This window comes from Capnocytophaga sp., assembly GCF_030532915.1.
Classification (GTDB): Bacteria; Bacteroidota; Bacteroidia; order Flavobacteriales; family Flavobacteriaceae; genus Capnocytophaga.
In genome coordinates, this window is the sequence record NZ_JAUNKD010000017.1 from 1 (window position 1) to 57,396 (window position 57,396).

General features: G+C 40.5%; 36 protein-coding genes and 3 tRNA genes. 8 read left to right on the plus strand and 31 right to left on the minus strand.

Annotated elements, in window-relative coordinates; genetic code table 11:
• Positions 1–23: 23 nt before the first annotated feature.
• The 4 genes from Q4D72_RS06735 to purH form a co-directional block, all read right to left on the minus strand.
• Positions 24–1,280: a hypothetical protein gene (locus tag Q4D72_RS06735; RefSeq protein WP_303076941.1), complete on the minus strand. Its 1,257-nt coding sequence runs from the start codon at positions 1,278–1,280 to the stop codon at positions 24–26.
• Between the two features lie 325 nt (positions 1,281–1,605).
• Positions 1,606–3,909, minus strand: a complete 2,304-nt coding sequence (gene pbpC, locus Q4D72_RS06740; protein ID WP_303076990.1) for a penicillin-binding protein 1C — start codon at positions 3,907–3,909, stop codon at positions 1,606–1,608.
• A 566-nt stretch (positions 3,910–4,475) separates the two neighbouring features.
• A complete protein-coding gene (locus tag Q4D72_RS06745) occupies positions 4,476–5,159 on the minus strand; it encodes a DUF6261 family protein (protein ID WP_303076942.1) in 684 nt (227 codons plus the stop codon).
• Between the two features lie 1,066 nt (positions 5,160–6,225).
• Complete coding sequence (gene purH / locus Q4D72_RS06750) at positions 6,226–7,758, minus strand: bifunctional phosphoribosylaminoimidazolecarboxamide formyltransferase/IMP cyclohydrolase (protein WP_303076943.1); 1,533 nt, start codon at positions 7,756–7,758, stop codon at positions 6,226–6,228.
• A gap of 74 nt (positions 7,759–7,832) precedes the next feature.
• On the opposite strand from purH, the gene Q4D72_RS06755 reads away from it, so the two are divergent.
• Positions 7,833–9,080: an ABC transporter permease gene (locus Q4D72_RS06755; RefSeq protein WP_303076945.1), complete on the plus strand. Its 1,248-nt coding sequence runs from the start codon at positions 7,833–7,835 to the stop codon at positions 9,078–9,080.
• A 104-nt stretch (positions 9,081–9,184) separates the two neighbouring features.
• Here Q4D72_RS06755 and Q4D72_RS06760 read toward each other — a convergent pair whose 3' ends face one another.
• The 6 genes from Q4D72_RS06760 to Q4D72_RS06785 all read right to left on the minus strand — a co-directional run bounded on the left by Q4D72_RS06760 (position 9,185) and on the right by Q4D72_RS06785 (position 19,237).
• Positions 9,185–10,447 carry a DUF4302 domain-containing protein gene (locus Q4D72_RS06760; protein ID WP_303076946.1) on the minus strand — a complete coding sequence of 421 codons (1,263 nt, stop codon included), beginning with the start codon at positions 10,445–10,447 and terminating at the stop codon, positions 9,185–9,187.
• Positions 10,448–10,459: 12 nt separating this feature from the next.
• Positions 10,460–11,374, minus strand: coding sequence for a putative zinc-binding metallopeptidase (locus tag Q4D72_RS06765; RefSeq protein ID WP_303076947.1), 915 nt, complete (start codon positions 11,372–11,374; stop codon positions 10,460–10,462).
• 21 nt (positions 11,375–11,395) lie between these two features.
• Positions 11,396–12,961, minus strand: a complete 1,566-nt coding sequence (locus Q4D72_RS06770; RefSeq protein ID WP_303076948.1) for a RagB/SusD family nutrient uptake outer membrane protein — start codon at positions 12,959–12,961, stop codon at positions 11,396–11,398.
• 10 nt (positions 12,962–12,971) lie between these two features.
• Positions 12,972–16,289 carry a SusC/RagA family TonB-linked outer membrane protein gene (locus Q4D72_RS06775; RefSeq protein WP_303076949.1) on the minus strand — a complete coding sequence of 1,106 codons (3,318 nt, stop codon included), beginning with the start codon at positions 16,287–16,289 and terminating at the stop codon, positions 12,972–12,974.
• A gap of 417 nt (positions 16,290–16,706) precedes the next feature.
• Entirely contained in the window at positions 16,707–17,327 is a 621-nt protein-coding gene (locus Q4D72_RS06780; protein ID WP_303076951.1) for a response regulator transcription factor, read from the minus strand.
• On the minus strand, positions 17,324–19,237 hold the full coding sequence (locus Q4D72_RS06785) for a sensor histidine kinase (protein WP_303076952.1): 1,914 nt from the start codon (positions 19,235–19,237) through the stop codon (positions 17,324–17,326). The genes Q4D72_RS06780 and Q4D72_RS06785 overlap by 4 nt, the downstream gene beginning before the upstream one ends.
• Before the next feature lie 630 nt (positions 19,238–19,867).
• Here Q4D72_RS06785 and Q4D72_RS06790 point away from each other — a divergent pair.
• The 7 genes from Q4D72_RS06790 to Q4D72_RS06820 all read left to right on the plus strand — a co-directional run bounded on the left by Q4D72_RS06790 (position 19,868) and on the right by Q4D72_RS06820 (position 28,402).
• Positions 19,868–20,947 (plus strand): lipocalin family protein, encoded by a 1,080-nt coding sequence (locus tag Q4D72_RS06790; protein WP_303076954.1) that lies wholly within the window; start codon positions 19,868–19,870, stop codon positions 20,945–20,947.
• 26 nt (positions 20,948–20,973) lie between these two features.
• Positions 20,974–22,080 carry a hypothetical protein gene (locus Q4D72_RS06795; RefSeq protein ID WP_303076955.1) on the plus strand — a complete coding sequence of 369 codons (1,107 nt, stop codon included), beginning with the start codon at positions 20,974–20,976 and terminating at the stop codon, positions 22,078–22,080.
• A 122-nt stretch (positions 22,081–22,202) separates the two neighbouring features.
• Positions 22,203–23,246, plus strand: a complete 1,044-nt coding sequence (locus Q4D72_RS06800) for a DPP IV N-terminal domain-containing protein (RefSeq protein WP_303076957.1) — start codon at positions 22,203–22,205, stop codon at positions 23,244–23,246.
• Between the two features lie 601 nt (positions 23,247–23,847).
• Complete coding sequence (locus tag Q4D72_RS06805) at positions 23,848–24,888, plus strand: hypothetical protein (protein WP_303076959.1); 1,041 nt, start codon at positions 23,848–23,850, stop codon at positions 24,886–24,888.
• A gap of 352 nt (positions 24,889–25,240) precedes the next feature.
• On the plus strand, positions 25,241–26,338 hold the full coding sequence (locus Q4D72_RS06810; RefSeq protein WP_303076960.1) for a hypothetical protein: 1,098 nt from the start codon (positions 25,241–25,243) through the stop codon (positions 26,336–26,338).
• A gap of 115 nt (positions 26,339–26,453) precedes the next feature.
• Positions 26,454–27,731: a methylmalonyl-CoA mutase family protein gene (locus tag Q4D72_RS06815; protein ID WP_303076961.1), complete on the plus strand. Its 1,278-nt coding sequence runs from the start codon at positions 26,454–26,456 to the stop codon at positions 27,729–27,731.
• Positions 27,704–28,402 carry a hypothetical protein gene (locus Q4D72_RS06820; RefSeq protein ID WP_303076962.1) on the plus strand — a complete coding sequence of 233 codons (699 nt, stop codon included), beginning with the start codon at positions 27,704–27,706 and terminating at the stop codon, positions 28,400–28,402. Before Q4D72_RS06815 ends, Q4D72_RS06820 begins: the two co-directional genes overlap by 28 nt.
• Before the next feature lie 31 nt (positions 28,403–28,433).
• Here Q4D72_RS06820 and Q4D72_RS06825 read toward each other — a convergent pair whose 3' ends face one another.
• The 21 genes from Q4D72_RS06825 to Q4D72_RS06925 form a co-directional block, all read right to left on the minus strand.
• A complete protein-coding gene (locus tag Q4D72_RS06825) occupies positions 28,434–30,389 on the minus strand; it encodes an OmpA family protein (RefSeq protein WP_303076963.1) in 1,956 nt (651 codons plus the stop codon).
• A gap of 43 nt (positions 30,390–30,432) precedes the next feature.
• Positions 30,433–31,356 (minus strand): type IX secretion system membrane protein PorP/SprF, encoded by a 924-nt coding sequence (locus Q4D72_RS06830; RefSeq protein ID WP_303076964.1) that lies wholly within the window; start codon positions 31,354–31,356, stop codon positions 30,433–30,435.
• Between the two features lie 111 nt (positions 31,357–31,467).
• Positions 31,468–41,592, minus strand: coding sequence for a gliding motility-associated C-terminal domain-containing protein (locus Q4D72_RS06835; RefSeq protein ID WP_303076965.1), 10,125 nt, complete (start codon positions 41,590–41,592; stop codon positions 31,468–31,470).
• A 409-nt stretch (positions 41,593–42,001) separates the two neighbouring features.
• On the minus strand, positions 42,002–42,310 hold the full coding sequence (locus tag Q4D72_RS06840) for a DUF3467 domain-containing protein (protein WP_303076967.1): 309 nt from the start codon (positions 42,308–42,310) through the stop codon (positions 42,002–42,004).
• 3 nt (positions 42,311–42,313) lie between these two features.
• A complete protein-coding gene (gene rpoC / locus Q4D72_RS06845; RefSeq protein WP_303076968.1) occupies positions 42,314–46,597 on the minus strand; it encodes a DNA-directed RNA polymerase subunit beta' in 4,284 nt (1,427 codons plus the stop codon).
• 66 nt (positions 46,598–46,663) lie between these two features.
• Positions 46,664–46,978, minus strand: a complete 315-nt coding sequence (locus Q4D72_RS06850; protein ID WP_303076969.1) for a hypothetical protein — start codon at positions 46,976–46,978, stop codon at positions 46,664–46,666.
• A 10-nt stretch (positions 46,979–46,988) separates the two neighbouring features.
• Complete coding sequence (locus Q4D72_RS06855) at positions 46,989–47,579, minus strand: Uma2 family endonuclease (RefSeq protein WP_303076970.1); 591 nt, start codon at positions 47,577–47,579, stop codon at positions 46,989–46,991.
• Positions 47,580–47,611: 32 nt separating this feature from the next.
• Positions 47,612–47,965 (minus strand): MmcQ/YjbR family DNA-binding protein, encoded by a 354-nt coding sequence (locus Q4D72_RS06860; RefSeq protein ID WP_303076971.1) that lies wholly within the window; start codon positions 47,963–47,965, stop codon positions 47,612–47,614.
• A 60-nt stretch (positions 47,966–48,025) separates the two neighbouring features.
• Positions 48,026–48,307: a Txe/YoeB family addiction module toxin gene (locus Q4D72_RS06865; RefSeq protein WP_303076972.1), complete on the minus strand. Its 282-nt coding sequence runs from the start codon at positions 48,305–48,307 to the stop codon at positions 48,026–48,028.
• Positions 48,307–48,525, minus strand: coding sequence for a hypothetical protein (locus Q4D72_RS06870; protein WP_303076974.1), 219 nt, complete (start codon positions 48,523–48,525; stop codon positions 48,307–48,309). Before Q4D72_RS06870 ends, Q4D72_RS06865 begins: the two co-directional genes overlap by 1 nt.
• Before the next feature lie 128 nt (positions 48,526–48,653).
• On the minus strand, positions 48,654–52,463 hold the full coding sequence (gene rpoB / locus Q4D72_RS06875; protein ID WP_303076976.1) for a DNA-directed RNA polymerase subunit beta: 3,810 nt from the start codon (positions 52,461–52,463) through the stop codon (positions 48,654–48,656).
• 327 nt (positions 52,464–52,790) lie between these two features.
• Positions 52,791–53,165, minus strand: a complete 375-nt coding sequence (gene rplL, locus Q4D72_RS06880) for a 50S ribosomal protein L7/L12 (RefSeq protein WP_303076977.1) — start codon at positions 53,163–53,165, stop codon at positions 52,791–52,793.
• 51 nt (positions 53,166–53,216) lie between these two features.
• Positions 53,217–53,732, minus strand: a complete 516-nt coding sequence (rplJ, locus tag Q4D72_RS06885) for a 50S ribosomal protein L10 (RefSeq protein ID WP_303076979.1) — start codon at positions 53,730–53,732, stop codon at positions 53,217–53,219.
• A gap of 22 nt (positions 53,733–53,754) precedes the next feature.
• Positions 53,755–54,444, minus strand: a complete 690-nt coding sequence (rplA, locus tag Q4D72_RS06890) for a 50S ribosomal protein L1 (RefSeq protein ID WP_303076981.1) — start codon at positions 54,442–54,444, stop codon at positions 53,755–53,757.
• 11 nt (positions 54,445–54,455) lie between these two features.
• Positions 54,456–54,893: a 50S ribosomal protein L11 gene (gene rplK / locus Q4D72_RS06895; RefSeq protein WP_303076983.1), complete on the minus strand. Its 438-nt coding sequence runs from the start codon at positions 54,891–54,893 to the stop codon at positions 54,456–54,458.
• A 106-nt stretch (positions 54,894–54,999) separates the two neighbouring features.
• Positions 55,000–55,551 carry a transcription termination/antitermination protein NusG gene (nusG, locus tag Q4D72_RS06900; RefSeq protein ID WP_303076984.1) on the minus strand — a complete coding sequence of 184 codons (552 nt, stop codon included), beginning with the start codon at positions 55,549–55,551 and terminating at the stop codon, positions 55,000–55,002.
• 12 nt (positions 55,552–55,563) lie between these two features.
• Positions 55,564–55,749, minus strand: a complete 186-nt coding sequence (secE, locus tag Q4D72_RS06905) for a preprotein translocase subunit SecE (RefSeq protein WP_303076986.1) — start codon at positions 55,747–55,749, stop codon at positions 55,564–55,566.
• A 16-nt stretch (positions 55,750–55,765) separates the two neighbouring features.
• Positions 55,766–55,836: transfer RNA gene (locus Q4D72_RS06910), tRNA-Trp, on the minus strand.
• Positions 55,837–55,912: 76 nt separating this feature from the next.
• Entirely contained in the window at positions 55,913–57,100 is a 1,188-nt protein-coding gene (gene tuf / locus Q4D72_RS06915) for an elongation factor Tu (protein ID WP_303076988.1), read from the minus strand.
• Positions 57,101–57,159: 59 nt separating this feature from the next.
• Positions 57,160–57,231, minus strand: a tRNA-Thr gene (locus Q4D72_RS06920).
• Between the two features lie 29 nt (positions 57,232–57,260).
• Positions 57,261–57,333 (minus strand) — tRNA-Gly (locus tag Q4D72_RS06925).
• Positions 57,334–57,396: the final 63 nt, after the last annotated feature.

Below are 57,396 nucleotides of genomic sequence, written 5' to 3' on the forward strand. Positions count from 1 at the left end.
CGCTGATTTTCAAGAGCATTTTTTCAAACACTTCGGCAGCTTGTGTTTTTTTGGCACTGGCAAAACTCATCAGCGACACCGCCAGCACGCCCACCGGTTAGCGTAAATTGCCCTTCGTTGTCAAAAGCGCCTTTGAGTCCGTCAAGCATCGCATCAACAATTTTTTTAAGTCCGTCTACAAATTCAAAGAAGCCTTTAAGCGAACTTTCACTGCATTCGTTGCCCGAATGGGTGTTGTACTCGTTCATATAATGCGCATAACCCAAATCAACTTCTTTCAGAAGCGTGTTCAAATCATTGATAGCCAACACTTCCGTTTTATTTTTAAAGTGGGTTTCAATGCGTTTTAAATAGGCATTAAAATCAGGCTGAAATCGTTTTTTTAGATGCTCGTTGATGTAATCGGTATTGTAATAAGCACTTCGGCAAGGGTCATACGAAATAGATACTATCCACGAAACCAGTGCCGTAGCCGCTACCAACGCCGCCCCGACTATCTGACCGACACCCGGAAAGCAACTGGCAATCGCTGCTGCCGTGTTACCCACGGTGTTAATCGTACCGGTAACGCTCTGTTTGCCCATTTCAGTGCCTACCTGCGCGTTGTACTTGGCGGTGTTGTAACCCTCATTAACTAAGGTGTTTACAATGTCGGTTGCCGATTGTGGGCTTGCCAATCCCGAAAATTTCGGTTTTGCGGTTTTTGCGGAAATAAAAACGTCATCGGTTTTTAAAAACGGAAGTTCGGCAAATTGCCCTATCGTACCGTCAATGGTGTAATAACCGTCTTTTAATTTATTGGTTTTCTGATTTTTAGGAACGATAACGTACACGTGCGTATAGGCATCGGCATACATTCCGCGTTGGCGTATGCGCCTCATATAGTGCGAAATACCCGCATTTTGCAGAATAGTACTGGCAAAAATGGAATAGCTTTTGCAATCAATCCCTTCATTGCGAGATGCCCAGCTGCAAGCCGGTGAACGTAATTTTTGTACTTCGCCGTCCAACTTGTATTGCAAATGGTTGAACAAAAACGAATGAATATTCGCACAAAAACGCGCCAGTGAGGTTTCATTTTGTAAAAGAACTTGTGTAAGTCGCTCGGTGTGATGGCGGTATTTTAAGGCGGTTTCTTTCATTTTTTGAATGGAAAATGACGTGTCGCCTTTGCCTAACCGCACCGATGAACAATCGGACGAAGGCATATAACCGTCGTATCGCGCACCGGACAAAATCGGGCGATACAAGGCTTGATTAATGCTTTCATAACTGCTCATTTTTTGCGATTTTTTACCCTGCAAAGGAAAGAAGAAAAGCAAGGGGGGTAGGTCAAAAAGGGTCATTTTAGGTCAAAAAGGGTCAAAAAAGGGCATTTTTAAACATTTTGAACAAAAAAAATAACCGCCCGAAAGGGGCGGTTGCGTGGGGAAGGGAGTGTTTTTATTTTTTCTTTTTGCGGAATATTAAACAAGCTCAAAATGAAACCAAAAATTGCACTAATTAGTCTGTGCTTTGTGTTGCTTTTTTGGGGAGGGTGCGATAATGCTCCTCCCCAAAAATCAACCCTAATAAAACAATAAAACCATTCTTCTTTGAAACAGGTTATTGCACCACAATTTTTACAACTTTCTCTTCTGCTTTGGTGTTTACTATCCGTAAAAAATGTTCTCCCTTTGGTGCAAATACGTTCATTTCGTGAAAATTTTCAGTTACACCCAAAAATGTATCGTTCAGATACCAAAAAACCTCCCCTGCACCATTTACTGCCTTTGCCACAAAGGGTTGCAATGCTCCGCCGAAGTTCTTTGCCGTATAAATAACCGTATTATGCTTGGGGTAAATAAAATCAAGGGTTTTAGCATCTTCCGATTTAAAGCAGTCAGCACGAAAGGGTGGTAATTGCCGATAGGTTATGTGGTTGCTTTTATAATACCATTCCATTACGGGCGGTAAAACGAACCACGACCTTGAAACAATATTAGCCGGCGACTCACAAAGGGTATTCACCTGAAAAGTTTCGGTTTTATCGAGATGGACGACCTTATGATACGGGCAAAGGGCATTTTCTTTGGACGTAACGGTCGCAAACTTTACTTTTTTGGTGCAATCTGGTTTGGCTAAGAACCCCGTTGTTTGGCAGAGCGTTATCTCACACAAATCTTCATACGGCTTAGCAAACCAAGAGGTTTTCGGCAGGACAGAAAACACGTTGAACAACACCGGCGCGGCATACGAAGCTCCCGTTAGCGTCGGGCGACCTTCACCCGTGGCATTTCCTACCCAGACACCCACCACAAACTCCGGCGTAGCGCCTATCGCCCACGCATCTTTATTCCCGAAGCTGGTTCCGGTTTTCCAAGCGATTTTACGGGACGATTCATAATAACGCCACGCCGCATCAGCCGTGGGGCGGTTCACTTCCTTCATTGCTTCAAACATTTCCCAAAGAGCGCCTGCCCGAAGCATCGGAACTTCGGAAGTAAATGAACCAAAATCAGGCTCTTGCTCGCTTGCATCAAGCCGTAGATTCTGAAATTCATTTTGCCGATACGATTGTTTGCCTGAAAATACGTTTAATTTCGACGCCAGATTAGTGTAAGCGCGTGTCATATCCCATAAATTACTCTCCGCCCCACCTAAAATAATGGATAATCCGTAATGGTCGGGGTGTTTTTTTATGTCGGAAAGACGTAATTGCTGTAAAATATCATAAAATCGATATGTACCGAACTTTTGCAACAGCCAAACAAACGGAACATTCAGTGATTTTGCCAAAGCCTCACCCGCTGGAACTGCCCCTTCAAAGTTATTGATGAAATTTTTGGGCGTATATCCTGAGAATTGCGTCGGTATATCGGGAATTAATTGCTCTGAAAGCAACTCGCCTTCGTGCAACATCGCAGCAAAGAGCAGTGGCTTTAAGACACTTCCGGTACTTCGCGGAGCGTGAATGATATTTACGTCCTTTTGATGTTGCACATCGGTAGGTGTGTTGCCCACATACGCCAAAACATTACGCGTTTTCACATCAACGACCAATACCGCCATATTATGAACTTCCGACTGCGAATAATGACTGTAATATCCGGCAACGATTTGATTCACCTTTTCTTGCAAAGCAACTGAAATCCCGGTACGAATGCGTTTTCCTGATTTTGTTTTAGAAAGATAATCAAGCAGATGTGGCGCAAGCTGTGGCAGGTTATGAGGTTTCTGCGGCAAGGGTTCAGCTAATGCCAATTCGTATGTTTCGACATCAATAATCGATTCTTGATGCAATTTTTTCAGTAATTTATCCCGTTTCTGCTTTAAAACTGCTTGATTTTTACCCGGAAAGATAAGACTCGGCGCATTAGGAAGCACTGCCAGCGTAGCGCTCTGCCCCCACGAAAGTTGGTGTGGTGCCACACCAAAATAACGCCACGCAGCCATATCCAGCCCCACTACATTTCCTCCAAAAGGAGCGTGGGAAGCATACAGCGACAAAATTTTATTCTTTGAATATCTAAACTCCAAGCGCGTTGCCAGCACCATTTCAATTATTTTCTCAAAGTACGTACGCTGTTGGTTTTCGCGCGATAAGCGTATCACCTGCTGGGTTAGCGTGCTTCCACCACGAACCACTTTTCCGCTACCAATGTTTTTCAGCAAGGCTTTCCCTACCGAAATTGGGTTCACGCCCCAATGATACTCAAAATAAGCGTCTTCAAACTGCATCAACGACACCTTAAACCGATACGGAACGCTATCAATTTCCGGAAAACGCCATTGCTGGTCGGTTGCAATCTTCGCTCCTAAGATGTTTCCTTCCGTACTTTCAACAACTGTGGCATAATGCTTCGGAAACAACTGTGCAGGAAGCGAAAAATAATACCAAACCAAAGCCACAAGCACGCTTATAGCCATTACAGGTCGTTTTTGCACCCATTTTTTAAGTCTGCTTACAATCTTATACATATAAAAGGTATAAACGAAGTTATTTTATCGTAATCTAATCATCATATAACACAAACCTTTGTCAATTTTTTTAGAAATTTGACAAAGATGGTAATTTACATCCCCCCTACCCCCCCTTCAAAGGGAGATTTTGGAGCGAAACATTTCAGCTACTACCTTTCAGAAGGGATTTTTCACACAAAACCTTTGTCAAAGTTCTCAAACTTTGACAAAGGTAGTAATTTACATCCCCCCTACCCCATTCAAAGAGGGATTTTGGAGCAAAGTATTTCATATACTACCTTTCAGAAGGGACTTTTCACACAAAACCTTTGTCAAAGTTCTGAAACTTTGACAAAGGTAGTAACTTACATCCCCCCCTACCCCCCTTCAAAGGGGGATTTTGGAGCGAAACATTTTAGCTGCTACCTTTCAGAAGGGATTTTTCACACAAAACCTTTGTCAAAGTTCTGAAACTTTGACAAAGGTAGTGAAAAACAGCATTACTACTTTCTTTAAAAGAAAAAAATAGTCGCTTACGACAACATTGCGCGCTTTACTTCCTCATTAATGGCATTTGCTAAATTACGGTACTTTTCTTCACCTTTTAAAAAGCTCAATGCCGAAATGGATTTGGCTAATTTGTCAAAAACAGCCTGCATTTGTGCGCGCGTTTCCTGAACCTTGCCCGATTCGTGTTGTGATTGTTCAAGTGTTCGGCTACTATGCAATGAATCAAAGCGTTCGTTGGCTGTTTTGAGCGGTGTGAGCCATTGTTTCATCTGCAAAGCCATTACGGCAGCTTGATTTTCGGAAGTTTCAAAGTCTGCAAGTATGTTTCGGATAATCGCAGTTTGGTCGCGATACGGTCGACGTGTAATCCCCTTTCCATAGGAATCAAAAATAGCTACAATACGTTGCGCCGCCTTTTTTCTGTCCGCATCAGGGAAATTCAAGAACGAACGGACGTATTGTATCAATCCGGAGAAGATACTATCGCGCTCTGCGTCCAATTCCGATAAAGTTTCTGTGTACTGATTCTTACCGAGGGGTTTCAATGCCTCTTCAAGCGCCTTAAAATGGTCGTCAAAGGTTATTTTCACCTCTGAAAGCCCCAAGTCAGCAAGGTCTGCTTCATTTTCCAAAAATGTTTTCACATTTTTCATCGTCTGTGCAAAGGTCATCAAACGAAATGATGACAAGTTTGTTCTCTTTATCATATTTTTAATTGTTTTTTATTAATTCCACATTTGTTTTGTTGTTTTATATCGTAAGGACACCTCCCTACTCCCTTTAAATGGAGATTTTTTTGCACAAAACCTTTGTCAAAGTTTTGAACTTTGACAAAGGTAGCAAGTTAAACTCCTTACCCCCCTTCAAAAGGAGAATTTTTGACAAGAATATCCTACTACCCTCTTTAAAATAGGTTTTTTTATCCAAATCTTTGTCAAAGTTTTGAAAATTTGACAAAGATAATGACTAAAACAAGCTATTTAACACTTCAAACAAGCAATTATATCATTAAAAAAGTACACTACACATCTGCAACAGTATTTTTCAATACTAAAAAAGTGCATTTCATCTTTAAAACAGCCTTTTTTATTGATACAAAAGCTCGTTACATTGATGTAGCAGCCTTTTTTAATATTAAAACTACTTATTACAAGATTGAAATAATCTTTTTTCAGCAAAAATATCCCCCTACCCCCTTCAAAGGGGGATTTTTTTGCACAAAACCTTTGTCAAAGTTTTGAACTTTGACAAAGGTAGTAAATTATACACCTATACTCCCTTCAAAGGGGAGGTTTAAAACAAAATTATACCCTACAATCTTTAAAAAGAACTTTCTTTGATTTATTGCCCAAATATACGTATTATTTTTATAAAAAACAAGTCCTAAAAAACTCCTTATTACCTTAAAAGCTAAAAACTTAACATTTCTCACGGCTTTTTACCTATATACAGCAACTAATTTAACGAATTTATAACAAAATAATAAGCCATTTTTAACATTATATGATTATCATTTAGCTGAAAACAATTTTGTTTTTTGGTGTTTTTTACTACAAAAAAGCATATACAATTCGAGTAGAAGTTTTATCAGCATTTTCACAATGTTGTTTATCTGCTTTACATTAAAATAGCCCTAAAATAAAAGTCTTCACCAAAGTAATACGAAAAACTTTGGCAAAGACTCTACGCAGAAAGATGGCAAAACTTGCCTTTACTTATTTTGAAAGATGTTACAACAAAGCAACGCTTCTTTCTTTATTTAAAATCATTTGTTTAATGCTTGAAATGGCGTATTCCGGTGAAAATCATTGCCATTTGATGTGCGTTGCAATAGTCAATACTCAATTGGTCTTTCACTGAACCTCCGGGCTGAATAACCGAAGTGATGCCGGCATTGCCTGCAATTTCAACGCAGTCCGGAAACGGAAAAAAAGCATCGCTCGCCATTACGGCGCCGTTTAAATCAAACTCACACGACCGCGCTTTTTCGATGGCTTGCCTTAGCGCATCAACACGGCTTGTCTGACCCGTGCCGCTTGCCAAAAGTTGCTTATTTTTAGCCAAAACAATGGTGTTTGATTTGGTATGTTTGCAAATTTTCGATGCGAAGAACAGGTCATCAAGCGTTTGCTGGTCAGGACGCTCCTCTGTAACGTACTGCACATCGGCAAGAGTATCGGTTTTGAGGTCTTTATCTTGCAGGAGGTATCCGTTTAGGCAACTTCGCACCTGACTTTGCGGCAGCTGCACATTTTTCTGTACCAAAATGATACGGTTCTTTTTCTGCATCAAAATTTCAAGCGCTCCATCGCTGTATGAAGGCGCAATGATGACTTCAAAGAAGAGCGAATTGATGTCACCCGCCGTAGCCGAATCAATTTTCGTGTTTGAAATCAAGATACCGCCAAACGCCGACACGGGGTCGCCGGCAAGTGCTGCCCCGTAAGCCTCGCGGATACTTTTGCGCGTTGCCACACCACAGGCGTTGTTGTGTTTGAGAATGGCAAAAGTTGGGTCTTCGTTTTTAAACTCTGCAATGAGGTTTACCGCAGCATCAACGTCAAGCAGATTGTTATAGGAGAGTTCTTTTCCGTGTAATTTATCGAAAAGCGCCTCGAAATTGCCGTAAAAATAGCCTTTTTGGTGCGGATTTTCGCCGTAGCGGAGAGTTTGTCCGTTTGGTTCGCTGATTTTTAGTGTCGGGATGGCTTCGGTTTGATTGAAATAGTTAAAAATCGCCGTATCATAGTGTGATGACATTTTGAAAGCCTGCGCTGCGAAGTATTTGCGCTGTTCGAGGGTTGTTTTGGCTTGATTCTTCACTAAAATATCCAATAATTGCGGATATTGCTCCACTGACGAAACGCATAGAACATCTTTGAAGTTTTTTGCCGCCGCACGAATGAGCGAGATGCCTCCGATGTCAATTTTTTCAATAATCTCACTTTCGGTAGCGCCACTTGCCACTGTTTTTTCAAAAGGATACAAATCAACGATAACAATATCCAATTGCGGAATGGCATACTGAATCATTTCGGCAACATCACTGTCATTATCCTGCCGATTTAAAATGCCACCGAAGATTTTCGGGTGTAACGTTTTAACGCGCCCGCCAAAGATGGACGGATATTCGGTAACGGTTTCAACCGGAATTACTTCGACTCCCAAACTTTTAATAAAAGCTTCGGTACCTCCTGTGGAGTAGATAGTTATCCCTAAACTATTCATTTTATGAATAATAGGTTCCAATCCTGTTTTATCGAAAACAGAAATTAATGCAGATTTGGCTTGTTTTGTAAGTTCCATTAAAAAAAAGTCTTATATTTGAGCCACAAAAATAAGTTTTTTTGTCTGAAAATAAAACGTATTGAGCAAAAATTATGTTTATATATCTTCAACTTTTAAAAGAGAGCCTAAACTTTGCCATAAAATCGCTTCGCGACAATAAGTTGCGTACGTTTTTATCGTTATTGGGCGTTACGGTCGGGATTTTTTCGATTATTTCGGTACTTTCAGCAGTGGATTCACTCAACCGCACCATACAGGAAAACCTGACGAGCTTGGACAAGAATACGTTCTACGTTTCGAAGTATTCTTTTGGTCCGACTGACGTACCGAGCTGGCAACGTGAGCGTTTTCCGCAGGTCACGTACCAAGAGTACGAATTTATCAATCGGGAAGTGCCCAACATCGCTGCGGCTTCGTATATTATCTTTGGGGTAAATTCTTCCATCAAATACGAAGGCAAAACCATTGAAAATGTACCCGTAAGCGCCGCTACTTTCGAGATTTTTGACATTGAAGACATCAAAATAGAAAAAGGGCGACTCATATCGGCTGCCGAATCAAACGCCGGAGCGCCCGTGATTGTTTTGGGGCATCAGGTTGCCGCACAGCTTTTTGACTCGGAGCATCCTATCGGGAAGGAAGTGCGTTTCTTTGGTAGAAGGATGACCGTTATCGGTGTGATGAAGAAATACGGCACAATGGGGGGTGATGCCGACGATAAAGTGTTCGTGCTTGCCACTTTTATGCGGAATTTTATGAATACCGGAGCGCAAGGCGTGCCTGCCGGCATTGCCATCAAACCCAAAAAGGACATCAATATGAAGGAATTTGAAAATAACCTCACGCAACGTTTGCGCAAACATCGCGGAGTGAAATCAAACGAACCGGATAACTTCTTCATCAACAAAGTGTCAGCTTTTACCGAAATGATAGACCAAACCATCGGGATGATGAACCTTGTCGGCTGGATTGTGGGCGGTTTTTCAATTTTGGTGGGCGGTTTTGGCATTGCTAACATAATGTTTGTCAGCGTAAAGGAGCGTACTAGCCTCATCGGGATTCAAAAATCGTTGGGAGCGAAGAATCAATTTATTTTATTTCAGTTTTTATTTGAATCGGTGCTCTTGGCGCTCATCGGCGGGCTTTTCGGGTTGTTACTGGTTTGGGTCGGCACGCAATTGGCATCAGACCTCACAGATGATTTTACGTTTGTACTCTCGCTTGCAAATATCTTCATCGGGGTGGGCGTTTCATTTGTTATCGGATTGCTTTCAGGCATCATTCCGGCACTGACCGCCTCACGGCTAAACCCCGTTGAAGCAATTCGGTCGGGACAATAATATTTTGCTTTGTAAACTACCTTCAAAGGGCAATATAAAAAACATAAAAATACGGTGGAATTACCGCATTTTTATGTTTTTTTGAAGTTAAAAATAATTTTCAGCTATCTTTTATCCAACACAAACCAAACATCAGGATTTTTGGCACTTGTCAGCTTTACACTGGTTGGATTAGCAGGATCATTGGGCTCTATTTTATAAGGAGCATTATTTACAAAAAAGTCACGAAGCGGCGCCAAATGCGAAAAAGCACCCCAATTTTTTCCTGCTTTGAGTAACGACATACCCAACTCGCCTTGCTTTTTACCTCCAGTGAAATTCAACTCAAATATCGTTTCATACCCTCTGTTAGGGTCTGATTTTAAAGTGGAAAAGAAACGAATTCCCTTGTAAGCACCTCCAAAATCAATGACTCTTAATAAATCAACATCAATTCTATAAGCAGCCATTTTTTGGTTGTTAAGCAAATCCATCTGGTCAAACAGCGCTGTGAAAGCATCGGAACTTTTCGCGGGGTTTTTCAGTTCGGTTTGCCAAGTTGAATTTACCATATCAAGCGGAGCGGGATAGAGCAAGCCTAATGTTGTTTTTCCGTCCTGACTTGTGAGCGAGTTGGTGTCTTTATTTAACATTAACTCTTGAAACGTGGTTCCGTTTATAGTAATCGGCTCATAAAAGCGAATACCTTTATCGGTGTACAGATAGGTCGTTGCAATTGATTTTGTTTCTTGATTTTCATCAAGATATGTAAAAACTATGTTTGCAGGTCGGGTAAATTTAATTTCCTTTCCATTTACCAAAAACTCAGCAAACCCTCTGGCTTTCACATACGCATTAAGTTCACTAACTTTATTAATAAAGGTTTCGGGACTTTCAGTAAGTTTTACCAAACGCATCACGCTGTGATATTTCTTTCCTTTAAGAAGAATTACATCGTCGGTAATAGACACTAATGAAAATTCAAAATCAGCTAATTGCCCATTGTAAGCACCTGAACTAGGCTCGGCAAAACTATGCAACAACGGGTTGTATTCGTCAAAAGAAAGTGTTACCCCACCATTGGGCTTTACCGAATAGGCGGAAGCTATTGCTAAACCTGCATATACATCAAGCATTGCAGTTACTTGTGTTTCGGTAAACTTCAAGGTATACATATGCCCTTGTGCCAAGCGTTCTTTCCCGCCGGGGTAGTATTCAAAAGCCCAGCCGTTAGCCGAAGCTGTCAGTTTTTTTTGCAAATCGGCAATGGACTTTTGCATTCTTTCAGAAGCAGTACCATCAAACAGTTCTTCTTCAAACTTATTACTACACGCCCCTACTACGAGAAAGGCAATGGTAAGTGCCAAAAATTGAGTTATTTTTTTCATTTTTGATTCCTTTTAGTTAATGTTATCCAAATCAATATTTTGCAAATTATTGGCTCGTGTTTGTACCTCTGTTCTTAGGGCATCTAAATCGATTTTCCAAGCGTTTTGCAAATAGTTTTTAACGATTTCAATCTTTTGATTGATGATAGGTGCTCCGGTGGTTCCGGCGGCCGTCAATGCTTTTTGCCACTGAACGTCGGAATAAGTGATGTAGTGAGCGATAAGCTCCACGAAATCCTCATTGGGGTCTTTCATTGAATATCGGCTGATAAAACCTTTTTGGTAAGCGTTCGTTTCCGTATTATCATTATTGCTCCAAGAATCACCGATATATTCTTTTGAGGTAACTAAACGAAACTCAACCGGATAATCGATGGTTTGATGCAAAATGTGCGAAAACTCGTGAAAAATAGTTCTAAAATAATAGTTATACAAAAACTCGATGTTAGCAGGATTACTAAAATTGGTTTCCAATGAATTCATTCCGTATAGGGTTATTTTCAAACCGCCTTCGGCTGTTCCCAGCACGATGGTTCCGTTATTTCTGTACGCATACGACCCCACAAGCATAATCATCTTCGGGAAATATTTTTGCAGAAATCCTTTGGGAGCAACGGCATCGTAGGCATCTAAGCAAAGGTATTTCACCAAGTTTGCCATTTTTACTGAATTTTCATACGAAGCCGGCACGAGGGTATAATCCATATCACTTTCCACATCTTCCCATCGGTAAAGGTAGGAAATGTTGTACGGTTTGACAAATATTTTTTCGAGATATTTATCAAACGTGGTACTTTTGGGTGTGCCAAAATCAATCACTGTTCTGTCGGTATCGGGAGCATCTTCTTTTGAACAAGCGATACCTCCTAATACGGTCAGCAATAACAATGAAACACTGTAAATCAATATTTTATTTAATTTCTTCATTTTATCTCATTTTTAAGTTAATTATCTTGGATTAGGTGTCAGCCCCGCATCAATCACATCTTGTGGCAACTGGAACGTTTTTCGTAAATCATTCACTTGCAATTGTCCGGCAACTGTTCGAGTTCCGTCTAAATTATGTACAATTCGCGGCACTTCAATATCGTAGCGACGAATGTCAAACCAACGTAAACCTTCGTGCAAGGTTAAAATACGACGGTAGTGTAATGCACACTGAATGAGTGCTTCTTGCGTACCGGCTTCGAGTGCAAATTTCGGACTTAACTTTTTCTTGGCAGTGGGTGTATCTGCGGTGGAGTACGCCAACCCGTTAAAGAAAGTCTCTATATCGGCTTGTGAAATATCCTGACCGCTTCGCAAATAATTTTTGCTCCACGTATTTAGGTCTTCCACCCCTTTGGCATAATTTTTCATCATAATGTATGCCTCGGCACGTGTGATTAAGGTTTCTTCGGTTGAAAACAGCACACCAACGGTTCTGCTATACCCTATTTGGGCTATCAAATCAGTGTACTGAAAAATATACGGAATTTTGTAAGACAAAGTTTTATCCAAATTAGTCCCCGAATACACCGAAGGTTTGAATTTGAAAGTGCTAGTTCCGGTTGTTCCCCACGGACCGGGAGCAAACAAGGTTTCACGATCAGCCAAATTTCTGCCGTGAGAAAAACGCGACCCGAAAAAATAAGCCCCAAACGTAAGCCCCATATTGGAGTAGCTGGTTTGCAACAGCAAATTGGCTCTACGTTCCACATTGATATACTCATTAGGTACCGTAAGGCGAGGTGTTTCGGGCAACTCATCTAAAATTTTCCAATCTCTAAGTGAATGCGATGCATCATCACCCAAAACCACACTGGCGTATTCCACCGCTTTTTGCCATCTTTCGTAGTACAGATTAAAACGGGCTGCAAAGGCATAAGCTGCCGAACGATTAAAATGATATTTTGGCACCGTGTAAATTTTATCATTTACCAAAGGCAATCCCAACTCAATATCGGCATTGATTTTTTCATACACCTCTTTTACCGTACCTCGCTCATACTTAGGACTTAATGTAATTTCAGGTTTTTCCATATACGGAATTCCTAAATCAGAGGCACTGGTTTGGCTGTTGTAATGTTTTGAAAACAAATTCACTAACACAAAATGGTTATAAGCCCGTGCGATAAGTGCCTCGCCACGAAGTGCGTTAAGTTCCTGCGGATACCCCAAAGCCTCCAATGCGGCAAGTGCTTCATTGGCGTTAGAAATCGCTTTGTAAGACGTTTCCCAATATTTTTTTAAATCATCGGAGTATTCTTCTGTGATAGGTTCCCAGTAGGCTACTTGCCGATAAAACTCAGTTGAATTTGGATTTGATTCGCCATAATCATCAATGTTATCAGAAGCCAATTCGGCAGCCAAAGCATAAGTCTGGTCGGGGTAAGCCGAAACCAATATCTTCTTAATCTTATCTTCATTATCTAAAGTAGTACGGTTATCGGGCAGTTCATCTAAAAAATCATTACACGAAGTGGCAAGCAACACTGCCACTCCCCCCAATATATATCTAAATCTATTTTTCATATTCTGTTTTTTAAATTCCAATTTTTAAAGATAATGTTATTTGTTTTGACATAGGCGTTGCCACCCCTCCGGAGTTAAAGAACTCGGGATCTTGTCCGTTGAGTTTTTTATCGGCATAAAGCAAGAACAGATTCGTCGCCTGCAACTTCAAACCTAAATTTTTAAGCTTAAATTTCTCAACAAGTTCTTTGTCAAAATCATAACCCAACGAAATTTCTTTAAGGCGAATAAAATCTCCTTTGGCAATACGTGCCGAAGAATAATTATACGCGTTGTAGGCACGACTTAATCTACTATCATCCTTGTCCATTCTGCGAGTGGCAATCACCGGAATATCGGTATGGTTTTCATCTCCCGCCACTACCCAACGGTTTGCAAACTCACGTGGCATTGCATCTAAATCAGAATATTCTTTTGAGAATATAGGATTTAAACGTACTACGTTACCAAACGAATAGGTGATGAAGACGTTTAATTTCAACCCTTTGTATCTAAACAAGTTACTCAAACCACCGGTATCGGTAGGGTCAACAGAACCGGAATATACCAAATGATTGATTTTTTTACGTTCTTGAAAGTTAAGGTCTGTGCTTGTAAGCTCGCCCTTTTCGTTAATAAAGGTTGGCACGCCGCTTGAATTAAGCCCTCTGTAATCAAATGAGAACAATGAACGCGCCGGATATCCCTCGCGGGCAAAACCTTCACTTTTAACCAAATCAATTACACGGGTAAAGTTATCCAACCGAACAATTTCATTGTTCGCTTTGGCGTAAGTAAAGTTGGTTTCCCAAGAGAAATTGTCAGTTTTAACATTCACCGTGTTGATTGAAAGCTCAAGACCGCTTGATTTCATTTTGGCTACGTTTCCGTATTTTTGAATTTCACCACCCAAACCTTGCGTAGTAGTAATTCCGATTAGGTCATAATTATTGCGGGTGTAATAATCAGCCCCTACATTGATTCTTCCGTTAAGGAAACCTACGTCAATCCCCACGTTAACTTCTTTTTTCTTTTCGTAGGTAAGTTCGCTATTTTGCAATGAATAAACATACAAAGCGGTTTCTTGGGTGCTGGTGCTGGGACGCCACGGATTGGTACTGCGGATATCTACCAAACTGTTGGTTACCCACGACGGACCGCGGTCAGCCGTTAAACTATATGAACCTTTCAACGTTAAGTGCGAAACATATTTCTGTTTTGAGAAGAAATCTTCTTCGTGTACATTCCAAGCTCCTGAAATATTCCAAGTAGGCAACCAACGAGCTGAACGTGAGCGACCCAATTTGTTTGTCCCTTCATATCGCAAGGTTCCGTTGATGGTGTATCGATGTTTCCAAGAATAAGTACCATTGGCAAAAAACGCCATATTTCGGTAGCGTGTATTGCTGATTGAATAATACAAATCATTCTCTTCTATACCGCGTTTGAAAGCGTTTAAAACATAGAAAGGCTGTTCTCCTAGTGCATATTGCAACCCGTAACCTCTCATTTTATTGTTGTTACGGTCAGTACTGTTTGACTCTGCCCCCAAGTTGAGGTTTACCGTATGATCATTGTTGATAATGTCTTTATACGCCAATGATGAACGAAAATCATACCCAAGTAAGTTATAATTGGTGCGGCGGTAAATTCCCCCTTGTGGCAAAATGCTTTCAGGCAAAGCGTGCGGGTTGTCACGGTCTTTATAGAGCAACGGATTACGGTCTCTGATAGTAGCTGTTTCCATAGCTCGGTAAGCGTTTGCCTGATTAGAAAATTCAGTAGCGTGGTGGTCAATATTCGTGTTTTGATATTTGATAGCCACCATATTAGAGAAATTTATTTTTGGAGAAATTTTCCACTGTAACTCACCTTGAAAACGCAAATCCACTACGTTTAAATCCATATAGTTATTATCCAATTCGTGGAAGATATTGAACGGTGCATAGTTACGTTTGTAAAATTCATCAGTTCGCAGGGTACGCGATGAATTGATGGCAAATGAATACGGATTGATATCAAAATCACGTTTTACCTCTCCGCTAACGGCATCGGTGCTTTGTGAGAGTGTTCCGGGTGCACGCTGTTTTCGGTATGAAGCATTTGTGATAATATTCAACGACAAACTTTCAGATAGTTTAAAGTTTGAATTAAAATTCCCCGTGTAGCGGTTCACCTTGCTTTGCACCGTCCAGCCGGGGTCAACCAAGGCACTGAGCGACCCATAGTAGGTTGATTTTTCGGTACCGCTTGACATACTAACTGAATGATTTTGCATCACATTGGTTGAAAAAAGCGCATTGAACCAGTTGGTGTTACGCAATTCGGCCTCACGTAAATAAGCCGCTTTTGCCTCAGGTGTATTTTCCAACTTGAATTGCCCAGTAGCCGGATCAATTTCGCTTAGCAGTTTGTACATCTGTCCGTAAACCCCACTCTCTTTGGCAGTTGCCACATCGGCATAATTAAGCCAACCTCCGTTTCGCATTTCTTCGTAAACCGACATTTGCTCTTGCGAGTTCATAATATTAAAATCGGTATATGAAGGAATGAATCGGAAAGTTGATTCGTTACTATAATTAAACGTGCTCACGCCGGCTTTTCCTCTTTTGGTAGTAATGACAATTACCCCTGCCATTGCTCTTGCTCCATAAATGGACGTAGCTGAACCGTCTTTAAGCACTTCAAAACTCTCAATATCATCGGCATTAAGCCCCGCAATGGCAGAACTAATTAGGGTAGTGGCATCTCCTGATGAAAGGGCATCAGCCCCGAGTTCTACTACATCTTCAATGATAATCCCATCAACTACCCAAAGGGGTTTTTGATTTCCGTAGATGGAAGTTGCCCCACGCACTCTGATTTTTGGAGCAGCCCCGAAAGTGCCCGACACGTTTTGCACGGTAACCCCAGCTGAACGCCCTTCCAAAGCACGACTCACATCGGGCACACCTGCCAAACGGGTGGTTTCGGCAACGATTTTGTCGGCAGCTCCGGTAAACAAACGGCGGTCGGTGGTGGTAATACCGGTAACCACTACCTGCTCCAATTCTTCAGCAGATTCCTTCAAAACCACATCAATTTTGCTTAAAGTTCCTACTTTTTTATCAACGGTTATCATTCCGATGTACGAAAATTGAAGCGTTTTTCCAACGGAAGCCTTAATGGTGTATTTTCCGTCAAAATCAGTTTGCGTTCCTTTTTGTTCCCCCTTGATGATTACAGTCACACCGGGCAACGGAATGCCACCTTCATCTTTCACGGTTCCCGTAATTGTTTTTTCTTGTGCAAAGGTAAACCCAAATGCCAAGAAAAAAAGCAATACTAAACAAATGGTTCTCTCTCTCATACGTTGTCTACTTTTATTGTTAGTTGAGGCAAAATTATAAAAACATCTAAATAAAACAAATTTACGAAGAATAAAAAACCATTCATCTACCTTTAAGCAGAAAAAACCTACAAAAATAGTGTATCGTTTATCATTTTGTTAATAAAATATTAAAATCATATTTTTTTAACAACAAAAATACGAATAATTCATTTTCACAACCCTTCTAAAAAACAGCAGCTATAAAAAGACCTCTTAACCCTTAACTTTATAAAACACTGTTTACAAACAACTTAACACAAAAACAAAGAAACAATGGTTTTCAAAAAATAATTTCAATTTCGATAATGTTTAACCTTTTTTAACTAATTTCATTAACTAAAAAACAATCACTCACTTGACAATTTACCCAAAACACATCAAATAAAAGTTAAGTCTTTAATCATCAAAAATTGATTTAACTTTTTGCAACAACATCACCGTTTTATTCACATTAAACTTTTGCATTAAGTTTTTACGATGCGAATCAACCGTTAGCGGACTAATATTCATTTTTTCGGCTATTTGCGTGGAAGACAACCCTTCGGCAAGATACCTCAACACTTCCTTTTCACGGCGGGTAATCATCGGAATTTCTTCAAAATCGTGCCGTGAAGGTGTTAAAAGCTCAACAATCTGTTGGTTTAAATACGTTTTTCCTTCGTAAACGGTTAAAATAGCTTCTTCTATCTCGGTCATCGGGCTGCTTTTAAGCAAATATCCCGCCACGCCATCGCCAAGCATTTGCCCAATAACAATAGGGTCATCTACGTTGCTGAGCCCTAAAATTTTCAGCCCCGCATAGCGGCGTTTTAGGTCTAAACAAATCTCCGAAGCCTTTCCGTCGGGCAAATGAATGTCAAGCAACAACACATCGGCTATGACATTTTTAAGAACCTCAGTGAGTTGCGCTATGGTTGAAGCAGTTGCCACAACTTCCATCTCGGGATGTGATGTTATGAAACTTTGCAAACCTTGATTGATAACTGGGTGGTCATCGCAAATAATAATTCGTATCATAGTTCTTCTATTTTGCATTCGATTGTGATGGTAGTGCCTTCACCTTGTCGGGAATCGATTTCCATTGTTCCACCTAAATAATTCACCCGTTTTTCGATGTTATTAAGCCCCATATTGCGTGCCACACCTTTCACATCAAAACCTTTTCCGTTGTCTTCAATTTCAATCAACAGCAGTGCATCTTTAAAGGTGCATTGTAAAAGTATTAACGAGGCTTCGGAATGTTTCACGGCATTGGTAAGCAATTCTTGCACAATCCGATAGGTTGAAAGTTGCCATTTAGGGTTTCGCAAATCATTGAGCCCTGCGGTGTAGAGTTTAATTTGCTGTTTTTCGGTTTGTAACGACTGGCAAAAATCGGAAATAGCCACACACAACCCGTACTTTTGCAATGCCGGCGGCACCAAATTATGTGCCGTGTTACGCAACTCAACAATGGCAATATCCAACTGGCGAACAATATCCGAGAGGTTTACCTTTTCATTGCGATTTTGCGCCAAAACCTCAACATTCATTTTGATGCCCGTAATGCGCCCGCCCAGTCCGTCGTGGAGTTCTTGCGCCAATCGGTTGCGTTCTTGTTGCTCGCCTTCCATCAGGGCGTGCGTAATTTCAATTTCCTGCTGTTGTTTGTGTAGCAACATATCTTTTTTGTGGCGTTTTTTGCGAGCGTTCCAAGCATATACCAGCCAAGCCGAAAGTATCAAAACGATAAAAATTCCGCTGAGGAGCAAAATCCGATTGAGTTTATTTTGATTTTCAAGTTTTAAAATGGCTTTTTCTTTTTCTGCCGTACGATATTGAAGCTCCATATCGGCAAGCATTTTCTTGTCGTTTTGCGCAATCAAACTATCGCGGAGCTGACGATGACGCACCATTAAGCCGTATGCCGCTTCGTGGTTGCCCAATTTCGATTCAATATCAGCAAGTTCGTACATAAAAACAAGTTCGTTTTTTGTGATGGCACGGGCTGTTCCGCGTTCGGAGAGTTTTTGTAATTCCGTTTTAGCTTGCTGATAATCACCTAATACCTTCAACGCCTGCACTTTTTGGTAATGTAACACGTCATAATCCCATTTCATATTATTTTCTTGGGCAAAACGGGTTCCTTTTTCAATACTTTCCAAGGCTTGGTCGTTTTTTCCGACAAGTAAAAAATAATGGGCTTCATTGCGGAAAAACAATGCCGTGAGTTTGCTCTGCGGATATTGCTTCCAGAGATTGAGCGTTTCTCGGTACAGTGACGTTGCTTTTTCGGTGTCTTTTCGGTTTAAGTGAAGCTCCAACATATTGAGGTATGTCCACAACAGGGCTTCATTTTTGCGTCCTGTATTTTCAGCTTGTGAAAGCGATTTTCGGTAGTATTCAAGCGCTTTATCCCACTCTTTATTATTGGCAAAAATCATCCCGACATCAGTGAAATAGCCCATCAAAAGGTCGCTATCGCCCGATTTTTCGGCAAACGGAATGCAATAGTCCAAGGTTATGTTCAAAAAGCGGTCTTCCCTGCCGTTGTACTGTTCCAACGTGCCGTAATTGTGCCAAAGCCTTGCTCGGTACCGATATGCCTCGGGGGTGGTGTGCCATTTGAGGTAATCTTCGGCTTTTTGGTATAATTTTTGACTTTTTTGGTGATTATAATCGAAATAAATGCCGGCTTCAGTAAAATAATAAACGCCTTCAAAAAAGGTTTTTCCTTTAACAATCGGAAGGGCTTTTCGCAGCGTTTGCAAGGCTTGAAGCGTATCGGTATATGACAGATAATCAGCTAATTCCATCAACGCATAAAAACGTTCCGTATCAGAGGAAGCGTTTTTTACGGCATCGCGCAACACATCGGTTTGCTGGGCGTTTCCTATCTGAAACCACCAGCCCAAGCACAAAAACACTATGAAAACGACTTTTTTCAACACGGTTTAATTTCGGTTTTAGGAGGTAAAAGTAGTAATAAAAACCGATTTTGAAAAAAAACGAACAAAAAAACACAAAAATACTTGACTTATAACAAAAAAAAGTATCTCTTTGCAAAGAGAAATTCACTTTTAGTCTAACTTTCAAAATAAAGAATATGATAGGAATTGGACAATTACTAAATTTCGCAATTTGGCAATTACTAAACATCGTAATTGTTATCGGGATAGTGTATTTATTATACCTCGTTATCCGTTATTTTATGAGAAAGAAATAATATCGTTTGCAACAGTAACAAAAAGGCTACCGGTGAGTAGCCTTTTTTAGTACTGGTTTTCAACTAAAAAAACAACACTACAAAAAATAAACCTTTTCTTCCCGCTTACATTTCTCAGCTTCAAACGTAACTTTTATCATTTATTAACAAACATTAACGCATAAAATCCCTAAAAGAGGGGATTGTTTTCAAGTAAGTAACCACCGTATCTTTGCAACAGCGGATTACCCATAATTGGCTGCTTTTGTTTTTCTTGCACAGAAAAGTGAAAAAGAACAATTATTTATTTGTTTTCCAATTATTTACAAAAATCCGTTGCAATAATGGCGAATTCACTTTAAAACAATAAAAAATGAAAAATGTACTCACAATCCAAAAAATTGCGTTGCTGATGTTACTAACATTTGGTATTACGGCTTGCGGAAAAGACAGTTCCGACAGCACCGACCCTTTTGAAGGTAATTGGCGTTTGGTGGCTTTAGTTCAAGGAGGGCAAATTGTTGATATTACCTCCAATAACATTCCTTGTTTTAAAAACAGCAAACTCACGGTAACAAGCTCTGATTTTAACTTATTCTTTGTTGCGCCCGAATCCCTAACGCCTAACAGTCAATGCCAAAGCGTAACCGAAGTCGGCACGTGGACAAAACGCGATGGCGATTATTACATCACGCAAAACGGACAAGAAGCCAAGTTCCCAATCGTGTTTACCGATGATAACACCACGCTCCGATTCACATACGGTCAAGGTGCCAACGCTTTTGATTTGGTTTTCAAAAAAATAAACACCACATCAGCAAGCAACAACACCAATGCCACCAAACCCGGAACAGGCGTGTATGCCGGGATTTGGTTTATCGGTTCATCGCGCTATGACTTAGCCATTTACCTGCGTGATGACGGCACATACACCGAGGGCTTGCACCAAAACGATTGGAAAACCCGAATAGACGGAAATTATACCATTCAAGGCAACAAACTCACCACCACCAACAAAGCCGGAGAAAAGTCGTATTATGAATATCACGACAATTACAGTTATATGCTTGCCGACGGAGCGTATTTTATGTTCAAGGTTGATTTTGTGAATCAAATTCCGCCCAGCGGATACAAATTTCAAAACATTGCCGTGCTTGATGCAGCAGGCAATTTTTCCGCTTCGGGGGTAAGCGGTTATTTGTATTTTGACGGTAACGGCAAGTTTTCCAACGACAGAAGTGCTTTTTCACAAACCTCAGGAAGCAACATCGGTTCGGCGAGTTATTCGGGGCAGAAATACGTAGGCACTTACACCATTTCTAACGGAAATTTAACCCTTCAATACGCCAACGGCTCAACAAGCACCCATAGTTTCTTCTACGGAAAACCTTCTAAAAAAGGCGATGATGCCACCATCGTAGTTGATGGATATACCTATTTCCAACAATCTTAATTTTCTCATTTTAAACAAAATTCATTATGAAAAATCAGATTAAAACAATTCTTGTAGGGCTCTTTTTGGCAAGTGGTTTCTCTTGCGGAAAAAGCGACGGCGATTCCGGCGGAAGCGCTTCACTTGCCCACCTTCCCGGAACAATTTATGCCGAATTTGCCTCCGATGGGGTTCGGTCATACCAATTTCAAAGCGGAAAATTGACCAAAATCACCAAAACCGGACGCGGACCCGGCGTAACGGGCTATGACATCACGCACGGAAGCGGGGAGATTTGCCTTTCCATCGGGACAAGTCGGACATTTGACTCGTATCAAGACAAACAAACCTTCCTGCTTCGTCCTTTTGACGGCAACTATACGTGGTACAGCACTATTTCTGACCCCAATGGCATTCCTTCTCAGGGGAATACCTTCAAGTTTAACTTCCAATACTCGGGAGATAACTTCTATCGGGAAGCTGACATTCGTCTTTCCCCCAACAAACGCTATCTGGCAGTAGATTGTAACTATTGGGAAGACCGAGGAACGCTTCTGTTTGACACACAAAGCGGAAAACTCCTCGCAGAATTCTATTCTTCCAAAGAAGATTTGGATTATCAATCCACACCTGTTTGGACAAACAACAATGAACTCTTTTTTGCCATTCGCGGAACGCTTTATCGCTGGAAAGAAAGCTACGGAAAGCAATTAGAAGCGGTTCTGAAACTCAACAATGGCAATGGTGCGGGCTATGTTACGGTGAATCCGCAGGGGACAAAGGTTGCCTTCCGGCATCAAAAGCATTTGTACCTACAAAATTTAGACGGAAGCGGTTTACATCAAATAACTACCAGCCCTCCTTCGGGTAGTTCCAAAGTAGATGGCGAATATCAACCCGTATTTTCGCCTGATGGTCAATTTTTAGCCTTTGTCGGCTCGCCCAGTATCGGTCAGGCTTGGACGGATTACGACCCGCTCCAACCACGTTTGCCTCACGTAACCGTTGTTGGCGGTGGTTACGGCTATATTTTCATCATTCCCGTTGATGGAAAGCTCTATGACCTGAAAGACCCCACCAGCGGTGCCATTCTCCTAAAAGACGACAGCAATTTTTCCGTTCCAAGCTATTTTAGTAATATGATATGGCGGTAATTTCAGAATAATTTCGGAAAAGTTTTAAGATTTTATCAATAATATTTAAACCTTTGTCAAAGTTTTAGAACTTTGACAAAGGTAAAAATCTAAAAAACCAATATTTTTTAAAACAAAATCGTATGAAAAAGCTATTTTTACAAGCAAATTTGCTAATGCTTATCATTCTTTTGAGTTCGTGCAGCAAAAATAGTGATGATAACACTATCAATCACGGACTTTCAGGCACATTATACTTTGAATTTGGCGGAAAAGCCAGTTCTTACCGCTTACAAACAGATACTTACACCGAAGGTCTCTCAAAAATGGGCACTTATTCCTCCATTTATGATGATTTTGACGTTTCGTGGGACAATCAAAAGATACTTTTCACCCAAGAAGCACATACAAACAACCGATTTTTCACCTATCAACGATTAGAACACTTTCTAAACTATACCGAACACACAAATACGGCAAATAATTTATTCAAATTCCGCATACAATGGAATAGCATCAATGAGGTTTCGGCTTATATCTCACCGAACGAGCAATTTATCGCCATTGCAGCACAAACTGCCATCGGTATGCCTATTTTGGTTGTATCGACAGACCCCAATGATGCTGATATTATCAAATTGATGCCACAGAATGGAAGTCTGCCCCATTATGGAAGCCCCATATGGACACAGAACAATCATTTGTACTACCGAATGGGAACTTTTCTCTGCAAAAGCACTCCTGATGACAAATATAAATCAGTACAACCCCTTTTTGAGGTAGGCAGTGCCACCAATGTAAGCATTTCACCCGATGGGACAAAGGTAGTTTTCCGAAAGAATAAACATTTATGGCTTTGCAACAGTGACGGTAGCGGACTTACACAAATCACGACCAGCGAGACCTCTGACAAGAAGCAATATGACGGGGAAAGTAACCCGACGTTTTCACCCGATGGCAACTATATTGCTTTCCAGAGCGAAAATGTACGGGGCGCATCGTGGAGTGATACAGGCATTGGCGGAAGCGGAACAAGTGTAACCGGAAGTAGTTTCGGATATCTTACCATTATTCCGGCTGACGGCAAACTTTATAACCTCGACACCAAAAACAATGGAGCTATTTACTTAAAGAAAGAAAATGGCGCTTTTGGGATTCCTACTGAAAGCAACATTATTTGGCGATAAGGCACTTATATTTTGATTCCTTTATCAAAGTTTTGAAACTTTGACAAAGATAAAACAGATTTTACCAATAAGAAATAAATTTTGACCTACAAGAAACACAAATCTTTGTCAAAGTTTTGGAACTTTGACAAAGATAAAATAGATTTTACTAAAAATAAATGAATTTTGACCAACAAGAAATGATATTTTACTTACAAGAAATGAATTTTGACTAACAAGAAACACTTTTTGACCATAAAGAAATCAATAATTACCGCAATGAAATGGATTTTGACCGGTCATATATGATTTCTTTATGGTACTAATCCATATAATTCCTGAAAAAACAGAAATATTTTTGGTAAAATAAAAAGAATTAGAGGTAACGAATGAAATATATTCCTTAATAATACAGATAATAGCAGTCAAATTCATTATATAATCGGTAAATATTCATTTATCATTGGTAATTTATAAGATAATTTCGGTAAAAATCATTATATAAGCAGTCAATATTCATTTATGATTGGTAATTTACAAGATAATTTGAGTCATAATTCATTTAAAAGCAGTAAGTATAGATTTAAAACAAGTCAAAATAATTTAAAAATACGTTTGCATTATGAAAAACAAGATTTTTTTACTTTTAGTTTCAGTTCTGTTTGTATCCTGTATGGGATGTAGCAAGAGCGACGGTTCCGAAGGCGGTAACTTGCACGGGCTTTCCGGAACATTATTCATCGAATTTGCTGGCGATGTGTCAGTTTACAATTTATCGGCAAACAAATTCACTGAAAACGTAACACAAGTAAGTTCCAGTGCGCTATTGGAAACCTACGATGTGTCGTGGGACGCTTCCAAAGTGCTCTTTACCTTAGACGTTTCAGGTTTTAATCACAAACGCATTGTTTATCGTGACATCAAAGCATCCGTTGCTCCTTTAGATGTGAAAAATGATGGTAACAATATCTACGATTTTGAATATGAGTGGGGAGATGTCAGGTCTTTAAGAGCGTTTATCTCTCCTAATGAGAAATATATCGCATTGCAAGGGCAAGGATATTCAGATATGCCGTTGATAATCATTGAATCGAATAAAGATAAAGAAATTGCGCGTTGTGAGCCTAATAATGTGCGTTATCACGATTGGGGAAAACCCTTTTGGACACTTGATAACGTGCTATACGTACAAATAGCTGATGTGATGTATCGAATGGCGCCAACAAACAACTATCAACCCGAAGCAATATTCAAAACAGGTGATGCAGGCGTGTTTCGCATCAATCCGCAGGGAACAAAATTTGTGTTCCGAAAGGATAAACACCTGTGGTTATGCAATGTTGATGGAAGTAATCCGGTTCAAATCACCACAAGTAAAACCTATGACTGGGCAGATTGGGATGGTGAGGGTCTTCCGGTATTTTCTCCCGACGGAAAGTACATTGCTTTTACCGCCAGAGGTTCTCGCGGAATGGCTTGGAGTGATCACGACTATCCGGACGGCTCTTGGGTCGGTGCAGTAGGCGGAAAGTTCGGTTACTTGGCTGTTATTCCCGCCGACGGAAAGCTTTATAATCTTGATGATAAAAATAGTGATGTTATTTCACTTACTAAAAACGGTAGTAGAGGAATTCCGTGCAACGGGCATTTAGTTTGGCGTTAGTAAAATGAGTATAACTTAGGTAAGAATAGTAATAATTGCGGTAATTGTTAATTTCCGAAAGAAACTTTAACAAATATTAGCAGTCAAAATCCCTAAAAAAGGGGATTGAATCGTATTTACCAAAGGTTTACCTTTGTCCTGAACGAAAGTTGAAAAAATCAATGAAACCTACTTGCCTATATTGCTTTCATTTTATAACATAAAAGCCGGTAGAATGATTCTCTGTAAAAAAATTGTTGTTAATCAGCTGGTGTATTGGTTTTTAACACGGCTAAAATGCAAAGTCATAGGCAAGTTTCATTGATTAATTAAAGTGATTTACTAAATATGTAATCCAAAAAAAGAAAACAATATGAAAAAAATTTACAAAATTCTAGTAGTTGCCCTTATCAACGCGGTGTTGATAGGTTGCTCAAAAGGTGATGACGTTGAAATTTCGTCCGTAAAAGGAACATTTGACGTTCAGTTCCAAACCGATTTAAAAAACACGATTTACACTTCGGCAATTTTCGGTTTAGCGGAAGTAGAACGCCAAACCCAACAGGCAATTGACTTTTTCTATCTTCATTTTGATGCCGAATCAAATGGTACGATTGAAGTTATCATTGAAGAAAGTGCTTTAAACTTCAAAACGGAAGTTACCCAAAAGGTAAATGCAGGCAAAAATACGTTCATGCCTAAAATAAAATGGAAATATGATGCTTTGAAACAGATGAGCCAACCGGGCTATGCCGATATTAGTTTTATCTGTAAGAACACTGCCGGCGAAAAGTTAGGCAATAAAGATTTAAAAGTGCGTTATACGTCCATCAATGAGTGCGTGCTTGCCGCCCAACTGGACGGGACTACCTACCCGCTGTTCTTTATGATGGGCGCTTACGTCAATGAAGACAGCCCCGTGGTGGATACCTTTTTAAAAGACGTACTAACCACCACCGACCTGAATGCCTTTACGGGCTATCAGGGGCAAGATGAAACCTCAATTGCTCAAAACGTGCTTCGGCAAGTGCAGGCTATGTTCCTTACCTTACGTGCCAAAGGCATCAAATACAGCAGCATTACCGATACGAGTAACAACTCGTCAAACCCGAAAGTAGCGAGCCAATACATTCGTTTTGCCGACGAAGTAATGAACAACACCCAAGCCAATTGCGCCGACGGAACCGCCTTTTTGTGCAGTGCCTTACGCAAAGTGGGCATCGAAACGTTTATGGTTTTCGAACCCGGTCACGTTTACTTGGGTTACTATGCAACACCCGGCAAGAAGAATCCGTTTTTGCTTGAAACCACGCTCATCGGCACTAATGTTTCGTTCGCACAAGCCACTGACGTAAACGTAAACCGATTTAACCAAAACATTGCCAAATACAATGACAATAATTTTATGGATATGTATTTCTTAATACACATCAATGATATACGTTCATTAATTAAGCCCATCGGGAGATAGGCTCCGTTTTTTCTCATACCCAAAACTAACTTTGGGTGCAATCATCTCTAATAAGATTCCGAATATTTGAATTTTTTTCATAATTTTGGGGTCTTATTTTTTTGATAATCGAAAGATGGAGCAAAAACCGACAAATACTGCCAAGCAATGGAAACAACGCCTTCAATTTGAATTGCAAGGAGCAGATTATAATTCGCTAATATTCAATTCACACGAAGATATTCAAATTCTCCCTTTTTACACATCACAAAACGAATCGATTCATTATCCGATAAATACAACTCCGCAGGTGTTATTGCCTCTTTATGCCTCAAATGCCGAGCAAACCCTTAACCGCATTGATTTTTGGTTGCGTAAAAGCGTTGTGAATTTCTGCATAAGTATTCATCCTGAAATTGAAAATATTGAACTTTTATTTAATAATCTACCCGCCAAGGGCAATTATATCTTTCTATTTTCAAAACAGTTACCAGCCTCCGTCCGGCATTCCAACTGCGTTTTTTTACCTGATGATGTCATCGCCAGCTTTTTGAAAACAGGAAAGTGGACAAAAAATGCCGTTGATGACTTAAAAAAACACCGTGAGCAATGCCTAACACACGGAAAACCAAGTTTGTTGGTCGATTCGAGTCTGTATCAAAACGCCGGATGCAGTATCATTCAGCAAATTGCTTACACAATGGCACATACAGTAAGCTATCTTGAAGAAATTCAGTTTGATACAAATACAAAAAAAGTAAAATTATACGTACAAACGGCTGTTGGGAGTCATTTTTTGCTTGAAACCTGCAAACTGAGAGCTCTTCGGCAGGTGATGGACAGTGTTCTTGCTGTTTTTCCGTTCCAAATTGATGTTTTTTTCATTGCCGAGCCTTCACACAGAGGGTTATCACTCTTAAAAACAAAGCATAATGAAAATTACATCGATTTGGCGTACGAAAGTGCCATCATCGGAGGGAGTGATTTTATACTGCCGAAAAATGAAAGTTGCTACAAGAAAAATACAACTGAAAATCAACACCTTCACATTGAAAAAATAAATAAAATTTTACCCTTTCGGAAGGCTTGTTTTTTGAATGAAATGCCTTGCTTTGAAACGATTACTTATGAAATTGCTAAAAAATCATTGCTGGCTTTTCAACACATTGAAAAAACCGGCGGACTTTTGCAACACGCTCATAATCACATATTACAGAAAAAAATAAAAGAAAAAGCAAAACAGCAAGTCATCGAATTTAACAACCAACTACCCGAGGAACCTTTTACCAACGACCTATTTGCCTTAAAAAACGAATGGGAATTGTATCCGTTTGTTAAACAGAAACACGAAAAAACACACATCGAACCTTTGATAATCAAACGACTATGGGAAAACATCGAGAAGAAAAAATAAGCAAATTCAACTATCAAAACATACAACTAAAAGGCAATATTGCCCCGAAAAACGAAACGGAACACATTGCTGGATTTCCGCCCTACGCACGTGGTTATCAGGCTATGGGACACTTAAAACATCCCATCACACACCAACCGGTTTGTTTTTGGAACGCCAGTCCGAAACCTATCCCCAACGATTCCAAAATCGAAATTTTATTTGAAAACAGTACGGATTTGCTTGAATCTTCTTTTGAAAACAAATCGATTATCGTGCGTTCGGTTGCTGTGTTGGAAGAAATTTCGGCATATTTGAACCATATAAGGCGTTTGTATTTACTTTTTGACAATGATGAACATCTTTTAGCGTTACATTCAAACAATTTTACGAATAAAACTTTTGAAAAAGTCTGTTTTTTGGTATGCTTTACTGAGAATACGTTTAAATGTATGCAAAATGTGAGAAAACTACGCGTTTTTTGCAGTGATTTGATGCAAAAAAAAGGAATTTTACACCCAATCCCGATTGCTGCTTACATCAATACTATAATCGAGCAGTTATACGCATCGGCTATTCAAAGTGATTTGCTGTTATACGACTTTGACAATCCACTGATTACTGACCCTACCAATCAGATGCTTCTTGATAATTCGGGAATTTTAAAAACCATCGACCCGTTTTGGAAATAAAAAAGGCTCTCAAATGAGAGCCTTTTTTTGTTTATTTCAAACTTATGATAATAAATTCACTTCGACGGTTAGCTTGATGCTCTACCGGCGTACAATTTACACCGTTTGAACAGTGGTTGGTAAGCTGAGTTTCGCCGTATCCTTTGCCGGTAATTCGGCTTGGGTCAATACCATTGTCAATAATCCATTTCACGGTTGATTTGGCACGTCGGTCAGACAATGCTAAGTTGTAACTATCTGAACCTCGGCTATCAGTGTGTGAACGCACATCGATTTTCATATTCGGATATTCGTTCATAACCTCTAAGATTTTTGCCAATTGTACCGAAGCATCGTAACGGATATTCGATTTGTCAAAATCAAAGTAAATATTTTCAATTTTAAATGTTTTTGCCAAATCATCACCTTCCATCACTTTAATCACACGCGGTTTAAGCAAAATTTCATAGTAAATTTCCTTGCCCTTTGCTTCAACTTTAACCTCGGCTGTTTCGTAACCTTCTTTTTCGCCTTTCAAATAAAAATGTGCATCTTGGCAATTGATAAGCTCATCGGCAAAGAGGAATTTTCCTTCCGTATCGCTGTTATCGGCTTTGATTTTTTCCATTGTTTTGTTTGACAAAGTAACCATCGCATCCGGAATAATCTCTTGTGTTTCAGAATCTTTCACAATTCCTTTCAAGATGCGGTTACACGAAAAATTCAACGGAATACGCTCGTAAAATCCGTAGATATCGTCTCTACCCTTACCACCGGGGCGGTTTGAGGTTAAGAACCCAATACGGGTTTCTTTATCAATTACAAAACAAAAATCATCGTCGGCACTGTTACCCGGCGCACCGATGTTTATCGCTCGTGATGTAGTTCCGTTTTCGTAAAATTTAACGGCATAAATATCCAATCCGCCTAAACCGGGATACCCGTCGGAAGAATAGTACAGCACGTTGTCTTTTGAAACAAACGGAAACGATTCACGCCCGCTGGTATTAACAACGTCCCCTAAATTTTCGGGCTTGCCATAGCCTCCATTAGGAAGGATTTCAACACGAAAAATATCAGAACCTCCAAGCGTTCCGGGCATATTTGAAGCAAAATACAAATACTTTTCATCGGGGCTCAACGCCGGATGCGCCACGCTGTAGGTATTGCTGTTGAAAGGCATTTCAACCACATTGCCCCAATTTCCTTTGTCGTCTTTGGTTGCGCGCAATATTTTTAACAAAATGGTGTTTTGCGAGTCCATACCCACTTTTTTGTCCACGTAGTTGTTACGCGTGAAGTAAACGGTTTTTCCGTCTTGGGTAAACACGGCGGTTGATTCGTTAAACTTGGTGTTTAATTTTGAAGAAAACAATGTTTTTTTAGACAAAAAGATGCTGTCGCGGTTTGCTTCGTACAAATCATAAAAACTCTGCCCTGTCCATTTTGAGGTGGGTTTAAGCCAACTTGAATTACTGGCAGCAAAAAGTACTTTATCACCGTAAAACGCCGTTCCATACTCAGAATGCTCCGTATTAACACCTGTTTGGCGAAGCTCAAAACGATTTGAATTTTCTTTGATTTCTTCTTGATAATCTTTGTGTTCTTCAAACAACGAAGCACGTGAATCATTAGCTCCGGTGAGTTCGACAAACTTGGTCATCATTTGGTCTGATTCGGCATATTTCCCAACCGATTTAAGCGATAAGGCATATCGGTAATAGTACTCGGGTTGCACTTGATACTCTTTGTTTTCAAAGAGTTTTTGATACCAAGTAAATGCCTTGTCATACTCTGCATTAAAATAATACGAATCACCCAAACGTTCAAGTAATTCTTGATTTACGAATCCTTTTTTGGCAATGCTTTCGTAAATCTTAATTGCATCTACATAGGCAAAATTCTTGTACATTTCGTTGGCTTTCTGTAATTGTTTTTCTTGTGAAAAAGCCAGCAACACGTTGCCCAACAACGCTACTACAAGTATGTATATTCTTTGATTTTTCATTCCTATCCGTTTTTGATAATCATTTTAACAAAGATGAAAGCTGTTAGAAAAATCGTGGTGAAACCACTTTTTTGTACATTTTCATCAGTTCGTATCGCAAATAAATTTCGTGCGACCCGGAATTGTAACGCGACAATTCAGTAGTTTCAAAGTCATATCCGTAGCCGATAAACCAACGGTCATTGATTTGGAAACCTGCCATAGCACTCACTGCTGCCGACCAGCGCCAAGCCGCACCCAGTACAAATTTTTCATTAAACATAAAGTTTGCTGAAACGTCTAACTGAATCGGGGCACCATATGAAATTTTGCTAAGCACCGCCGGCTTAAACTTGGTATTAGCCGTAAGGTCAAACACATAGCCCCCTATCAAATAATAATGCTGTGAACCTTTAAGCACTGACACTTCTCTATTTTGGTCATTACGACGAAACACCTGAGTTTCCAACAAATTAGGCACTGAAAAACCTAAATAATATTTGTCGGTGTACCAGTAAAGCCCCGCCCCTACGTTAGGAGAGAACACAGAATGGTCACCCGTAAAACTGTAATCTTGACCATCATAGAGTCTCAATTTGTGGATATCCAACTGAAACAAAGCCGCCGTACCTTTCAAACCAAACGCCAATTTTGAATCGCCTAAATTAAGCGAATATGAAAAGTCAATTGAAAAGGTATTTTCTTGCTGTGGCCCGATTGATTCGTGAAATAACGAAGCTCCCAAGCCTACATTTTTTTCATTAATCGGTGTATGGAAACTCAAACTTGCTGTTTTTGGTGCTCCTTCAAGTCCTACCCATTGGGTTCGGTACAGCCCAAAGAAACTCCCCACGCCTCTTGAACCGGCATACCCCGGATTAAACATCATCGTGTTGTACATATACTGTGTGTACTGCGCCTCCTGCTGTGCAAAAGCCTGAGCACAAAACAATAGCATCAATACAAATAATACACTATTTTTTCTCATTGTTAAATATTTATATGTTTTTTGACATTGTATACTCTTCTCTTTGTGTGATATATAAAGTTGGAAAACCCAACCATTTGTTACAAATAGCTGAATTTCCCAACATTTATCTTAATGCTTGATATACAACCAACTTCCTTTTCGTTTGGTTTGGTTATTATTATCAACATACTCAATCACATAGTAATATGTTCCTTGTGGCAATTTCTCAGGTGCTTGTATGGTTACCCTTCCGTTAGAAAGACCTCTGAACGCCTTGGTGGTATTGTTATAGCCTCGTTCTTCAAAGACTTTAACACCCCATCGGTTATAGATTCGCACCGTGTTGTTCGGATACGATTCTATTCCTTTAATATAGAACACATCATTCGAACCGTCATCGTTCACTGATATAGCGTTGTAAGGCGTAATGTCTCCTCCTGCTTCTACATCAACGGTTACGGTTGCCGTTGAGCAATTTCCTGCCGCATCACAAAGCTGGTACACAAAAGTGTCAGTACCAATAAATCCTGAATTCGGCGTATAAGTTACCGTATCATCTGACGGATCATTTGGCGTACCTCCGTCATTGATTTGAACACTTCCGTTGGTTGGGTCAGTAACGATGGTTAGCGTTCCTTGCGTTGGTACGTTTTCATCATTTTCTAACACATTTACAACTGCCGGTTCGTTAATGCCGGTAGTAACCTTATCATCATTTGCTTTTGGCACGCCCAATACACGTACCACCACGTTGGCTACATTGCTGCAATTGCTTGTATTTGCCTGCTCACAAATATGATATGTTAAAGTGTAAACTCCTACCGGAACGTTCGGTTGAACTACCACCAATCCGGTTGTTGTATCAATTTCAATACCTGCCATCGGTGAAGTTGGGTTTGAAATCGTAACGTTTGCCAAGGTTGCCTGTCCGCCATAAAGCGTATCATTTTCTAAAATGGTTGTTGTTACGGTTCCGCCCACACCTTCGTAAATCGGGATAGCGGTAAAGTCATCATCTTGTGCCTTAATCGACTCGGGCGTTACTACAATCGTTGCCGTTGCCGTATCGCAATTGCTCGGATTTAGTTGCTCACAGATTCGGTACACAATGGTGTAAGTTCCTTCCGGTGTATTTGCCGGAACGGTAACATCACCCGTTGTCACATCCAAAGTTGGAACGATTGTGCTTCCGCCGATTCCAACAGCCGGTGTTACTTCACTGATAACTACGTTCGTAGTGGTTGCATCATTGCCTCCCAAAGTGTCTTTTCCGTTACCGTTATCAGAAAGAACATTGCCTACTTTGCCGTTTGAACTTGCTGAGATTTCAAAAGAGTCATCTTGAGCGTCAATTGGCTGAGCCGTTACCACCACTGTGGCAGTAGCCGTATCACAATTGGTCGGATTCAATTTTTCACAAATGCTATACACAATGGTATACGTACCTGCCGGTGTATTTGCCGGAACGGTAACAATACCTGTTGTTGGGTCAAGCGCCGGTACATTAGCACCTGTTGTGTTTGGCGCTGCAGGGGTTACAACGGCCATTGTAACGTCTGAGATTGGCACGTTGTTGCCTCCCAAAGTGTCTGCTCCGTTTGTGTTATCGTCAAGCACGTTTCCTGCTACACCGCCTGCTTGTCCGTCCATTGAGCCAAAACTATCATCTTTGGCATCAATTTGTTGAGTTGTTACGACAACAGTTATCGTAGCCGTATCGCAATTGCTCGGATTTAACTTCTCACAAATGCTATATACAATGGTGTATGTGCCTGCCGGTGTATTCGCCGGAACATTTACATTACCTGTTGTCACATCCAAGGTTGGAACGGTTGTGCTTCCGTTAATTCCGGTTGGCGGAGTTACTTCAGTGATGGTAACATCTGTGGTTGTAGCTGGATTACCTCCTAAAGTATCAGTTCCATTTCCGTTGTTACCAAGCACATTTCCTGCATTTCCGCCTGTTTTTCCATCTACTGACGGCAATGTATCGTCTTTGGCATCAATTGGTTGAGCCGTTACCACAACCGTAGCAGTAGCCGTATCACAATTATTCGGATTCAACTGCTCACAAATGCTATACACAATAGTGTACGTACCTGCCGGTGTATCTGCCGGAACGGTAACCTCACCCGTTGCTGTATTTAAAGTCGGAACTGTTGTGCTTCCGTTAATTCCGGTTGGCGGAGTTACTTCGCTAATGATGACATTTGTCGTTGTTGCCGGATTACTTCCTAAGGTATCCGCTCCGTTACCATTATCGTTAAGTACATTTCCTGCCGAGCCTCCTGCTTTTCCGTTTATCGGAGCAAAAGTATCATCTTTGGCATCAATTGGCTGGGCTGACACTACAACCGTTACCGTGGTTGACTTACAATTTGTCGGATTTAATTTCTCACAAATTTCGTAAGTTAGCGTATACGTTCCCGCAGGTGTATTAGGCGCTACGGTAATGGTTCCGTTTGTATTTGGTGTCAAATTCGTTATCGGAGGAGTTCCCCACGTTAGGGTTACATCTGTCGGATTTAACGGATTTCCGTTCAACGTGTCATTATCAAGAACATTTGGCGTATTACCTCCGGTTGTTCCGCTAATTGGTGTTGTGCTAAAATCGTCTGGGTTTGCCACTAAAGTAGCTTTATCTACCACAACCGTTGCCGTTGCCGTATCACAATTGGTCGGATTCAATTTTTCACAAATGCTATATACAATGGTGTAAGTTCCTTCCGGTGTATTTGCCGGAACGGTAACAACACCTGTTGCAGGGTCAAGCGCCGGTACATTAGCACCTGTCGTATTTGGTGTTGCAGGGGTTACAACGGTCATTGTAACATCTGAAATTGTTACATTATTGCCTCCCAAAGTATCCGCACCGTTTGTGTTATCGTCAAGCACGTTTCCTGCTACGCCGCCTGTGCTTCCTGAAACCGCACCAAAGGTATCATCTTTGGCATCAATCTTATGTGCTATCAATCGAATCGTTGACGTTTTTGTAACTACATTACCAGTATCATCTTTGGCTGTAAATGTAACGGTAACAACACTTGCTGAGCATAAATCTGCAGGCTTAACAGCATCATAATCATTGGTAACTGTGACACTACAAGTGTCAGTAGCCACAGCCTGAGTTAACCAATCTTGAATAGCTGTAGTTGCAGTTACAGATGAACATACAATTGTTAATTCAGCAGGAACTGTTAAATCAGGAGGAGTTGTATCTCCCTGAATAGTCACATTCACATTTATCGATTTAGAACACACTCGTTCTCTAAACACCTCAATATCATCAATTAATATATCATTACCATTGGTTGATGTATTATGTGAACTTATCACAAAGTACAATTCAGTGTTATTTTCTGCATTAATAGCTGGTGTTTCGAAAACTTTCCAGTACTCATCAGCCACAACCGGATCTGATATTTCTTCGCTTTCATAGAGAGGAGTTCCTGTATATTGACTATTATTATAAACAGCTAATTTAATTTTGTAGCTTTCTCCTGATACTTTTAATAAATTAAAACGTGCAAATGAGATTTTTATTTTCTCATTAGGAACTATATTTTCTATTTTTCGAGTGTAAACATTACCTATTCCACCTATTGCTCCTAAATTAACTCCCAAATACCTTCCATTAGGAAGACCTGAATGGTCAGCAGGAGGCGTGTGCCAAGCTCCGCCTTTGTGATCAAAAATACCTGAGTTTGGTTGAGCAATTGAATAAAGTCCATCGTTCATTATATCTTTGTATCCTTGACCATCTGCATAAGTATAACTACTAGCAATAGCCCCCGGGGGGATGGATGCTACCGGATTTCCTGCTCCGAAATCTTCTTTCCAATATTGCTTTTGAGCATCTGAATAACTTACTGTAAACATATAGTTTCCAGTAGGTAAATTAGTAATGGTGGTAGAACTTGCATTTCCTTGTATGTTCTGTGTACCATAGGTAATTGTCCATCCTGTCACAGGCAACCCTTCAAAAATCACGGTACCTGTGGTTGTTGCACATTCCGGATTTATAACTGTATGAGTCGGGTCGGGTAAGGTAGTCGGTTCCGAAACAATGTAAATTGGAAGTGATTCTGACGAACATCCATCTGAATTAGTTACTATAAAATTATAATTACCTGTTGATAAATTATTTATGGTATAAGTTGTTCCATTACCCGATACAGACACTGTTCCGTAAGTAATTGTCCAAGAACCCGTAGGCAAATCGGCAAGCTCTACACTTCCTAAATTCGAAGTACAGGTTGGCTGTGTAACCGTTACCAAGCGAGGTTTGGGTAGTGCTACCACTGAAACATTGACCATCAAAGCGTCACTCGGACATTTACCATTTTCTATTGTCCTCAAATAATATGCCGCCGTTGTAAGTGCATTAGTGTCATTCAGAGGTGTTGTATCTCCTGCGTTGGCATACACCAAAACATTACCTGTATATCGCGCCTTTAAATCTGCTACGGTTCCTGCCACACAGAAACTTTGTTTGGTATCTCCCACTGGTGTACTGGCTTTTTCCAAAATCAATGTTATATCTTGTGCATCACTTTCACATTCATTAGCAGCATTACGTGTATACTTATAGGTTGTACCTGAGGTCAAAACATCAGTATCATTTAGCAACTGTGTTCCGTTATAAACCTTAATAGTGATTCCCGTTCCGGATTCTAATGCTAAGATTTTGGCTTTAAGTTGCGCCACGGTTACGTTACCCGTTGTAATTTCACATAAAGAAACTTCAGATAAAGCACCTCGCGGTGTTTGGTTAGCTGAAACAACAACACTTACTGATGCCCGCAAACTCTCACAACCTCCGTTAGTTGTCGATACATAATACGTTCCGGTAGATAAAACCTGAGCTTCGACAATCGGTGTTCCTCCTTTGGCTGTGGTGTACCACTTATGTCCTGAAGCAATAGTCGGAGTTAAATCGGCTCCGGTTGCCACTTTACAGAACACCAACGGAGATACTGCCGGTGCCGCAGGAGCAGGCGTCAGGGTAACTACAACATCTTGTGTTGCCTCACAACCACCCGTACGACGTACCGTTAATGTATAGGTAAAGGTTGTATTTTGTGTAATATCGGCTCCGGTATAAACAAACGTAGGATTATTTACATCGTCTGCCGACAAGTAACTCATTGCTTGAGCGTTGGTTGAACTCCAACGATACGAAGCATACGATGGTGCTACGGCACTATACCCAAACTGTTGGCTAGCTGTTTGGCAAAGAGTTAAATCGCTTACCAAACCTGTAACTTTTGTAGGTGCCGGCACTGAAACATCTGACATATCACACAAACAATTGTTACCATCAGAAGTTATCTTCATTCGTAATCGGCAAACTTGCTCTTGTGATAATTCAATCATCCCTTGAAGTCCGGTGACTGTTGTATTGGCAGCAAAGGTTTGGTTTGCCAAAGTAATCATACCCAATGAAGCCTCATTATCATCTACCTTACCATTGTTATTGGTATCATCAAACAAAGCTATTTTCAAAGCTCCCGTGTAAGGAATTGTTGAAGTATTCTCAACATCAAACTGTATGGTAAGTTCTTCTTTGTTGTTTTTTGGTTGCGAACTCGCCACTATATTTTTAATTGACAACGATGGTCTATCGGCTTTTACTGCCACTTTTTTAACATCAGAAGTTGCCGTTGTGATATTAGTACAAGCAACACTTCCGGGGCAAGGCACTGAACCTACCGTATCAACGGTATAGTATTCAATATTAACCTCTTTTTCACAGTTGGTAGCCTTCTCACCATCGGGTTGTTTCACGGTAAATTGGTAGGTAAACCAATTATCGTTTGCCATATTTTTAGGTACTTTGATTCGGTACTCGGTTCCACCGGAAGGCAATGCTGTTCCGCTCTCACTTTCAAGCACTACTTCTGCAAGACTGAAAGTTCCTGACTGTGCTTTTGTACTGAACGTACCTGCGACCATTTTAAATCCTTGCGGGATACGTATTACGACTCTGCCTCCATCTTGCGTAGTTGTTCCGGCAGTTGCTGTAATGCTATGTTTGCCCTCGTAAACTGCCCCCGAAGCACAATTATTGGCATCACCACTACTATGTGTAAGAGTATTTATCACTTTGTAGTTTGCTTCTGCTACTCCGTCAATAGATGCCGTAATGGCATTATCACGAGTACCTTCAAGGGCACCGCCACAAGCATTTTTACCCAATACTTCCATACCGAAAGTTGAACCACCACGGAAATCACAATCAGGTTTGATATTTACGCGAACACGGACTTTTCGTTGGTTTTCATCGTTTGTTGAACGTCTTCCAAGAAGCACCTGACCGGTAGGTAACAAATCGTACACAACTGCAGTACCTTCATCACGCGAAGTTAAAACAGTCGGCGATGTGGCATTAAACGGATAGTAAATTTCTACATTGGCAACGGTAACACCAACTTCTTTTGCTATTGATATTTTAGGTTCTACAACATCACTATCTCCACCACTATTAATTTCATATTCATACCAGTTATCGGCACACATATGCAACTTGGCCCGTGTAGGATCCTGTGTGTCTGGATTAGGTGTTATAGTTCGTTTAAGTTGAATTTCACTGCCAGTATGTACTAGCGTAATACTTTTTTCAGAATCTGCCAATCTTGAATCATTTAAACTACTACAAGTTTGGCTTGACCCAGTAGGAAAACTGCTACAATTCCAACCTGAAAGCACTTTCATAGTAGCATTGGAGCAATTAGTCAAACGCACTCTTATTACATATTCCTTCCCTGTCGATGGCAATCCTGTTCCAGACAGATAAAACATTGATTCTCCTGTAATGGTTGCTACTTTACCAATTGCTTGACGTGTAGTTCCAGTGATTTCTTCCAAACTTAAAACCTCTATACCCTGTACATCAGGAATAGACAGCCAAGTGTAAGGAGCTGGTGATAAAGCACTTTTATTAGTGAGCTTCACCCTCACCTCTTGTGCCAAATTACCAACTTCTAATGTAGTATTTCCGCTGACTGATAAAGTAACACCTGGCTTGTTTTCCATCAAAACACGGAAACTTTTTGAATCGTTATATATTGGTGCGTTAGTTCCATCAGATTGTGTTATACCATAATGATAAAAATAATCATAATATTGTAGGTTATTTGTCACACGCCCTCGTTCTTCGTGAACTTCAGGTGAATCACAAGAGCCCACAACTTCTACTCGTAATTGAGCAGAATATGCATTGTGATTTACCAACAATCCGGGAGGCAACTTATAGGTTTTGGTTACGGGGTTATAAGTATTTTGAATGGTGTAGGTTACAAACCCTCCGGATTCAGTTTTTGTATAATCAGATAACGGAATGTTAACCGTGTTGTGGATTGCTACGCCATCTTTATTATATTGTGTTGCATAGAGATAGTAAGTCATAGGATTGGATACCACAAACGTTTTGGGTAAAGTAAATGACATTTGTTTCAACAAACGATCAGGACGGAACTCACCTATAAGCTTGGTATTTGATGATTGTACACGCCGTGCCATAAAGGCTATGTATCCACCTCCTATATTATTTTTTGTACAACCGCTGATTTTTTGTGAATCTCCATTTGAACCATCAAAAGGTGTTGTAAGCGAAGTGTACATCTCAGGAGTTAATGCTGCACCACAATATTGTTCTTTATTTGCAGCATCCAACATATAAAAATACGACGATTGTCCTACCAAACGTTCTTCTGAATTTACTAAATATATTTCATTAATATCACTATATCTACCCACTTGATAAGTTGCTACTACCTCAAAAAGATCTTCAGGTTGTAAGGCACTTCCATTTAAAGCGGGAGTTAAGTTCCACGTGATTTTATTTTGACGTCCAAGTCCAGATCCTGTTCCTACACCATTAATAACCACATTTGCCTCAGTTGGAGTGAGAGTACGAATAGTTCCCGAAAGAGTTCCTGACATAATTTTCACTACAATACTTTTAGGTGCCAACGAAACTCCTTTGTTGGTCGTAAAAGTATAATATAAATTACCAGTTGTACCACGTGCTTGCTTACCGCGTGCGGTAATTTCAATATCATCGTGATGTAGTGAACGTTTCAACATTAAAGGATTAACAGCTTTTAAGGAAACTTTAGTATGACGGGTTTGCATTGTGTGGTCTGTCCAACCCAATGAATTTTCGGCACGCTCACCCGAAGTTTCAATCATAATAGGTCCGTCATTACCACAATTAACCGTACAAATAACCTCTACTGGTTTACTACCACACACCAGTTTAGTAGCACATTGTGCCGATGTACCGTAATCTTCCAGTATATATATTTCATATTGAATAGCATCCGTTACACTATTACCACAATCAGCTTCAAAATCCATAGTAACATAGCCTCTCTTATTATTTTCAGGAGCTAGAATGGTTAATTGATTCCCCGCAAGAACAGAAGACACATCTGGTTGCTTTGAAGGCTCGGTAGCCGGATAACCATCGGCATTATACCACTTAATATTACTCGCTTTGACACCTGTGGGTAAGGTAATCTTGTATTGGATACGCCATTTGGCTATATTTATTCCCGTACTACCAATATCGTGTACATAAAATGCTGAAGAACCAAACAAAAAACGCCCTTCAAGAGCAGAAGCTCCTTTATGTAAGGTTCCTGGCGTAAATGAGCCATCTGTTATATGGTAATATCTTCGGAAAGATCTGTTTTCGTGATAAATAGCACCTGACAAAGGATTAGGCGCACTTCCTCCTATATGGTCGCCACACTTTGTTTGATAGGAAGCATAGCTACTGTAATCATAGTGAAAGTAGTTTGCGTGTGACCCTTGTGATAAATTTGAAGTTACACAACGATCATTTGACTCAGCTGCCGACACATTTTTAACTAAATCATATTCAAGTACAAAAGTAGCACCTGAAGGCAAATCATCAAAAACACCATCCTTATCCAAATCATCCAAACCTTCACCAACTCCATCTGGATCAGAGGTAATTTTACTAAAATCCACTTTGTATATCTTGTCTGGCCCAAGTGCATTAGGAGTTGTTATTGCGGTTAGAGGCAAAGAGGCTACCCCTACTCGGGCATTAGCAGGTTTGAAAAAGGCCTTGTCGTTATCACCTCGATTTTCTCTCAAATATAAACTCAAATCATATATAGCCGAAGCCAAAGTTGTATTTTGACCATAGTTAGTGTATGAAACACGTAAGGTTCCCATTACACCTCCTTCAGCAACACACTGACCACCTTTAACCGTATAATAGGTTTTTTTGTAATCAATATTATCGTGATTAATATTAGGTTTGCTAGTATCTCTTCTGGTAATTTCTATACTCGGAGCTCCTACTTCGGAACTTACTGTACGCAAAGCCTCATTACCTGAATTTTGATACCAAGTATCCTCTGTATCACCTTCACCCCAGTTTACTATATATTTAATTTGTGCATTTTGCACACACCTTGCAGTCACATTATATTTATGGACAAGTGCAATGGGGGTTTGCCCATTTATCAAACCTGCACCTCCATTGTAGGCACTTTTATTGATTTTAAAAATATATTTATTTCCAACATTCGAAATCTGAGGTAATGCCGTACCATTCATTGATACTTCGTTATGTGTTATATTGCTCGGGTACTCAACTACTAAATAAATATCCTGAGCCTTACCATTACCAGAATTTTGTATTGAAAAGTTACTGCTATTTTCCCCCATAACAGCCATATTATTAGCCGTTACATTTGACAAACCTAAAATCGGATAAGCATAGCTATACACTTTGGTTTTTTCTTCCTGAGTAGAGCCACTTTGAGTTATCTGCACTTTATCCTGTAAAACATATGAGGCATCACCGCTCCGAGCCTTTTGGTGTGCTTCAGGAGAAATGAGCTTATCCAACGAAAAATTCACTGTCCCGGAAGCTCCTTTAATTGTAAAGGTTACGGTCGAAGCTGTCTCGGAAATGCTCTCAATAGTTCCCGTACCTGAAGTTTTCGTTAAGGAATTCGGCTTCATCGTAATTCCTTGCGGAAAAGTAATGGTTACATTGGCATCTGCCGCTGTACCAAATTGCACTTGTACGGTTAATTTTCCTAGTTCGTAGTTGTTTTCTACCAAGCCGTAATTGTCTCCTATCGTAACGGTAACCCCATTTGGCGGAAAGGTAACTTGTGCTACCGCCAAACCGGAAACCAAGGAGAAAATTGTCATAAAAATAAAACGCAAGCATTTCATATTCACATATTTAATTATTTTTTCCATAGTGAGTTCTGTTTACTATTAAACACATTGAGACGCAAAAGTATTAATTAATACGGAATTTGCACAACATTTTGTGATTAAATTAACAGTTAAATTTAAAAAAAAATTATGACAAAAATCATAAAACCAACAATTACAACGTTTTAGTAAAAAACGTCCCTTCACTTTTTTTCAAAAAAAAATACTCTAAGATTTCACAATCTTAGAGTATTTTTTAAGCGAATCACAATTCTTTAAAATGATTTCAGAATATCACAACGCTTTTTTTCAGTTTAAATTCCTACTTTGCCATTTTAAGAACATTGCAATTTCATCAATTATTACAAACAACTTATAAACTTTTGATAATCAGTTTTGAATTTTTGATTCAGCTTGAAAAAACAAGCATAAAATTCTGTTTGCCAACAAATTATGCTTCGCCTTTCAAACCAAACAACGGAATGGTATGTTGTTCATTATCCGTAATTGTTCCGTGCGATTGCTCAAAACGCTGAATGTTTTCACCCAAGGCATTGAGCAGACGTTTGGCGTGTTGCGGCGTTAAAATAACGCGACTACGCACCCTCGCCTTCGGCACACCCGGCATAACATTCACAAAATCAACCACAAATTCAGTAGGTGAATGATTAATGATTGCTAAGTTTGAGTACACCCCATCGGCTGTTTTTTCATCTAATTCGATACTCAATTGCCCATCGTTTTCGTGCAAATCGTTCATAAATTACTTCGTTTTTTTCTTTTCGACCGCTTCCATTTCGGCTTTTGAGCCTACCAAAATTTTCTCGTAACGTTTCAAGCCCGTTCCCGCCGGAATTCTGTGACCAACGATTACGTTTTCTTTTAGTCCGTCGAGTCTGTCCACTTTTCCGTTTACAGCCGCTTCGTTCAATACTTTGGTTGTTTCTTGGAACGATGCCGCCGAGATGAACGACTTGGTTTGTAACGAAGCCCGTGTAATACCTTGAAGTACAGGCATTGCCGTTGCAGGAATTACATCGCGGGCAATAACTAAATTCTTATCGGCACGTCTGAGCAATGAATTTTCATCACGCAACTGACGAAGCGAAACAATTTGTCCGGCTTTCAAGGTTTCAGAATCTCCTACATCTTCAACGATTTTCTTACCGAACAACTTATCGTTTTCGTCAATAAAATCATCTTTGTGAACTAACTGACCTTCAAGGAATAAAGTATCACCCGGATCTTGAATTTCAACCTTACGCATCATCTGACGTACAATCACCTCAAAATGCTTGTCGTTAATTTTCACCCCTTGCAAACGATATACCTCTTGCACCTCGTTCACCAAATATTGCTGAACAGCCGAAGGTCCTTTGATGTTCAAAATATCGTCAGGCGTTACCGAACCATCGGAAAGCGGTTTTCCGGCACGCACGTAATCGTTTTCTTGCACCAAAATCTGGCTTGAAAGTTTCACCAAATATTTACGCTCTTCGCCCAAACGCGAGGTAACGATAACTTCCTTATTACCACGTTTGATTTTTCCGAATGAAACCACCCCGTCAATTTCCGAAACGATGGCAGGGTTCGACGGATTTCGTGCTTCGAAAAGCTCAGTAACCCGCGGTAACCCTCCGGTAATATCTCCGGATTTTGCCGAGTTACGCGGAATTTTCACCAACACTTTGCCTTCTTCAATCTTGCTGGCATTCTCCACCATAATGTGAGCGCCCACCGGCAAGGTGTATGAACGCAAAGTTTCTCCGGCTTTGTCCTGAATCAATAAGGTAGGAATCAGCTTTTTATTACGCGACTCCACGATTACTTTCTCTTGGAAACCGGTTTGCTCGTCGATTTCAATTTGGTACGTAACTCCTTGTTCAATACCTTCGTAAGCGATTTTTCCTGAGAATTCAGAAATAATAACCGCGTTATACGGATCCCATTGGAATAACAATTTTCCTTTGGAAATTTCTTCTTTATCTTTTACAAAAATAGTTGCCCCGTACGGAATATCGTGCGTTTGAAGTACCAATCCGGTGCGTGGGTCAAGGATTTTCAACTCGGAAGAACGAACCACTACACTAATCGGGTTGCCTTCGTTGTCTTTTCCTTTTACCGTACGCAAATCGTCGATTTCAAGTACCCCGTCAAAACGTGCTTCGGCTTTGTTTTCTTCGGAAACGTTCCCCGCAACCCCTCCGGCGTGGAAGGTACGAAGCGTAAGCTGTGTTCCCGGCTCACCGATAGATTGTGCTGCCACAACACCCACAGCCTCACCGGTTTGTACCATTTTTCCGGTAGAAAGATTTCGTCCGTAACACTTGGCACAAATTCCGTGTTTCGCCTCACAGGTAAGTGCCGAACGCACTTCAACCATTTCGATAGGAGCTTCGGTGATTTTCGCCACCACTTTCTCGGTAATTTCCTCTCCGGATTTCACCAATAATTCTTCGGTTAGCGGATTGTAAACATCGTGCAACGATACGCGTCCTAAAATACGCTCGCCCAGTGTTTCAACCACTTCTTCGTTTTTCTTCAAGGCACGCACTTCCACACCGCGAAGCGTTCCGCAATCTTCGGTATTGATGATTACGTCTTGCGAAACATCTACCAAACGACGGGTCAAATATCCGGCATCAGCCGTTTTCAAAGCCGTATCCGCCAAACCTTTACGAGCACCGTGCGTTGAAATGAAGTATTCCAAGATGGACAAACCTTCTTTAAAGTTCGACAAAATCGGGTTTTCGATAATCTCGCCCCCGCCTACGGTCGATTTTTTCGGCTTTGCCATCAATCCACGCATACCCGTTAGCTGACGAATCTGCTCTTTTGAACCCCGCGCTCCGGAATCCAACATCATATACACGGAGTTGAACCCTTGCTGGTCGTTACTGATTCGCTTCATTGCCAATTCGGTAAGCTGGGCGTTGGTCGATGTCCAAACGTCAATTACCTGATTGTAACGCTCGTTATTGGTAATCAGACCCATATTATAGTTCATCATAATTCCGTCAACCAAACCGTTGGCTTCGGCAATCATATCGGCTTTTTCTTGCGGAATGATAATATCGCCCAAACTGAACGACAATCCGCCTTGGAAAGCGAATTTATATCCCATATTTTTAATCTTATCCAAGAAATCTGCCGTAACAGGAATGCTTGTTGATTTCAAAATATGCCCGATGATGTCACGCAATGATTTTTTGGTAAGCACCTCGTTGATATAGCCCGCTTCTGCCGGAACTACTTCGTTGAAAAGCACCCGTCCTGTGGTGGTTTCCAACACTTTATATATTGTATTGCCTTCTTCATCTAAATCGCGAACACGCACTTTGATAAAGGCATTCAAACTCAATTTTTTCTCGTTGTAAGCGATATTTACTTCTTCTGCCGAATAGAAAGTCATTCCCTCGCCTTTAATCGGATACTCGGGCGTTGAACGTCTGCCTTTGGTCATATAGTAAAGCCCAAGCACCATATCCTGTGAAGGTACGGTAATTGGCGAACCGTTGGCAGGGTTCAAGATGTTATGCGATGCCAACATCAAAAGTTGTGCCTCCAAAATGGCTTCCGGACCTAAGGGCAAGTGTACCGCCATCTGGTCACCGTCAAAGTCGGCATTAAACGCCGTACACACCAACGGGTGCAACTGAATTGCCTTACCTTCAATAAGTTTCGGCTGGAAGGCTTGAATACCCAAACGGTGCAACGTGGGGGCACGGTTCAAAAGCACCGGATGCCCTTTAATTACGTTTTCTAAAATATCCCAAACAACGGGCTCTTTTTTATCGATGATTTTTTTGGCAGATTTTACCGTTTTCACGATACCACGCTCAATTAACTTACGGATAACGAACGGTTTGTAAAGTTCTGCCGCCATATTTTTCGGAAGTCCGCACTCGTATAATTTAAGTTCAGGACCTACCACGATTACCGAACGTGCCGAGTAATCCACCCGTTTTCCGAGTAGGTTTTGACGGAAACGTCCTTGTTTTCCTTTAAGTGAATCGGAAAGCGATTTGAGCGGACGATTCGATTCGGTTTTTACCGCCGATGATTTACGCGTATTGTCAAACAACGAATCCACAGATTCTTGCAACATCCGTTTTTCATTTCGCAAAATTACTTCGGGGGCTTTGATTTCCATCAATCGCTTCAAACGATTGTTACGGATAATCACACGACGATACAAATCGTTCAAATCGGACGTAGCAAAACGCCCACCATCTAACGGCACTAACGGACGCAATTCAGGCGGAATCACGGGGATTACCTTCATTATCATCCATTCGGGTTTATTTTCGCGATTGTTTTTCGCCTCGCGGAATGCTTCAACCACTTGTAAACGTTTGAGAGCCTCCGTTTTACGTTGTTTTGAACTTTCGTTATTGGCTTTATGACGCAAATCGTACGAAAGCTCGTCCAAATCCAAACGTTGTAGCAAATCTAACAAACACTCTGCTCCCATTTTCGCCACGAACTTGTTGGGGTCGGTATCTTCTAAATACTGATTTTCTACAGGAAGCGACTCCATTATGTTCAGATATTCTTCTTCGGTAAGGAAATCCAACGGCTGAATATCTTCTCCGTCAGGTCCTTTGGCTATACCCGGCTGAATCACCACGTAACGCTCGTAGTAGATAATCATATCTAACTTTTTGGAAGGCAATCCCAACAAATAGCCTATTTTGTTAGGCAACGAACGGAAGTACCAAATGTGAGCGATTGGCACCACCAAATTGATATGCCCCACGCGGTCACGACGTACTTTTTTCTCGGTTACTTCCACCCCGCAACGGTCGCACACAATTCCCTTATAACGAATGCGTTTGTACTTTCCGCAGGCACATTCGTAATCCTTCACAGGACCGAAAATACGCTCGCAGAAAAGCCCGTCACGTTCGGGTTTGTGCGTACGATAGTTGATGGTTTCAGGTTTTAGCACCTCTCCGCGGGAAGCTGCTAAAATAGACTCCGGCGAAGCCAACCCGATAGAAATCTTATCGAATTTTGAAACAGTTGTATTTTTATCTCTTGCCATACTATATGGTTGTAAAAATTTTTTTATTTTTATTTCTTAAACCGAAAATTTATTTGCTAATTTTCTTTACTTAAATTCTTGTGTTACCTCTTCCCATTGCTCAAAATCAAGGGGTTGGTTATTATAAAAAGTGACGAACAGCGGCGTTGTTTCTTCAGCTGCGTCCCAGAAACTTCTGAAATGCCGAAAACCGCTACTCGTATGCAAGCGTACTTCCAACACAAAAGTATCGCCTTGTTCTGCCATTTGCATATAATCAGGTGATTTATCGTCTGTTAGCACAATAAAATCCTCCTCATAAATACCTTCTTGCAAAAAATCTTTTAAGGCTTCGAGCGAAATAGGCTCTTCATTGCGATATGCTGTGTCAATGCGTTTCATTGTTTTTGTTTTAGGTAAAAAATACTTTTTGAAATATCTTACTTACAGGAACTTGCAAATTCGGAAATTTTTCCGATTCAATATTTTGCCCTTCGGTAAAAGGTTTTAATCCTCTATAACGCCCATTTTCGAGCACGTACACCAGTACGCATTTTTCTACCGGAAAAACAACCCAATATTCAAAAACTCCGACTTCTTCATAAATCTGGAATTTACCATCCATTTCTTTTTTAGAATTTCCAGGAGAAAGAATCTCAACAACCAAATCCGGAGCTCCGTGACAACCTTTTTCATCTAATTTTTCAGGGTCGCAAATCACACAAATATCAGGCTGAACCACAGTTGTTTCTTCACCTTTTACGTCTTTTAAAATTACATCAAAAGGAGCAAAAAACAACTCGCATCGTTGGTGATAAAAAAACTTATCTAACTCTCTGTTGATATTCCTCAAAATACGTTGATGAGATGAGGCAGGAGCAGGACTCATCTGAAAAATTTTACCCCGCAACAACTCAACACGCTCTTTGAATTTCCACAGTAAATAATCCGCATAATGATACGTCTTATTTACATCTATTTGATTTATGCTTGTGATTTCCATACCTTATATGTTAAAATATCGAATTCGAAATATCACATTTCCGATAACTCTTCCTGAACTTTTTTAGGCAACCCTTTTACGACCAAATCATACGAATTTACAATCCACGTTTTCAAAAGTTTATGCGGAATTTTCCCGTCAATGCGAATGCTATTCCAATGTTTTTTGTTCATATGCCAACCTGCGGTAACTTCTGCGTATTGCTCCCGAAGTTCAACCGCCTCGTCGGGGTCGCATTTGAGGTTGATAAACTCATTCTTTACAATATTCACCAAACAGAACATTTTTCCTTTGACAGAAAAAACCAAAATTTCATCATCAAACGGAAAGCCTTCTTCCGCTGCTTTTAGTGAGAGACAAAATTCGCGTAATTCTCCAATGTTCATCACAAAATCAAGTTATTGGTTCCGTAAAACTCTCCAAAAAATTACAAAATCTTCAAGTTTTCAATCTTCATAATGCCCGTAAGCAGAAAGAATTTCCACTTGTTTGTCTTCTTCAAAAACTTCGTAAATAAGCCGATGTTTTTTATCAATTCTTCGTGAATAAACTTGCCTTTGCTCAAAACCTTTGAGTGCTTCCACCTGACCTGTTCCAGTTGTAGGAGTTTGTTCAATTTCTTCCAAGAAAGTAAAGATTTTAGCAAGCAACTTTACTTGTCCTGATTTTCTGTGTTTTTGAATGTCTTTTTCCCACTTTTGAGAAAAAACAAGTTGATACACAACCATCACCCTAACAACATTTTTTGTAGTTCATCTTTACTAATTTTCCTTTTCGGACTTTTTGAAGCCTCTTCAATCATCTGATAAAATTCTTTTTTTGACATTTTTGTATCGTCTTGAATTTTTTCAACTTTTATCTTTTTGGCTTTTATTTTTTTCAAAAAAATCTCAAAGAAAGACAAATCTGACTCTTTAATTTCTACGGTAACTCTTGCTGTGCTCATTGGTTTATTGTTTTTACTCTTAATTGACAATCATCGTGTTTTATGAAACGAATTATGCACAACTTGCAAAAAATCAGCAAACTCTGCCAAAGCCTTACGCCTTGGCAAAGTTTCTGAATTTGAGCTTTTTATTCTTCCAAACGAATATCCAAACCAAGCCCTTTGAGTTCGTGCATTAATACGTTGAACGACTCCGGTAAGCCCGGTTCAGGCATCGCCTCACCTTTTACGATTGCCTCGTAAGTTTTAGCACGACCGATAACGTCATCGGATTTTACCGTCAAGATTTCACGCAAGGTGCTGGACGCTCCGTACGCCTCCAACGCCCAAACCTCCATCTCTCCGAAACGCTGACCACCGAACTGTGCCTTACCTCCAAGCGGCTGCTGTGTGATAAGCGAGTACGGTCCGATAGAACGCGCGTGCATCTTGTCGTCAATCATATGCCCGAGTTTAATCATATAGATAACTCCCACAGTTGCAGGCTGGTCAAAACGCTCGCCGGTACCTCCGTCATACAAGTACGTATGTCCGAAACGCGGCACGCCTGCCTTGTCGGTCAGTTCGTTGATTTGCTCCAACGAAGCTCCGTCGAAAATCGGCGTAGCATATTTCTGACCTAATTTTTGACCTGCCCAACCGAGAACTGTTTCGTAAATCTGCCCGATGTTCATACGCGAAGGTACCCCAAGCGGGTTCAGCACGATGTCCACCGGCGTTCCGTCTTCCAAGAAAGGCATATCCTCATCGCGAACAATTCGGGCTACGATACCTTTATTTCCGTGACGACCCGCCATTTTATCACCCACTTTCAACTTACGTTTTTTGGCGATATACACTTTGGCAAGTTTCAAAATACCCGCAGGCAACTCGTCACCCACCGAAATGGTGAATTTATCACGACGCAATGCCCCTTGCAGGTCGTTTAATTTAATTTTATAATTATGTAACAAGTCATCAATCAGGGCGTTAGTTTCTTTTTCATCTGTCCAACCACCCGATACCAAATGTGCGTAATCCTCGATAAGTTCAAGCATTTTAACGGTGAACTTACGCCCTTTGGCAATGATTTCTTCTCCTAAATCGTTGTGAACCCCTTGTGAGGATTTTCCGTCAAGCAAGGTAAATAATTTTTTGATCAATTTCCCTTTAAGCTCCTGGAAATTAGCCTCATACTGAGCTTCCACAACCGCTATATCTTCTTTATCTTTTCCGCGTTTGCGTTTGTCTTTAATAACGCGCGAGAACAATTTTTTGTCGATAACCACCCCGTGAAGCGACGGCGATGCTTTGAGCGATGCGTCTTTCACATCCCCGGCTTTGTCACCGAAGATAGCACGCAATAATTTTTCTTCTGGCGTTGGGTCTGATTCCCCTTTCGGTGTGATTTTTCCGATGAGAATATCACCGGGACGCACTTCCGCACCGATGCGAATCATTCCGTTTTCATCCAAATCTTTGGTGGCATCTTCCGAAACATTCGGGATATCGTTGGTTAGTTCCTCCGCTCCGAGTTTGGTATCGCGCACCTCCAACGAATATTCATCAATATGAATCGAAGTAAAAATATCTTCACGCACCACGCGCTCCGAAATTACAATCGCATCTTCAAAGTTATACCCTTTCCAAGGCATAAACGCCACTTTCATATTTCGACCCAAAGCCAACTCGCCCTGTTGCGTAGCATATCCTTCACAAAGCACTTGTCCTTTGGTTACGCGGTCACCCTTACGAACAATCGGTTTTAGGTTGATACACGTTCCTTGGTTGGTTTTTTGGAATTTGATAAGGTCGTAAACTGTTTCATCTTCGTCAAAACTTACCAATTTTTGGTTTTCGGTTCGGTCGTAAGTGATGATAATTTTATCAGCATCAACGTATTCCACCGTTCCGTCACCTTCGGCATTCATCAGCACACGGGCATCAGAAGCCACACGGCGTTCCAAACCTGTCCCTACAATCGGAGCTTCGGGTTTCAATAACGGCACTGCCTGACGCATCATATTCGAGCCCATCAAAGCACGGTTCGCGTCATCGTGCTCCAAGAAAGGAATAAGCGAAGCCGAAATGGAGGCAATCTGGTTAGGAGCAACGTCAATGAACTCAACTTGGTTCGGCTCAATTACCGGAAAATCTCCGTCTTCTTTCACCACCACACGCTCTTCGGTAATGTTTCCTTTTTCATCAAGACTGATATTTGCCATACCGATTTTCAGACCTTCCTCTTCTTCGGCACTCAAATACGTCATATTTTTCAAATCCACTTTCCCGTCGGTAACTTTATGGTAAGGCGTTTCAATGAAACCCATTCCGTTTACTTTCGAGAATACCGCCAAAGAAGAAATCAAACCGATGTTCGGTCCCTCAGGGGTTTCAATAGGACACAAACGTCCGTAATGCGTATAGTGAACGTCGCGCACCTCAAATCCGGCACGCTCTCTGGACAAACCTCCGGGTCCTAATGCCGATAATCTTCGCTTGTGCGTAATCTCGGCAAGCGGATTGGTTTGATCCATAAATTGCGATAACTGATTCGTTCCGAAAAACGAATTAATCACCGATGAAAGCGTTTTAGCATTAATCAAATCAATTGGCGTAAACACCTCATTATCACGAACATTCATTCGCTCACGAATGGTACGCGCCATACGCGAAAGTCCCACACCAAACTGTGCCGAAAGCTGCTCACCCACCGTACGTACCCGACGGTTTGACAAGTGGTCGATATCATCAACTTCGGCTTTTGAGTTGATAAGCTCAATCAAATATTTAACGATGGTGATAATATCCTCTTTGGTAAGCACTTGCTTTTCCATCGGGATATCCAAACTCAATTTTTTATTGATTCGGTAACGCCCTACATCACCCAAATTATAACGTTGGTCAGAGAAGAACAATTTATCGATGATGCCGCGTGCGGTTTCCTCATCGGGTGGTTCGGCATTACGCAACTGGCGATAAATATGCTCCACCGCCTCTTTTTCAGAGTTGGTTGGGTCTTTCTGCAACGTATTATGAATAATGGTGTAGTCGGTTGCTTGACTATCTTCTTTATGCAGAAGGATGGTTTTAACGTCGGCTTCGAGAATTTCTTCAATATTATCTTTGTCAAGGGTGGTGTCCCTGTCTAAAATAATCTCGTTACGTTCGATGGAAACTACCTCGCCGGTGTCTTCATCTACGAAATCTTCGTGCCAAGTGTTCAGCACACGAGCCGCCAAACGACGCCCGATGTACTTTTTCAAACCGGTTTTTGAAACTTTGATTTCTTCTGCTAAATCAAAGATTTCCAATATATCTTTATCCCGCTCAAAACCAATCGCACGGAAAAGTGTTGTTACGGGAAGTTTTTTCTTTCTGTCAATGTACGCATACATCACATTGTTGATGTCTGTTGCGAATTCAATCCACGAACCTTTAAAAGGAATAATTCTCGCGGAATAGAGTTTTGTTCCGTTGGCGTGGAACGACTGCCCAAAGAAAACACCAGGCGAACGATGCAATTGCGAAACAATCACACGCTCAGCACCATTGATAACGAACGTACCACTGGCAGTCATATAAGGCACCGTACCCAAATACACGTCTTGCACGATAGTTTCAAAGTCTTCGTGCTCAGGGTCAGTGCAATACAGCTTCAATCTTGCTTTGAGTGGCACGCTATACGTAAGTCCGCGTTCGATACACTCTTGAATGGTGTAACGGGGCGGGTCGATGAAATAGTCGAGAAACTCAAGCACAAACTGATTACGAGTATCTGTTATCGGAAAATTTTCCTTAAATGTGTTGTACAAACCTTCATTGCCTCTTTCATCGGATTTGGTTTCCAACTGAAAGAAATCTTGAAACGATTTGATTTGAATATCCAAAAAATCGGGATAATCAGGGGTGTGTTTTACGGAAGCAAAATTTACTCTTGCGGTCTGATTCGTAAGCATTTACTTTATAGTTTAATTTTTAAGTCAAAAGTCAACCCAACTTGTGAAATTCAGCGGTGAAAATCAAAAAAGCGGTTAGTTGCCAGTCGTTAATCAAAAATCTTCTCAAAAAAAATGAAAAGCAGTTCAGATGTAATTTTCTGAAAATTCGTTGGTAAAAACGAAGTTCAAAACTAACAAGAAGAAAAAAAACAAAGTGTTGATAATCAAACACTCAAATAATATTTTCTTATAACTTATTAATAAGGAACGATATTATACGCAAAATGGTTTAGGTCTATTTCTTGTCAGAATAGACCTAAACCTTATATGTCAAGCTTTGTAAAATTATTTCAATTCTACTTCAGCTCCTGCTTCTTCTAAAGATTTTTTAAGACCTTCAGCCTCGTCTTTAGATACTCCTTCTTTAATTTTTGAAGGCGCTCCGTCAACTACTTCTTTTGCTTCTTTAAGACCAAGACCTGTTAACTCTTTAACCAATTTAACCACAGCTAATTTGTTAGCTCCTGCTGATTTCAAGAATACATCGAATTCAGTTTTTTCAGCAGCGGCTTCGCCACCACCTGCCGGACCTGCTGCTACTGCTACTGCTGCTGCAGCCGGCTCAATCCCGTACTCGTCTTTCAAAATTTGAGCAAGCTCATTAACTTCTTTAACTGTTAAGTTTACTAATTGTTCTGCGAAATTTTTTAAATCTGCCATTTCTATCGTTTTTTTTAGTTTGTTTATTAATTAAATTTGTGCGTTTTCTGTTTATTTTTCAGATAAAGTTTTGATGATTCCTGCCAGTTTTCCACCTCCTGATTTAAGAGCTGAAACAACGTTTTTAGCAGGCGATTGCAACAATCCGATGATTTCGCCGATAAGCTCTTCTCTTGATTTGATTGATGCCAAGGTTTCCAACTGATCAGCTCCAACGAAGATAGCTTCTTCAATGAAAGCGCCTTTCAAAACCAATTTATCTGATTTTTTTCTGAATTCCTTGATGAGTTTTGCAGGAGCATTTCCTACTTCTGAAAACATCAAAGTACTGTTTCCTTTAAGAACTGACGGTAAATCACCAAATTCTTTCTCAGAAGCCTCCATTGCTTTTGCAAGCAAGGTATTTTTAACAACTGCCAATTTTATGTTTGCCTTAAAACAAGCTCTACGCAAGTTTGTTGTTTCTTCGGCATTCAAACCAGTTAGGTCCGTTACATAAATAATGTTATTTTCAGCTAACTGTGCAGTCAAATTTTCTATCACTAATGATTTTTCTTCTCTTGTCATAATTTTCTTTTTAAACTACCAATTAAACTGATTTTGTATCCACGGGCACACTGGGGCTCATTGTAGTTGATACATAGATTGATTTCACGTATTGCCCTTTTGCAGCAGTGGGTTTTAGCTTTATCAATGTCTGGATAAGCTCGCTCGCGTTATCAACGATTTGCTCTTTGGTGAACGAAATTTTGCCGATAGCTGCGTGAACGATACCTGTTTTATCAACACGGAAATCAATTTTACCTGATTTCACCTCTTGAACAGCCTTACCAACTTCCATCGTTACCGTACCTGTTTTGGGGTTGGGCATCAAACCACGAGGTCCTAAAATACGCCCGAGTGGTCCTAATTTACCCATAACACTTGGCATTGTAACAATCACGTCAACGTCTGTCCAACCATCTTTAATTTTTTGTAGATACTCGTCTAACCCTACGTAGTCAGCTCCGGCAGCTTTCGCCTCAGCTTCTTTATCGGGAGTAACTAACGCAAGTACTTTCACGTCTTTTCCGGTTCCGTGCGGCAAGGTCACTACCCCACGCACCATTTGGTTTGCTTTACGAGGGTCTACTCCCAAACGCACCGCAATATCCACCGAAGCGTCAAATTTCGTATACGTAATTTCTTTTAATAATGCAGAAGCCTCACTTAGCGAGTACAACTTATTGTAATCAACCTTTGATAAAGCCTCTTTGTGTTTCTTTGTCAATTTTGCCATAATTTTTCAGATTAAAAAGGTTTATCACCGGTTACTGTTATACCCATTGAACGCGCCGTACCGGCAACCATTTTCATTGCTGATTCGATGGTAAATGCATTCAAATCAGGCATTTTGTCCTCAGCAATTGCTTTTACTTGCTCCCAAGTAATGCTTGCTACTTTTTTACGGTTGGGTTGCCCTGAACCTCCTTTAACCTTAGCGGCTTCCAACAGCTGAACTGCAGCAGGTGCGGTTTTAATAACAAAATCAAATGATTTGTCTTTGTAAACTGTGATAACAACCGGAATTACCTTCCCTTGTTTGTCCTGTGTACGAGCATTGAACTGCTTACAGAACTCCATAATGTTAACACCGGCAGCACCTAATGCGGGTCCAATTGGCGGCGACGGATTCGCTTGACCTCCCCGAGCTTGTAGTTTAACTACTTTACTAATTTCTTTTGCCATTGTTTATTATTAATTATTAACTTAATTGAACACTAAACTCAAAAAAGCCAAAAGACCTTATCACATTTTGGCAAGGGCTTCCGACTTTCAGACCTTATTGCTCTTTTTATACTTTTTCTACTTGCATATAACTCAATTCCAATGGCGTTTTCCTTCCAAAAATCTTAACCATTACTTCAAGTTTACGCTTCTCTTCGTTCACTTTTTCGATAGTTCCGTTAAATCCATTGAAAGGACCATCAACAACGCGAACAGTTTCACCAATTTCAAACGGAATTGCTACGGTTTCTACATTTTCAGCGAGTTCATCAACTTGCCCTAACATCCGATTTACATCCGACTTACGAAGCGGAAGCGGATCACCGCCCTTAACTTCACTTAAAAAACCTACAACTCCCGGAATTGATTTGATAATGTGTATAACCTCCCCGCCAAGGTTCGCTTTTACCATTACGTACCCCGGCATATGAACTTTCTCCTTGTTTACTTTTTTCCCGTTACGAATTTGAACAACTTTTTCAGTAGGCACCAAAACCTCCTCTACATAGTCGGCATATCCCAACCGAGAGGTTTCATTTTCTATATAGTTTTTTACCTTATTTTCTTGCCCCGTAACGGCTTTAACAACGTACCACTTCTTCTCTAATACTCCTGACATTATCAATATTTGTTACTTCACAAAGTTAAAATACAGAGCCATTATCCATTCAAAGAAAGAATCCATACCCCAAATAACAAGCGAAAAAAGAATTGAAAAAACCACTACAATAACCATCTCACGCTGTGCTTCAGCTAAGGTTGGCCAAGTAACGTGATTTTTCAGTTCTTCATAAGATTCTTTAATATAATTTACCATCACATTATCTTTTTTGCACGGGTGGAGGGATTCGAACCCCCATCAACGGTTTTGGAGACCGCTATTCTACCCTTGAACTACACCCGTCTTTCAGAAAGAAGTTTTGAGACAAACTCAAAACTTCTTTTCTTTATATAATTTTAAACCGACTTAGTTTGCAAAATTAGTCAAGAATTTCAGTTACCTGACCTGCACCTACGGTACGACCTCCTTCACGGATAGCAAAACGAAGACCTACGTTAAGCGCAATTGGTTGCAACAACTCAACAGTGATAGTCAAGTTATCACCAGGCATAACCATCTCAACTCCGTCAGGTAATGAAATTGTACCTGTTACGTCAGTTGTACGTACATAGAATTGAGGACGGTATTTATCTTTAAACGGAGTATGACGTCCACCCTCTTCTTTGCTTAGTATATACACCTCAGCTTTGAATTTAGCGTGTGGCTTCACTGAACCCGGTTTACAGATAACCATACCACGTTTGATGTCTTTTTTATCAATACCACGAAGCAATAGACCTACGTTATCTCCAGCCTCTCCACGGTCAAGGATTTTACGGAACATCTCAACCCCTGTAATAGTAGAAGTCAATTTCTCAGCTCCCATACCGATAATCTCAACAGGCTCACCGGTTTTAGCAACCCCTGTTTCGATACGCCCTGTTGCCACGGTTCCACGACCTGTAATAGTAAATACGTCTTCGATTGGCATCAAGAAAGGTTTGTCGATATCACGTGTTGGTAACTCAATCCAGCTATCAACAGCATCCATCAATTTCATTACAGTATCAACCCATTTAGGCTCTCCATTCAATGCTCCCAAAGCAGAACCTTGAACAATAGGTCCGTTATCTCCGTCATAGTCATATGAACTTAAAAGCTCTCTCATTTCAAGCTCAACAAGCTCCAACAATTCAGGGTCATCAACCATATCCACTTTGTTCATAAACACAACGATACGAGGAATACCTACCTGACGCCCTAAAAGGATGTGCTCACGAGTTTGAGGCATCGGACCGTCAGTTGCAGCAACCACAAGGATAGCGCCGTCCATCTGAGCAGCACCGGTAATCATATTCTTAACGTAATCGGCGTGACCAGGACAGTCAACGTGCGCGTAGTGACGAGTAGCTGTTTGATACTCTACGTGTGAAGTGTTGATAGTAATACCACGCTCTTTTTCCTCAGGAGCGTTATCAATTGAATCAAAACTTCTTTGCTCTGAAAGACCAGCATCAGCCAATACTTTTGTAATAGCCGCAGTTAAAGTTGTTTTACCGTGGTCTACGTGTCCAATAGTACCAATATTTAAGTGGGGTTTGGAACGATCAAATGTTTCTTTTGCCATTTTAAATAAATTTTTAAATCTTAGTTATATAATATAGTGTTTAACGTATACAAAACAAGAGCCAATGACGAGATTTGAACTCGTGACCTCTTCCTTACCAAGGAAGCGCTCTACCCCTGAGCTACACCGGCTTATTTTTTTAGTAATCTTAAACTTGCAGAGCGGGAGACGAGGTTCGAACTCGCGACATTCAGCTTGGAAGGCTGACGCTCTACCAACTGAGCTACTCCCGCTTTTTTTGGTGGGAAGAGCAGGATTCGAACCTGCGAAGACATAGTCAGCAGATTTACAGTCTG

Coding starts and splice junctions, on each gene's coding strand:
- Q4D72_RS06735 (WP_303076941.1), bottom strand. CDS start 1,280: ATGAGCAGTTATGAAAGCATTAATCAAGCCTTGTATCGCCCGATTTTG.
- pbpC (WP_303076990.1), bottom strand. CDS start 3,909: ATGGCTATAAGCGTGCTTGTGGCTTTGGTTTGGTATTATTTTTCGCTT.
- Q4D72_RS06745 (WP_303076942.1), bottom strand. CDS start 5,159: ATGATAAAGAGAACAAACTTGTCATCATTTCGTTTGATGACCTTTGCA.
- purH (WP_303076943.1), bottom strand. CDS start 7,758: ATGGAACTTACAAAACAAGCCAAATCTGCATTAATTTCTGTTTTCGAT.
- Q4D72_RS06755 (WP_303076945.1), top strand. CDS start 7,833: ATGTTTATATATCTTCAACTTTTAAAAGAGAGCCTAAACTTTGCCATA.
- Q4D72_RS06760 (WP_303076946.1), bottom strand. CDS start 10,447: ATGAAAAAAATAACTCAATTTTTGGCACTTACCATTGCCTTTCTCGTA.
- Q4D72_RS06765 (WP_303076947.1), bottom strand. CDS start 11,374: ATGAAGAAATTAAATAAAATATTGATTTACAGTGTTTCATTGTTATTG.
- Q4D72_RS06770 (WP_303076948.1), bottom strand. CDS start 12,961: ATGAAAAATAGATTTAGATATATATTGGGGGGAGTGGCAGTGTTGCTT.
- Q4D72_RS06775 (WP_303076949.1), bottom strand. CDS start 16,289: ATGAGAGAGAGAACCATTTGTTTAGTATTGCTTTTTTTCTTGGCATTT.
- Q4D72_RS06780 (WP_303076951.1), bottom strand. CDS start 17,327: ATGATACGAATTATTATTTGCGATGACCACCCAGTTATCAATCAAGGT.
- Q4D72_RS06790 (WP_303076954.1), top strand. CDS start 19,868: ATGAAAAATGTACTCACAATCCAAAAAATTGCGTTGCTGATGTTACTA.
- Q4D72_RS06795 (WP_303076955.1), top strand. CDS start 20,974: ATGAAAAATCAGATTAAAACAATTCTTGTAGGGCTCTTTTTGGCAAGT.
- Q4D72_RS06800 (WP_303076957.1), top strand. CDS start 22,203: ATGAAAAAGCTATTTTTACAAGCAAATTTGCTAATGCTTATCATTCTT.
- Q4D72_RS06805 (WP_303076959.1), top strand. CDS start 23,848: ATGAAAAACAAGATTTTTTTACTTTTAGTTTCAGTTCTGTTTGTATCC.
- Q4D72_RS06810 (WP_303076960.1), top strand. CDS start 25,241: ATGAAAAAAATTTACAAAATTCTAGTAGTTGCCCTTATCAACGCGGTG.
- Q4D72_RS06815 (WP_303076961.1), top strand. CDS start 26,454: ATGGAGCAAAAACCGACAAATACTGCCAAGCAATGGAAACAACGCCTT.
- Q4D72_RS06820 (WP_303076962.1), top strand. CDS start 27,704: ATGGGAAAACATCGAGAAGAAAAAATAAGCAAATTCAACTATCAAAAC.
- Q4D72_RS06825 (WP_303076963.1), bottom strand. CDS start 30,389: ATGAAAAATCAAAGAATATACATACTTGTAGTAGCGTTGTTGGGCAAC.
- Q4D72_RS06830 (WP_303076964.1), bottom strand. CDS start 31,356: ATGAGAAAAAATAGTGTATTATTTGTATTGATGCTATTGTTTTGTGCT.
- Q4D72_RS06835 (WP_303076965.1), bottom strand. CDS start 41,592: ATGGAAAAAATAATTAAATATGTGAATATGAAATGCTTGCGTTTTATT.
- Q4D72_RS06840 (WP_303076967.1), bottom strand. CDS start 42,310: ATGAACGATTTGCACGAAAACGATGGGCAATTGAGTATCGAATTAGAT.
- rpoC (WP_303076968.1), bottom strand. CDS start 46,597: ATGGCAAGAGATAAAAATACAACTGTTTCAAAATTCGATAAGATTTCT.
- Q4D72_RS06850 (WP_303076969.1), bottom strand. CDS start 46,978: ATGAAACGCATTGACACAGCATATCGCAATGAAGAGCCTATTTCGCTC.
- Q4D72_RS06855 (WP_303076970.1), bottom strand. CDS start 47,579: ATGGAAATCACAAGCATAAATCAAATAGATGTAAATAAGACGTATCAT.
- Q4D72_RS06860 (WP_303076971.1), bottom strand. CDS start 47,965: ATGAACATTGGAGAATTACGCGAATTTTGTCTCTCACTAAAAGCAGCG.
- Q4D72_RS06865 (WP_303076972.1), bottom strand. CDS start 48,307: ATGGTTGTGTATCAACTTGTTTTTTCTCAAAAGTGGGAAAAAGACATT.
- Q4D72_RS06870 (WP_303076974.1), bottom strand. CDS start 48,525: ATGAGCACAGCAAGAGTTACCGTAGAAATTAAAGAGTCAGATTTGTCT.
- rpoB (WP_303076976.1), bottom strand. CDS start 52,463: ATGCTTACGAATCAGACCGCAAGAGTAAATTTTGCTTCCGTAAAACAC.
- rplL (WP_303076977.1), bottom strand. CDS start 53,165: ATGGCAGATTTAAAAAATTTCGCAGAACAATTAGTAAACTTAACAGTT.
- rplJ (WP_303076979.1), bottom strand. CDS start 53,732: ATGACAAGAGAAGAAAAATCATTAGTGATAGAAAATTTGACTGCACAG.
- rplA (WP_303076981.1), bottom strand. CDS start 54,444: ATGGCAAAATTGACAAAGAAACACAAAGAGGCTTTATCAAAGGTTGAT.
- rplK (WP_303076983.1), bottom strand. CDS start 54,893: ATGGCAAAAGAAATTAGTAAAGTAGTTAAACTACAAGCTCGGGGAGGT.
- nusG (WP_303076984.1), bottom strand. CDS start 55,551: ATGTCAGGAGTATTAGAGAAGAAGTGGTACGTTGTTAAAGCCGTTACG.
- secE (WP_303076986.1), bottom strand. CDS start 55,749: ATGGTAAATTATATTAAAGAATCTTATGAAGAACTGAAAAATCACGTT.
- tuf (WP_303076988.1), bottom strand. CDS start 57,100: ATGGCAAAAGAAACATTTGATCGTTCCAAACCCCACTTAAATATTGGT.